We start from the raw sequence: 54,392 nt of genomic DNA, 5'->3' as shown, positions 1-54,392 counted from the left end.
CAGCACGGGGGTGCGCGCGGGGTTCAGGTTGTAGGGCAGCCGGGCGCGGGAGCCGTTGATCCCGGCAGCGGCGGTCGTGCCGCCCTCGGTGCCCGCTTCGCTGCCGGTGACCACCCCGCTGTCGGAGTCGGCGAAGTTGTCGGAGCCGGGCTGCTCGGACACCGGGTCGGCGGACACGTCGGCCGGAATCCCGTTCGGGGTGAACCCTTCCGATCGCGCGGCGCCGAGCGAGATGCTCACCGGGGTGTCGATCGGGGTGAGGATGCCGGCGTTGGGATCCTGCTCGACCATGACGTCTTCGGCCATGCCGCACGTCTTTCCGGTCAACGCCTCGAGGTTGGACCGGCCGACCGTCCAGGCCGGGTACTGGCCGGTCATCGCCAGCGTCAGCGAGCCCACCTCGAAGATCACCAGGGCCCAGGTGGCGATCGCCAGCGGCGCGCGGGCCACAGACCGCCAGCGCCGCGGGGGCCCCTCGGGTGCGGCATCGCGTCCCGAGAAGTGCACCCAGGCGGCCACCAGCAGGGCGAGCACGGAGAGCCCGAGCAGCATGGTGGTGAACCCGAAGTGCCATTCCGGGAACGAATTCGACCACGGCACACCGAAGTTGGAGACGTACCACCACCCGTTGACGGTCGCGAACGACAGCGCGGTGACGAACAGTACGGCCGCGGCGAACACGGTGCGGTTGCGGCGGGACCGCATGGCTGCGGTCGAGATGGCCACGGCCGCCAGAGCGCCCAGCGAACCGGCCAGCCCGGCGAACACGCCGAAGTGGTGGGTCCACTTGGTCGGGGTGAACATCATCGCCAGGAACGCGATGACGGTGATCCCGATGATGCGGCGGCTCGGTCCGAGTGCGGTCCCAGGTATCCGGCCCTTGCGTAGCGTCATCGCGATCGCCACGGCCAGCGCCAGCAGCACGGTCAGCACCGCGAACCGACGGGCCACCGACCCGTCGGGGCTGGTGGTGAACAGTCGCGAGTAGCGGATGTGCTCGTCGAACCAGGCCAGGCTGGGTCCGACGGCGGACTTGAAGCTGCTGGCCTGCAGTTCGGCGGCCAGCGTCTGATCGCGGAAGATCAGGAAGATCGTCACGGTGCCCGCGGCGGCGATCGGCGCCAGCAGCGCCCAGTAGCCGAACCGCGAGACATGGGCGGCCACAATCGTTTTCAGCGGCCCGACGGCAACCAGTAGCGCGCCGATGGCGGCGATGCCGGTGGGACCGGAGAACAGCGTGAGGGCCCCGATGATCACGGCGATCGCCACGGGCAACAGTCGGCTGGTGGCGACGCCGCGCTCGACCGAGCACCAGGTCAGCAGGATGCCGAGCGCGATGATCGGCTCCGGACGCAGACCGTTGTTCAGCGGCAGCCAGAACGCCAGGAAGAGCCCGGCGGCCGTCCACGCCGCGGCCCGGCTGTGTTTGACCGCGTCGCCGAGGCGGGGGATCACCTCGCGGCTGATCACCCACCAGCAGGCCAGCCCCATCAGCAGCGTGGGCAGCCGCATCCACACACTGGTGGTGCTGACGTGCGCCCACAGGGCGAGCAGGTCGTAGTACCACCCGAACGGCGATTCGGGGGTGCCGAACCAGCGGTAGTAGTTGGCCATGTAGCCGGCGTTCTCCGACACCCGCGCCATGGTCAGGATGTAGCCGTCGTCGGCGGTGTTGGCGCCGACGAAGTGCCACCACACCATCACGACGGTGACCAGCCCGTCCAGCGGGGACAGCGACCACCAGCGCGGCGGCAGGAACCGCTTGTGCCGTCGGCCGTCGGCACTGTCGAGCACGTGCAGCGCGGCCAGCGAGACGATCGTCATCGCGAGCCCGACGATCATCGCGACGAGCTTGAGCACCGTCGGCGACGTGCTGTAACGGGAATCGACGGTGGCCGAGAACGCCAGACCGGGCGGCGCCGGGCCAGACAGGTCGGTGAACACACCGACGATCTGAGGGCGGAAGTCGTAGCCGCTGCGCTCACCGCGAAGCGGCTCTCCGGCATCGGAGGAGTCGGGCGGCTGGGTGAGACCGACGAACTCGCCGGTCACCTTGTCGGCGTGGGCGGTGAACGTCAGCTCGCGGCAGGCCGGGCTGAGGACCTGGTCCAGCGGTGCGCTGACCACCGGGGTGTTGCGGACGATCACCAGAACGTCGTTGTTGACCCGCTCGATGAGCAGCCCGCGGTCGACGGCCTTGGGTGCCTGTTTGGGCACGGTGGACAGCAGCACGGAGCGGCCGGGCCGGTCCAGCCCCGCGGCTGCCTGGCAGGGGATCGTGATGTCGAGATCAGTGGCGACGTAACCGATCAGCGGGGCGTCGACGCTGGCGAGCACCCCGTTCTGCGGCCAGTTCAGCTGCGCGGTGGTCTGCGTCACCGGCAACAGCGGGGTGGCGATCGCCAGCGCGGTGCCCAGCAGGCCCGCGATGATCGCGATCAGGCGCGCGGTGCGGTGGTTACCACTCCTCGCCTGCTGCTCCGCCACGGAGCTAGATCGTAGAGGGCGTGCGGATGGCCAGCACGAACGGCCCGATCGTGGACACGTCGAAGCGTGGATCGTCGAACAGCGCCTCGTCGAGGGCGACGTGGTAGCGCCGCACATTGGGTTGATTGGGGTAGACGTCGGAGGCCAGCCGCAGCGTGTAGGTGTCGCCCGCGCCGCGGCGCATCAGGAAGACGCTGGGCGGCTGCCACGGCAGCGCGTCCAACGCGGCGATGAACTGATCGGCGCTGGTCAGCATCGACCACCCCTCGATGGCGCCCGCCCGTTCGGTGAACTGGGCCAGCGGGTTGGCGTAGTGCGACGTCAGACCCTGGAAGCCGTAGTAGGGGTAGTAGGACAGGAAGCTGTAGTCGGCCGTCATCACCACGGTCTCGTTGCGGGGCCGGCCGGTCACCTCTTGGATCTTCGCGTCGACCTCGCGGTAGTACTGCTCGGCGCCGGGGGGCCTGCGGTCGGCGCGCTGGCCGGAGCCGTCGGTGTCGGTGTAGGCGACGACGATGTCGGAGCGCAGCACGTCGGGGATGTCCTGGCTGAAGGTGAGCGCGCCGAGCGCGCCGACCGCGGTGGCGACGGCGACCACCCGGTGGGCGTTCGGTGCGCTCACCCGTGCGGCCAGGGCGCGGGCCGTCTCGATGAAGCCGAATGCGCCGGCGGCGGTGAGCAGCACGGTGAGCGTCGATTGCAGCCGGAACGACAGCAGCGTGGTGCCGACCAGCGTGGTCAACATCGACAGCAGGGACCAGGCGTAGACGGCGAGCACCGCCACGGCCAGCGCACCCGCACGGGTGGAGCTGCGCGCCCTGATCACGAGCCAGAGCGTGCCCAGCAGGCACAGCGCACCGAGCAGCGTGAACTCCAGCATCGGGAACGACAGCTGGGCACCGTCGACGGGCAGGTAGTGCTGGGCGGTGCCGCGATCGGCGGGCGTGCCTTTCGCCGCGGCGATCAAGTAGGGCGCCCACCCGATCAGCGCGATCGCACCGGAGATGACCGCGATGACGGCGAGACGCAGGAGCGGGTCCCAGTGCCTGCGGGTGACGGCCAGCAGCACCGCCATGATCGTCAGCGTGAACGCGGCGTAGGCGAGCAGCAGTGTGTAGAACAGCGCCGCGCCGCCGAGGAAGATGCCGACGGCGACGACAGCGGCCCACCCGGTTTTCCCGCCTCCCCGGGTCTTGCCGCCCAGTCCCGACCACGCCAGCACGAAGATCGGCGGCAGCAGCACGGTGATGATCGCGGCGTAAGGCTCGGCGGGGGTGTAGGCGAGCGCGGTGGCGGCGGTCGCGGTGCTGACAACGAGGGCGTACTCGAAGCGGATCATCGCGGCCCACAGCGCGAACGCGAGCACGATCGCGATCGTGATCGAGAGGACCGACCAGGGCTTGAACATCTCCCAGGCCGGCGTGCCGGTCAGCGCAGCGAGCCGGCCGCCGAGCCAGAACCAGCCGGGCGGATAGAACGGCGGCAGGCCGATGTAGGTCATGTCGTGCAGGGCGGCCGAGTCGGTCAACCGCGTCAGGTATTCGGTGCGGAACTGCTGGTCGACGGAGATCCCGAACAGGTACAGCTTGGTGGCGCCCAGCGGCATCCCCAGCGTCACCACGGAGAAGGCGGCGAGGAACAGCACCGCGCCGAGGCGGGCCACGGTGCGGCGCCCACGACGCCACACCAGCCCGGCGGCGAGAAGCCCTGCCAGACAGACGACCTGACCGACCGTGGTCAGCGCGTGCAGCTGATTGGAGGAGTTGTAGGCCGGCCACTCGACGCGCGCGATCGCGGCCAGGCTGACGACCGCGACCACGGCAGCAATCGCGGCCGCGACGGCCATCTGGCCGGCCACTCGAACCGGCGCGGCCAGCGCGCTGGGCATCAGATGGGCAGCTTGCGGAAGATCGGGCGGGGGATGTGGCGCAGCACCATCATCACGTAACGGAACGCGCCGGGCGCCCACACCAGATCCTTGCCCTTGGCCGACGCGGTGACCGCGAGTTCGGCGACGTACTCCTTGTCGACGGTCAACGGCGCTTCCTTGACGTGTGCGCTCATGCGGGTGCGCACCTGGCCGGGCCGGATGACGAGCACCCGAACGCCGTACTCGCGCAATGCTTCTCCCAGACCGAGGTAGAAACCGTCCAGGCCCGCCTTGGTGGAGCCGTAGACGAAGTTGGAGCGCCGCACGCGTTCGCCGGCGGCGGAGCTCATCGCGATGATCTGACCGGAGCCCTGCGCGCGCATCTTGTCACCGACGAGCACGCCCACCGAGACGGCGGCGGTGTAGTTGATGTCGGCGATCTGGACGGCTTTGCGCTGGTTCTGCCACAGCTCCTCGGCGTCGCCGAGGAGGCCGAACGCCACGATCGCGACGTCGACGTCCCCCTTCGACCATGCAGTGTCGATGACGGCGGGGTGGCTGTCGGTGTCGAGGGCGTCGAAGTCGATGACCTCGACGGCCTTGGCACCCGCATCGCGCATCTGCGCCTCGGCCGCATCGCGCAGCGGATCGCCCGGCATGCACGCCAGGATCACGCGGGCCGCGGCGTTGCGCAGGTAGCGAGCGCAGATCGCCAGCCCGATCTCGGAGGTGCCTCCGAGCAGCAGGATGGTCTGGGGGTTGCCGGTGGCATCAAACACCATTTACAGAAGCTCCAGTCGTCGAGCCATGTCGGAGGCGAAGACCCCGGTGGGATCGACCCTGCGGCGCACCGCGATCCACTCGTCGATGCGCGGGTACATGGCGTGGAAGGTCTCGGCTGTGGTGCGGGAATCCTTGGCGGTGTAGAGGCGGCCGCCGAACTCGAGGACCCGCTTGTCGAGTCCGTTGAGGAACTCGTTGAGGCCCGGCTTGATCGGGAAATCCACGCACACGTTCCAGCCGGGGATCGGAAAGCTCAGCGGCGCTTGGTTTCCCGGACCGAACAGCTTGAACACGTTGAGGAAGGAGTAGAACCCGGAGCGCTGGATGTCGACGAGGATCGCCTTGAACTCCTCGACGGCGTCGGTAGGAACCACGAACTGGTACTGGCCGAAACCCAGTGAGCCGTAGGCCCGGTTCCACTCCCCGAACATGTCGAGCGGGTGGTAGAACTGCGTCAGGTTCTGGACCTTGCCGCGGTAGGTGCCCGACTTGCGGTACCAGAGCTCGCCGATCGGCATGAAGGTGTACTTGTTCGCCAAGCCGTTGGGGAACACGTCGGGCAGCGTGAGCAGTTGCGGCGCATCGAATTTCAGCGGATTCTTCTGCAGCTTCGGCGGCAGCTGGTCGAGGGTGGCCAGGGAACCGCGGGAGATGGCGGCGCGGCCGAGCTTGGGCGGGGCGCTGATCGCGTCGAACCACGCGCTGGAGTAGGTGTAGTTGTCCTCGGTGCCGTCGCTGTGGAACGCGATCGTCTCGTCGAGGCTCGCGGTGACGTCACCGTCGGCGATGAAGTACGCGGTCTCGGTCGGCGTCATCGCGATGGTGGCGCGCAGGATGATGCCGGTCAGCCCGTTGCCGCCGACGGTGGCCCAGAAGAGCTCACGCTCGGGACCGTCGGGGGTGATCGTGCGGACCTGGCCATCGGCGGTGAGCAGCTCCATCGAGCGGACGTGGTTGCCGAAGCTGCCGGCACTGTGGTGGTTCTTGCCGTGGATGTCGCAGGCGATGGCGCCGCCGATGGTGACCTGGCGGGTGCCGGGCAACACGGGCACCCACAGTCCGAGCGGCAGCGCCGCGCGCATCAGCTGGTCGAGGTTGACGCCGGCATCGACGTCGACGAGCGCGTCGTCGGTGTTGATCGCATGGATGCGGTTGAGCGCGTTCATGTCGATGACCAGGCCGCCGCCGTTCTGGGCGTTGTCACCGTACGAGCGGCCGAGGCCACGGGCGAGTACCCCCCGGTCGGGGTCTTCGGCGGCGCGGGTGACGGCCTTGACGATCACCTCGGGATCCGGCGTCGTCAGCACCTGCGCGACGGTCGGAGCGGTGCGGCCCCAGCCGGTCAGGCGCTTGGCGGTGGTCGGAAACTCGGTGCGAAACATCGTCACAGAGGGTACCGCTTCGCAGCGGCCACTCGGTGCAGCGCGAGGGTGGCGCGGAGGTCGTCGAGCAGCGGGTCGACGAAGTCGGTGCGGTGTTTGGCATCGGTGGCGGCGCGGGCGCTGAGATACATGAACGTCATCGCGATCAGGATGAGTGTGATGTGGGCCAGCGCCTGGTCGATCGGGAGTGCGATGTCCAGCCACTGGCTGCGCGCCGGATTCCCGTCGGTCAGGTGGTCGAGCACCGTGTCGTTGAGCACCACGAGCCCCATCACGAAGAAGATCACGCCGGTCACGAGGGCGACGACCAGTGCCTGGATGCTCTGAGCAAGGGACACCACCGCGACGACCTTGGCCCTTTCCGACCGGCGCAACGGTGGCTCGATGTCGGCGATCAGAGGGCGGCAGGCGTGGATGGACTCGGTGACCGTGAAGGTCAGCGCGATCGCGGCCATGCCGCCGGCCAGCAGCCAGATCCGGCTGGTCTCGAGGTTGGCGGCGATGTACCAGACGGTGTTGTTGAAGAACACCAGAAGGGTGAGCAGAACCACCGGAAGTGCCCTGGCGAACAGTTGGCCCGCCGAGCGCAGATGGGTGAACGTGGTGCGCAGCGCCCAGGCCAGGATCGCGCCGAACCCGCAGCCGCTCGCGCCCAGGATCACGAGGACCACCGCCACGTCGACGGCTTCGGTGCCGAAGGCCGTCCACCCACCGGCCTCATAGGTGTCCGACGCCAGACCGACCACGATCGAGCCCCACGCGATGACCGCGCGCGCCCCCGTGCTCGCGATGCGGCTCACGGCGAACGCGACGCCCGCCATCAGCGGGACGAGCGCGGCCAGCACCACGAGCACCGACCAATCGGCGATCGTCGGGGACGTGCTGATGTCGATGTCCTGGTCACCCGAGGCGACCAGAACGTAGAGCTCGGCGAGCATCAACGTGGCCCAGGCGGCCAGCGCCGGTGCCGACCGACGCACGACGGCATGCCAACCGTCGGTGACCAGCGCTGTTCGTGCCGCCGGGCCGACCGTCATCGCAGCCGGAAGATGACGGCGCGCTGCACGATGAAGTTGATCACGGTCGCGGTGCCCTGCGCGATGACGAACGCGACCGGGACCTGGCAGGGCTGGTTCTGGAACTGCAGGTAGAACACGTAGTTGATGCCCACCTGAACCGCGTAGGTGACCGCATAGAGCACCACCACTGCGATGAACCGCGCGCGGCTGGGCGGCGCCTGGAAGGTCCACCGTCGATTGATCAGGTAGGCCGTCGTCGTCCCGGCGATGAAGCTCAGCGTCTTGGCGACGTTGACGTGCAGGCCCGCGGCGAGCAACGCCACGTACAGCCCGAAGTCCACGACGGCCGCCAGCCCACCGGTCACGACGAACCGCCAGATCTGCGTCGTCAGACTCAGCTGCGGTGACAGCGGGGGCTCGGCCACCCGGGCAGCTTAGAACGGGGGAGGTCCGTGGGGTTCGGCGCCGTGCTGTTGGTTGAGGCGACGCGCCGCGGTGACCGCGCGGGCTCGGTTCTGCGCGCGGGTGTGTCGTCGCCGCGGCATCATCGCACCGCGCGCCACGCAGGCTGCGGGTCTCGGCGGGTCGTCGTCCCACAGCGTGCCGGTCGGGCGGCACAGCGACGGGAAGAGATCCCGACTGCCCGGATACGTCGTGTACTCGTGGCCGGTCGGGCTGGTCCATATCACCGTGCCGTCGGGCAGCTGACGGTCGCGCCAGCCCTCGGGGCCGTCCCAGAACGTCTTCAGGAGATGATGAAAACGGCACAGCGCCTTGAGGTTCGACGCATGGGTGGGTCCGACGGGGTAGGGGACGGTGTGATCGATGTCGGCTTCGGTGGCGGGCACGTCGCAGCCGGGAAAGCGGCAGGTGACATCGCGGCAGCGGACAAACTCGGCGAGTGCGCGCGACGGCGTGTAGCGGCCTTCGGGCAGAGAGTCCCCCGGGTGCACGATCTGGCGTAGGCGCGCCCGGGTCAGGTTCAACGCCTCCACCGGAGTGACGCCGGACCCGAAGAGGAGTGCGGGCTTGTTCGTGCGGGCGGGTGCCGGGGTGGCCGTGTCTTTCACGGTCTCGCTGTCGGCGATCACGAACACCGTCGTGTTCCGGCTCGGCGTCGGCCCGCTGGCGGCGTCGCAATCCTCGAGACCGCACTGACACACCAGCGCGTCGAGCCCGGCACCGACGGCATTCAGCGCGTCGGCCCTGCGGTTCTGGAGGCTGCGGGGGTCCGCCGCGCAGACGGTGTGCGCAATCGCCTCCAGGCGGTCCTGCAGCGCGGTCGCGTCGGCGGCGGGCAGCAGGGCCCAGACGCTCGTGAATCCCGGCGCGTCAGAGGGCGACCCGAACTCGACCCGCCGTTCCGTCGCGGATTCCACCACCTGACGCACCGCGATCGGATCGTGCGCCAACACGGTCGCGTCGATGGCCTGCTCGAGCTTCTTCTCCGACAGCTGCCCCCAGCGGCCGACCCGGTCCGCGATCACCGCATCGACCTCGGCCATCACCGCCGGGTCGGTCACCAGTCCGGTGCGGTAGACGATCTTGCGGATCAGCAGATCGGTGATGAGGCCGTCGGCGAACAGCGCCGCCACCCGGGGGAGCCGATCTCTGAGCGCCACCGCGCGTTGGGTCTGGTGGAGTGCAAGCCCCTGCGTGACGCCCACGGCCACCGCCACCTCTGCGGCCACCGCTGCCTCGGGATCGAGCCACCAGCCGGAGCGATCCTCGGCGTCGACTCCCGTGCGCCGGGTGAACAACTCGGCCATCACCGCCATCTTGCGGGCCGCGGCGGCGTTCTCGTCGCGCGCCCATTGCCGGGCGGCGTCGATCAGATCTGCGGCGCTCAACGCGGTCAGATCCGATTCTTCGAACATGTGTTCGAGTATACCGGGTGTGCCGACAAGTTTCAGTCATGTGTTTCTGCCACCGATGATCAAATTTCTGCCACCCGAAATGTTCTGGGGCGCGGGCGAGTTCCAGCTATCAGATCACCACGATCGAAAACCAGAAGAGGGCAAGACAATGAAGAAGTTCACCATCACCACAGCTGCCGCCGCCGCCCTGACTGCCGGAGCCCTGGGCTTGGCCGCCCCCGCATTCGCCGCCCCGACCGGAGGCGACGCCGAGCAGACCATCAGCGAGCTCGAGGCGCAGGGCAACCGGGTCGTCGTGACCCGCCAGTCCAGCGCACCGCTGGACGAGGCGTCGGTCGTCTCCGTGACCCGCGGGCCCATCCAGCGCGGCGCCGAGCCGTTCGGTACCTCCAACGGCGATTCGAACCGCTCGACCATCAACCAGACGATCTACGTCACGGTGAAGTAGTCCCCTCCGAGATCCCCCCTCGGAGAACGGCAAAGGGCGCCCCCACAAGGGGCGCCCTTTGTCATGGGATCCGCCGCAGTCGGACCAGCGGAATGGTTCGATCACCCGCTCGCACTTCGTAATCCGCGTAACCGGCGTAGAGGTCCACGGCCCTCTCCCATGCATCGGTGCGCTCGGCAGGGTCGGTGATCTCCGACGCGGTGTAGGTGCCGCTGCGCCGGCCGGCGAGGACTTCGACGCGGGGGTTGACCTTCAGATTGCGATACCACGACGGGTTGCCCGGCCGGCCATAGTTGGACGCGATCAGGATCATCGAATCACCGTCGACCACATACAGCAGCGGCAAGGTGCGGCGCTGGCCGGTCTTGGCGCCGATCGTCGTCAACAGCATCGCCGGAACCGGGAACACACTGCTGATGCGACCGCCGCTGAGGCGCAGTAGCGGCGGATCGATCCGTGGCGCCAGCCGGGTGACGTACCAGTAGCCCGGCTGCGTACGCGCGAAGCGTTCGAGAATTCGCTCGTACGCGTTCATGTGACGCCGCATGGTGCGACGCTACAACCGACTGGCGGCCAGCACCTCACACAACGCCGAGATCGCCGCGCCGAAGGCATGTTCGGGTGGCGCGGCGTACCCGACGACGATGCCGTCGCGCTGATCGACAGCCGCGTCGGGGTGGCGCAGGATCGACAGCCCGGTCAGCGCGATCCCGGCCTCGCCCGCCCGGCGCATCACCTCGGCCTCGGTGCCGTCGGGCAGCGTCACCAGCAGATTGAGTCCGGCAGCCAATCCGGCCGTGCCGACGTCGAACGGTGTCAGTGCGCCCACGAGTGCGTCCCTGCGCCGCCGGTACCGCCCGCGCATCCGTCGGATGTGGCGGTCGTAGTACCCCCGCGACACGAAGTCGGCCAGGGTGAGTTGGTTGATCACGTCGACGGAGAACTGTTGGCCGCCAGCGGCGTCGACGACCGGATCGACCAGCGTCTCGGGCAAGGCGAGCCACCCCAGCCGCAATGCCGGTGACAAGCTCTTGCTGACCGATCCGAGGTAGACCACCCGTCCCGGGTCCAACGCCTGCAGCGCGCCGATGGGTTGGCGATCGAAGCGAAATTCCCCGTCGTAGTCGTCGTCGAGCACGAAAGCCGATGTCCGGCGGGCCCATTCGACCACCGCGGTACGTCGCGACGGGTGCAGCGGCATCCCCAGCGGATTGTGGTGCGCCGGTGTCAGAAGCACGCCGGCAGCGTCGAGCCCCTCCAGTTCCTCGACGACGGCGCCGTGGTCGTCGACGCCGATCGGCACCGTCGACCCGCCCGCTGCCGTGATCGCATCGCGAAACAAGTGCAGCCCATACGCTTCGACCGCAATCGGACCGCCCAGCGCCCGGGTCAGCAGCTCCACGCCGTGGCGGACGCCGGCGCAGATGACGATCGACTCCGGCGAAGTTCGAACACCGCGTGCGCGCGCCAGATAATCCGCCAAGGCAGAACGCAACTCGATACGTCCCCGCGGGTCTCCCAGGTGCAGTGCGGAGTTCGGCGCGGCGATCAGCGCGCGACGCGTCGACGCGATCCACTGGCTTCGGGGGAACTCCGACACATCCGGCGACCCGGGCATCAGGTTGTGGACCGGGGCGACCGATTGCCCGCGGGGCCGGGTGTGGGCAGACGGCTGGGCCGTGTTCAGCACCCAGGTGCCCGCCCCCTGGCGGGACCCGAACCACCCCTCGGCGACGAGTTCGGCGTAAGCGTCGGCGACGGTGTTGCGGGCCAGTCCGAGATCGGCGGCCAACGTGCGCGACGCCGGCAACATGGTGCCCGGCGTCAGCCGGCCGGATCGTGCCGCTTCGCGCAGCGCCGCGATCACCGTCTCCTTCGCGCCCCTCGTCCCGGGGACGAGCATCTGCCGCAGTTCCAGGTGCAGATCGCGCCCACCTGAATTGGCCCATGAAACCACGGGTCAATTGAACCATCGGCGCGGGCTTCTACCGCCTAGCGTCGATGTCATGACACAGACACTGACCGGCCCGAGATTCCCGATCTACAAGAGCTCCCCCGAGCTCTACGACGCGATGATGAAGCTCTCCACCGCGGCGGCCAAGGACGTCGAGCCCGAGCTGGGTGAGCTGATCAAGATCCGCGCCTCGCAGATGAACCGCTGCGCGTTCTGCCTCGACATGCACACCCGCGACGCATGCAAACTGGGTGTGAGCGACCAGAAGATCGACGTCCTCGCGGCGTGGACCGAAGCCGGCGACCTCTTCAGTGCGCGCGAACGGGCTGCCCTCGCGCTCACCGAATCCCTCACGGTGCTCGGCGATCACGGGGTGCCCGAGGACGTCTACGCCGTCGCCGCCGACACGTTCACCCAACGCGAGCTCGGCCAGGTGATCGCGATGGCCGTCACCATCAACGCCTGGAATCGGATCAACGCCGCCGTGCAGACCCCACCGCCGCACCGCTGAGTCGGCGAAGAAGTGCCGTTGGACCCTACGAGTCACCGGCGTCGCCGACGACCATGGTGGACATGGATGCGACAACCGCCCCGGTGACCGAGCTGTCCGAATCGCAGAGCTGGCAGCTGCTGTCCGGACTCACGCTCGGCAGATTGGTGACCACCGTCGGCGGCTGGACGGAGATCTTTCCCGTCAACTACGTCGTCCAGCACAAGACCCTGCTGTTCCGCACCGCCGAGGGCACGAAGCTGCTGACCGCGGTTCTCAACGAGAACGTCGTGTTCGAAGCAGACGACCACAACGTCGCCGAGGGGTGGAGCGTCGTGGTCCGCGGAACAGCCAAGCTACTCAGCGCATCCGCCGAGATCGCCGAGGCCGACAGCGCCGGCCTGTATCCATGGGTCGCGACCCGCAAGCTGCGCTACGTGCGGATCACCCCGCACACGCTCACGGGCCGCCGGTTCGTCTTCGGACCGGAGCCGGATCGGAACGCCCTGGTCAGCTGAGCGTCACACCCAGTACGGCACCCGCGCCCGATACTGGCGCATCGCCAGTGCGGCGAACGTCCAACCGAGTACGGTCAGCACCAGCACCACCAGCCAGTGCCGCAGTTCCTGATCCGCGCCGAGCAGCGGTGCGCGCACGATGTCGAGGTAGTGCAGCAGCGGGTTGAGTTCGACGATCTTGGCCCAGTGCCCGGCACCCTGGGCCTGCAGCGTGGACTCGTTCCAGATGATCGGCGTCATGAAGAACAGCAGCTGCACCAGGCTGTTCAGCAGCGGGCTGATGTCGCGGTAGCGGGTCGCGAGGATGCCGAAACACAGGGACACCCAGACACAGTTCAGCGCAATGAGACCCAGCGCCGGGATGACGGCGAGGTCGGTCCACGTCCACGGCTTCGGATAGATGATCGCGATGATCACGAAGATGATGATGTTGTGGGCGAACAGGATCATCTGCCGCCACACCAGCCGGTACACGTGCACCGACAGCGGCGTCGGAAGCTGTTTGATCAGGCCCTCGTTGGCGATGAACACCTCGGCGCCCTCGAGGATCGAGGCATTGATCAGGTTCCAGATGATCAGCCCGAGCGTCACGTAGGGAAGATGTTCGGACAGTTCGAGTTTGAACAGCTTGGAATAGAGCGCACCCATCGCGACGGCAGTCGTGCCCGTGGCGATGGTGATCCAGAACGGGCCGAGCACAGAACGTCGGTAGCGCTGCTTGATGTCCTGCCAACCCAGGTGCAACCACAGCTCGCGCTTGCCGAAGCCGCCGACCAGATCGGCCCATGCGCGGGTGAACGTCCTCGACTGCGCCGCGGCATCGGTGAACGTCATCGGCGTGTGAACCTCTCTCGTCGTCCCATCCGTCGCAACCGAATCCACTCGGCGAAGCCGCGGGGGTCGCGCGCCGACACCAGGAAGTACCAGCCGAAGCGCAGCCACTCCTGCGCGACGAGCTTGCGCATGCCGGGCTGGGCCTGCAGGTAGCCACGGTTGCGGTAGGTGTAGAACCGCTTGATCTCGTTGTCCGGGTACTGGGTGTGCATCCGGCCGCCCAGAATGGGCTTGAATTCCTCTGTGCCGCAGGGGTGGAGATAGACCGCGTCGAGGCAGGTGCCGAACGGCAGACCCGTGCGGATCAGGCGCCGGTGCACCTCGGTCTCGTCGCCGCGGATGAACAGCCGCAGATCCGGCACGCCCACCGCCTCGATCGTCGACGCGCGGAACAGTGCGCCGTTGAACAGCGAGGCGATGCCGGGCAACAGGTCTCCGCTGCCGTCGGTGCGCAATTCGCCGGCCAGGCGCCGCCACACCAGGCCGCGGCGCAGCGGGAACGCGAGCCGTTCGGGGTGGTCGAGGTTGCACACCATCGGCGACACCTCGGCGAGTCCGTGCCGCTCGGCGCACCGCAGCAAGGTCCCCAACACCTCACTGTCCTGCGGGCGGCCGTCGTCGTCGGCCAGCCACACCCAGTCCGCGCCGAGCGCCAGCGCATGCAGCATGCCGAGCGCGAAGCCGCCCGCGCCGCCGAGGTTGCGCTTCGAGCCCAAATAGGTCGTCGAAATCGGTTGGCCGGCAACGATATCCCGCACCGTGTCATCGGCGTCGTTGTCGATCACGATGAGGTGGTCGGGGCGGCGGCTCTGCGACGCCACGACGTCGAGGGACTTCGCGAGCTCGTCGGGACGGCGATGGGTCACGACGACCGCGCATACGGTCTCACCCACGCGCGGTCTCCTCGAGGACCTCCCGCACATGCCGTGCGGCGTCCTCGCCCTCGTAGGCCCGCACCACGTCCTCGATGCCGCCCTCCATTTTCACGGTGCCGTGGTCGATCCACATCGCGGTGTTGCACAGGCGGGCCAGGAACTCGTTGGAATGGCTGGCGAAGACCAGGATTCCCGACCGTGCCACCAGATCGGCCAGTCGGGTCTGCGCCTTCTTCAGGAAGTCGGCGTCGACCGCGCCGATGCCCTCGTCGAGGAGCAGGATCTCCGGATCGATGCTCGTCACCACACCCATCGCCAATCGCACGCGCATACCGGTCGAGTACGTCCGCAGCGGCATCGACAGGTAGTCGCCGAGCTCGGTGAACTCGGCGATCTCGTCGACCTTGGACATCATCTGCTTGCGCGTCTGCCCGAGGAACAGGCCGCGGATGATGATGTTCTCGAAGCCGGAGATCTCGGGGTCCATGCCGACGCCCAGGTCGAAGACGGGGGCCACCCGGCCCTGCACCGTCGCCACGCCGCGAGTCGGCTCGTAGATGCCCGACAGCAGGCGCAGCAGGGTGGACTTACCCGCGCCGTTGTGTCCGACCAGGCCGACCCGGTCGCCCATCTTCAACGACATCGTGATGTCGCGGAGCGCCTCGATGACGACGACGTTGGATTCGTTGCGCCCGATCGCGCCGCCGGCCTTGCCGAGGAACGCCTTCTTCAGCGAACGCGTCTTGGCGTCGAAGATCGGAAACTCCACCCACGCGTCGCGCGTCTCGATGAACGGTTCCGTCGAGCTGTGGGGACTGCTCACCGACGTCTCACAGGTACTGCCCGGTGCCGGGATGCCCGGGCCCGCCGCGTTGCCCCGGGATGCTCACGCCGGGCGGAAGTGCCCCCTGGCGCATCTGCTCGAGCTGCTGACGGGCGGCCATCTGCTGGGCGAACAGGGCGGTCTGGATGCCGTGGAACAACCCCTCCAGCCAGCCCACCAGCTGCGCCTGGGCGATCCGCAGCTCCGAATCCGACGGCACCGCGTCCTCCGTAAACGGCAGCGTGAGCCGCTCGAGTTCGGCACGCAACTCCGGCGCGAGGCCGTCCTCCAGCTCGCTGATGCTGGTGCGGTGGATGTCGCGCAGCCGGCCGCGGCTGGCTTCGTCGAGCGGGGCGGCGCGCACCTCCTCGAGCAGCTGTTTGATCATGGTGCCGATCCGCATGACTTTGGCCGGTTGCTCGACGAGGTCGGTGAGCGATTTCCCGTCGGAGCTCTGCTCGGCGTCGGGCGTCCCGTCGCCGATGATCTCGATGTTGTCGTCGTTGTCCGATGTCATGCCCGAAGTCATGTTCCTAGAGTGCCCCAGCGTTGCGTCGTCATTCCGGTCGGGCTCCGCGCCACCGATAGATGCGCGTCTCGCCGTTGTCGTAGATCTTCTCCCAGGAGCGGGATTTGTCCAGCGACGCCAGCCCGTCGGGGATCACGAATCCCCGCACCACCGGCGTGCTCACGAGAAGGTAGCGGATGTTCAGCGCCGCGACCGCCTCGGCCACCCGGGGATCGGTGTCGGCGTCGTCGGCGTAGGCCCAGATGATGAATCGGTGATAGCCGGGTCCCTGCTGCACCGGGTAGTCGTAGTGGGTCCACAGCGGATGCAGATCGGCGATGGCGTACATCCACGCGGTGCCGTCGGTGTTGGCGTTGGCGATCAGGGTGTCGCGCGCCCCCGGCAGCGTGGCCAGGTACGCGAACGCCTCGAGGTCCTTGCCGTCGATGATCACCGAGTCGTACTTGTCGCCGAACAGGAACTCGTGGCGCGGCAGGTAGTGCACGGCGGATGAGACGGCTGCCACCGCGAGCACGGCCGCGACCGCGGCGTGGCGGACGCGCGCCGGAATCGTCGGAACACGCTCGGCCAACCAGCAGGCGCCGGCCGTGGCCGCGATGCCGGCCAGCGCGCTCAGCAGCAGGGTGATCACCGCGGACAGCCGGCGCGGGTCGCTGTAGAAGAGGTCGCTGAACTGGCCGATGGCCGCCCCCAGGGGGCCACCGAACGGCGCCGAGGAGTGCACGATCGAGGCGACCAGCAGCAGCCACACCGGCACGGGCCACCACACCCGCCGAACGATCAGCAGGATGCCGCCGGCGGCCGCCAGCACGACCAGCCACCATTGGATCGGGAAGTCGTTGAGGTGGCGGGTGTGCTGCACGACCGCGTCGAACAGTGCTCGCTTCCTGCCCTGATGGGTGACGAAGGAATGCCCTTCGATGATCTCCGCCTGCTGCAGCACACCGAGGAATTGCGGCAGCAGCAGGGCCACCGACGGAGCGGCGACGGCGACGAGCGTGCCGAGATCGCCGAGCCGACCTCGCACCGGGCGGCGCAGCGCTTCGACCGACCACCAGGCGGCGACCAGCAGGACCGTGACCACCCCGCCGGTGATGTGCACGGAGAAGACCCCGACGACGGCCAGCACGGCCATCGGGATGCGGTCGCGGTGGGCCAGCGTCGTGGTGACGAGCACGAACGCGCCGACGGCGATGCCGTAGGCCGCGAGATTGGCGATCGAGGCGGTGTCGAATTCGACATAGGGGACCGCGGTGAACGACGCGGCCAACGCCGCCGAGGTGGCGGCCGCCCCGAAGGTGGGCCACGGCGCCGCCCACCGGTGCATGAGCTGCCAGGTCAACATCGCCGCGCTGGCCGGGAACAGCCAGCAGGACACCGCGACGGAGACGACCGTGTAGGCGGTCGCCGGCGCCGCCCCGGTCACCTGGGCGAACACCGCGGCCAGTGCATGGAACGCGGACGGGTAGTACAGCGCCTCGTGGGTTTCGATGTTGCGTAATTCGCCCATGTGCGTCGGGGAGGCCTGGCCGGTGTCGAGGATGAACCGGATGGTGTTGGCGTGCCAGACCGCGTCCCAGGTGCTGGGAATCGACTGCCAGTTCTGCAGCCCGCGGGAGGCGGCCACCCAGATCAGGATCGCGCCGACGACGACGCCTGCCCCGGTCACCAGCGCCGCACCGCGCGGCGGGCGCGGTCTCTGCGGCAGGTTCTGCAGGCCCGGCCGGACTCGTCGCGCCAGTAGCCGCAAACCAGCGATCGCAGCTGCCAACACCGCGAGAGCAACCAGCGCCGTGCCGGCGTTCCACGGCACTGCGAGGGCACCGAACGGCACGATTGCCATGGCCACGGCGCCGTAGGTCAGAGCCGGCCCGGCGGCCACCGAGGCGGTCCATCCCAGCCCGCCGCACCGGGCGATGATTGCCCCGGGGATCACCAGCAACGCCCACGCAACCAGCACGCCGTACCCGTTGCTCACTGGACTAGTATGGCTGCCCAGATGTCCCGTACCGGCCACGGCATGGGCAGCACGAGCGAGGTCGGGCAATCGCTCACCGACCGCGATGCGGCGGTACGGCGAGGTTCCCTGGACGCACTAAGGTGGGCTGACATGGCATACGACGTCGCCCGGGTGCGTGGTCTGCACCCATCGTTGGGCGATGGCTGGGTGCACTTCGACGCGCAGCACGGCATGCTGCTGCCGGATACGGTCAGCCGTGCGGTGTCCACCGCGTTCCGCGGCTCGATGCCGACGGTGGGCAGTCCGCACCCGTCATCGCGGCGCAGCGCGGCGGTGCTCGCTGCAGCCCGCCAGGCGGTGGCCGATCTGGTCAACGCCGACCCTGCCGGGGTGGTCCTCGGCGCCGACCGCGCAGTGCTGCTGACGTCGCTTGCCGATGCGGCATCGGGCCGCGTCGGCCTCGGTTACGAGGTCGTGGTGTCCCGGCTCGACGACGAGGCGAACATCGCCCCGTGGTTGCGCGCGGCCAACCGCTACGGCGCCCAGGTCAAGTGGGCCGAGGTGGACATCGAGACCGGAGACCTGCCCACGTGGCAGTGGGAGGGCCTGGTGAACCGGGCCACCCGGCTGGTCGCATTGACCTCGGCGTCAACCACTTTGGGCACGGTCACCGAGCTGCGCGAGGTGACCAAGCTGGTGCACGACGTCGGCGGCCTCGCCGTCGTCGATCACTCGGCCGCCGCACCCTACCGCCTCATCGACATCGACGAGGTGGAGGCCGACGTGGTGGCGCTCAACGCACTGGCCTGGGGTGGTCCCCCGGTCGGCGCGCTCGTCTTCCGTGACCCGTCGCTCATCGACGCATTCGGGTCGGTCTCCTTGGACCCCGACGCAACCGGACCGGCTCGTCTGGAGTTGGGCTCGCACCAGTTCGGTTATCTCGCCGGCCTGGTGGCGAGCATCGAATACCTTGCCGGTCTTGAAGATTCGGCCCAGGGCAGCCGTCGTGAACGGCTCGCGGTGTCGATGAGGTCCGCCTCGGCCTACCTCGACGGGCTGTTCGACTATCTGCTGTCCTCGCTGCGGGTACTGCCCACGGTGATCGTGATCGGCAGCCCGGAGGAGCGCATCCCGGTGCTCAGCTTCGCCGTCGAGAACGTGCCCGCCGAGCGGGTGGTGCAGCGGCTCGCCGACAACGGAATCCTCGCGATCGCGAACGCGAGTTCTCGCGTGCTCGACGTCATCGGGGTCAACGACGTGGGGGGCGCGGTGACGATCGGACTGGCCCACTACAGCACCGCGGCCGAGGTCGATCAGCTGGTGCGGGCGCTCGCTTCGCTCGGCTGACCTGCGCTAATCACTCACGCGCAGAATGACTTTCCCGGACACGTCGCCGGATTCGAGCAGCTCGTGGGCCGCCTGGGCCTGCGAGATCGGGAACTCGGCGCCGATCACCGGTCTGACCTGGCCGTCGGCGATCATCGGCCACACGTTGTCCCGCACCTGCGTGACGATCTCGGACTTCCCGGCAGGGCCGTCAACGGGTCGGGCACGGAGCGCGGTGGCGAACACGCCGCCGCGCTTGGCCAGGAGCTTGCCGATGTTCAGGTCGCCCGTGGCGCCACCTTGCATGCCGATGATGACCACGCGACCGTCTTTGGCGAGGGCATCGATGTTGCGGTCCAGGTAGGCCGCCCCCATGATGTCGAGGATGACGTCGGCCCCGCCCGCGTCGCGGATCACCTCGACGAAATCCTGGGAGTGGTAGTCGATGGTGATCTCCGCGCCGAGTTCTGCGCACAGCTCGAGTTTGTTCGCCGATCCTGCGGTCACCGCGACCCGGCACCCCAGCGCGCCGGCTACCTGGATCGCGTGGGTGCCGATGCCGCTTGCGCCCCCGTGCACGAGGAGCAGTTGGCCGGGCCGGATGCCGGCGGTCATCACGATGTTCGACCAGACGGTGCACGCCACCTCGGGTAGTCCGGCGGCGTATGCCAGAGGTACCCCCTCGGGTGCGGGGAGCAGCTGACCCGCCGGAACGGCGACGTATTCGGCGTAACCGCCGCCTGCCAGCAAAGCGCAGACCTGTTGCCCCGGGGCCCACTCCGTCGTACCGAGGTCGGCACCCAGGCTCTCGATAACCCCGGACACCTCGAGCCCGATGATGTCGCTCGCGCCCGGTGGAGGTGGGTAGTGCCCGGCCGCTTGGAGCAGGTCGGCCCGATTCACCCCGGCGGCGGTGACCCGCAGCAACACTTCGCCGGGACCGGGTACCACATCGGGGACGGTGTGCCAGGTCAGTCGGCCGGAGTCCGCCACGATAGCCAGCATTGGGGCAACGCTACTACGCAGCGGAAACAGCAGTCCTTTTGCCCGATCGCAACGGGCCGCTGCCTCTAATATGTGCACATGGAGGGGACCATCGGGGGGCGTAGCGCGAGCGATACGCCGGGTTTGGACGTGTCAGAACAGCGTGCGTGGCAGAACTTCTTGGAAGCCGCGCTGCGGTTGTACGCGACGATGAACAGAGCGCTTGTGGACAAGCACAAGCTCACACTGAACGACGTGCGATTGCTCGACCTGCTCGCCGCGTCGCCGGCGGGTTCTGCCCGGATGGGCGATCTCGCGGAGTCGTTGATGTCGCTGCCGAGCCGTGTCACGCGCCAGATCAACCGGCTGGAGAAACAGAGCCTGGTGACGCGCGGCGCCAGCCCGGACGACGGTCGCGGGGTGCTGGCATCGATCACCTCGCAGGGCCGAGACGCGCTGTCGTCGGCGCAGCAGACGTACGGGGCGGCGGTGCGCGAGCACTTCGTCGAGCGGCTGTCGCGTCCGCAGGTGGCGGCGATGGGGGAGAACTGCCGCCGGATCAGCACCGCGTTGCAGTCGGGGGCGCCGTCGGCGAAGGTCGGCCGCGTCTAGACTGACCCGCGGTGGCGTGGCAGAGCGGCCTAATGCACTCGCCTTGAAAGCGAGAGACGGCTAACACCGTCCGGGGGTTCAAATCCCTCCGCCACCGCTTCGCTACACCCGGCCGGCGACGAACGCCGCGGCTTCGTCGACCATGCCGTTCTGCACGTAGGCGTAGTGCCCCGTATTGGTGGAGGGTCCCGCGTCGCAGTACTGGTCGCCGGTGGCGCACTGGTCGATGGTCCGACTGCCATAAACCGGGCTCTTGTCGGGGAGCGGGCCGCCGCCGTTCATCGTGCGCATCGGATTGCCGAACACCGCGAGCGCCGCGACGTGCGGCTCGTCCTCGGCGGGGATGGGCATCGGGGTGAACAGGCCCACGCGCTGGCCGATCGCCAGGACATCGACGACACCGGCGCCCTGTGAATAACCGCCCAGGACGATGCGGGTGTCGGGACAGGTGGTCGCCGTGGCGTGTACGCGGGCCAGCGCGTCGGTACCGCCTGCGCGCACCGAGGTGTAGAGGTTCCAGTCGGCGGGATAGTTCACTGCGTAGGTCGACACCGATTTGGCGCCCACCTTGCTGCGGACCGAGTTGATGAACGCGGTGCCGAGCCACCCTACGCCGGCAGGCTCGGTCGTCCCTCGGGCGAATATGACTTCCACATCGTTGCAACCCTGTGCGGATGCCGCTGGTACACCCATCCCGGTCGCTGTGCCCGCGCATATGGTTGCGACAGTGGACAAGACACTAACCACGGATCGTCTTTTCATGGTGCTTCTGTTGCACGAAGCAAAGTCATCGAAACATAAGTAGCAACGTCAATTACCATCGAGTGCCCGATCTGTGGAGGTGTCCGCCGATCGGAGGACATGATGATCCACCGACGCATTCCACCCAATAGCGGATGTGAATATCCGGCAAAGCCGTCAATATCGACCCATGACGACGGAAACGGCCTCTGCCGCCACCCAACCGCTCTGGCGGATCGCGCTGTCCAGCTACGTCGGTTCGGCGATCGAGTTCTATGACTTCTTCATCTACGGCACCGCCGCGGCGCTGGTGTTCCCGACGGTGTTCTTTCCCGAGTTGAGCCCGATCATGGCAACGACGGCCTCGCTGGGTGCGTTCGCGGCCGCGTTCCTGGCCCGTCCGGTGGGGGCGGCGGTGTTCGGACACTTCGGCGATCGCATCAGCCGCAAGCAGACTCTGGTCGTGACGCTGTTGCTGATGGGCGTCGCGACCGTCGGGGTGGGCCTCATTCCCAGCACAGCAACCATCGGAGTGGCAGCGCCGTTGTTGCTGCTCGGTCTGCGGCTGATCCAGGGCTTCGCGGTCGGCGGCGAGTGGGCGGGTGCGGTGCTGCTCAGCGCCGAGAACTCACCGCAGAACCGACGCGGCTTCTTCGGCATGTTCACCCAGCTCGGCCTGGGCACCGCCCTGGTGCTGGCCAACCTCGTGTTCTGGGTGGTGCAGGCCATCTTCGGGGAGGATCCGGGCTCGGCGTTCTTCGGTTGGGCATGGCGAATCCCGTTCCTGCTCAGCGGGATTCTCATCCTGGTGGCGCTCTACATCCGCATGCACGTCAAGGATTCCCCGGTGCGCGACGAGGACACCGGTCACCAGGGTGCGCCGTTGGTTGCGCTGTTCCGCCGCCAAGGCCGGCAGGTGCTGCTGGCCGCCGGTGTCGCCGTGTGCGCTCCCATGCTGGTGTTCCAGGCGGGTACCTTCTTCGTCCACTACGCCGCCGACCGGCTCGACTTCTCCTACGACCTGGTGTTGATGACCGGGGTGATCGGCGGGCTGTGCGCGGTGGGCTTCGCCGCGGTGTCAGCGATCCTCAGCGACACCTACGGCCGGCGCCGCGTCGTGTCCTGGGGATTCGCGCTGACGGCGCCGTGGGCGTTCGCGGTGTTCCCGCTGATCGAGACCGGCGACAAGATGATGTTCGGCGTGACGATCGTGGTGACGTACTGCCTGATCGGGTGGTGCATGGGACCGCTGGCCGCGTTGCTTCCCGAGATCTTCGCCCCCGAGTACCGCTACACCGGCGCGGCGCTGTCGCACACGCTGGGCGCCATCGTGGGCGGCGCGCTGCCGCCGGTCGTGTCGCCGATGCTTCTCGCGACCTACGGCGGCTGGGCGGTGTCGGTGATGATGGGCGGTCTGGGTCTGGTCAGCCTGGCGTGTGTGCTGGCGCTGCCGGAGACGGCCGGACGCCGGATCTAGACGATCACTCGCCGGTGAAGTCGGGCGGACGCTTCTCGAACATCGCGGTCACGCCTTCGGTGAGATCCTTCGACGCCATGAACGCCGAGTTCCACGCCGCGACGTAGCGCAGGCTGGCCGACACCGCGGCGGTGCGCTGCTCGTCGAGCACGTCCTTGATGCCGGCGACCACCAGGGGCGGGTTCGCAGCGATCTCCGCCGCGGTGGCCCGCGCCGCGGCCAGAGATGACTCGGCGTCGGGGTACACGTCGTTGACCAGACCGATCTTCTCGGCCCGCGCAGCATCGATGTCCTTGCCCGTCAACGCCAACTCCCGAAGGTGCCCGTCGGACAGGATCAGCGGCAGCCGGGCCAGCGAACCCACGTCGGCGACGATCGCGAGTTTGACCTCCCGCACCGAGAACTTCGCGTCGGCGCTGGCATACCGGATGTCGACGGCCGAGATCAGGTCGACGCCACCACCGATGCACCAGCCGTGCACCGAGGCGATCACCGGGGTACGGCAGTCGGCCACCGCGGTGATCGACTGTTGCATGGTCTTCAGGCGGGCGTGGAACTCGGCGCGGGGCTTGGCCAGTGCGCCCTGCTCCATCATCGGGGCCAGCGTGCCGCCCATCGCGGCCAGGTCGAGGCCGTAGCTGAAGTTCTTGCCGGAGCCGGTCAGCACGATCGCGCGCACGTCGGGGTCGGCATCCAATTCTTCGAACACCTGTGGGAGTTCGGCCCAGAACGCCGGTCCCATCGCGTTGCCCTTGCCCGGGCCGATCAACGTGACCTGCGCGACGCGCTCGGCGATCTCGACCGTCACTGACTCATAGCTGCTGCCCATGGATCATGAGGCTAGCCGCCTCCGTGAGCCGTCAGCCCATCAGGACGTCGGCGACCTTGGCGCTGGGAAAGAACTGACAGGCCGCGTCGGCGAGCAGTTGGCCCACCGTCTCGCCGTTGACCCCGAGCGGGTTGTTGCCCTGGGCGAGAATCGCCTTGACCACTGCGAGCCGAGTCGCCTCGTCGAGCTGGTTGTACTCCTGACACCCCATGCTCGTCGCGTTCGGCGGGGGAGGCACTTCCGGAACGTCGGTGTTGCGCGTCGGCAGCGGCAGATTGGGGATCGTGATCTCCGGTAGCCCGGGAATGCTCGGTAGCCGGCTCGGCGCGCTGGGTTCCGTCGTCAGCGGCGGTCCCGGTTCGGTTGTCTGGGCGACCGCACCTTCAGTGCTGCGCTGACACGCCGTCGTCGCGCCGAGCGCGATCGCCAAGCCGACCACGGCGGCCGTCGTCACCCGTGCACGCGTCCTCATCTCCGCCACGATAGGTGTCACACCCGCTCGAGATAGAAATACAGGTGGCGCGGCGTGCCGGAGCTGGTGTCCATGGCGCCCTTGCCGTTCATGATGCCGAGGACGGCGTTGTCGTCGACGACCTTGAAGTGGTCGTGCACCGGCTTGCCGTCATAGACCATCGACGCGACCGTCTCGCCGCGGAACTCCTCCATCCAGAGGCTGGCTTCGCCGTTCATCGCCTCGGTGTTGGAGAACGTGTTGCCGTCGGCGTCGAGGCACACCAGCGGCTTGGCGTCGGCGGCCGAATGGAAGGTCTTGCCGAACCAGTTGAGCCGCTTCATGAAACCGTTGGCCTTGTGGCCGGTGTCGAATTCACCGCCCTTCCACTCGCCGATCATGAACTCGATGGTGGCGGGCGCCAACGTGGCCCAGAACGCGTCGAGCTCGGCATCGTCGATGCGGCTGGTCCGCGCGGTCAGTTCGGTGAAGGTATTCCGGGGATCGGTCATGGGCGTCCTGTCCAGGTGCGGGCGAAATCGAGGAAGGCGTCGTTCTCGTGCGGGGCCGCCACGGTGACCCGCACGCCGTCGTCGCCGTAGGGCCGCACGATGATGCGGCTGTTGGCGGCGTCGGCGGCGAACTGCTGGGCGCGGCCGGTCAGGGGCAGCCAGACGAAGTTGGCCTGCGACGGCGGCAGCTCGTACCCGGCCTCGCGGAGCGCGTCCGAGACGCGGGTGCGTTCGGCGACGACGGCGTCGGTGCGTTCGAGCAGTTCGTCGGCCGCGTCGAGCGAGGCGATGGCAGCGGCCTGCGAGACGGTCGTGGCGGTGAAGGGGACGTAGACCTTGGACAGCGCGCTGACGATGTCCGGATCGGCGACGGCGTAGCCGACGCGTAGGCCCGCCAGGCCGTATGCCTTGGAGAAGGTCCGCAGCACGACGACGTTGGGGTGCGCCCGGACCAAGCCGAAGCTGTCGGGCACGAGGTCGTCGCGGATGTACTCGACGTAGGCCTCGTCGAGCACCACCATGATGTGCGACGGGACGGCCTCGACGAATGCGGCCAGCTTGGCGGGGTCGACGACGGTGCTGGTCGGGTTGTTCGGATTGCAGACGAAGATCAGCCGGGTGCGGTCGGTGATCGCGGCGAGCATCGCGTCGAGGTCGAAGGTGTGGTCGGTCAGCGGCACCTGGATCGGGGTCGCGCCGGCGGTGCGGACCTGCAGTGGGTAGATCTCGAAGCTGCGCCAGCCGAACAGCACCTCATCGCCGACGGTCGAGGTGATCTGGATCAGCTGCTGGCACAGGCTCACCGACCCACACCCCACCGAGATGTGCTCGGGGGCGAAGTTCACGTGCTTGGCGAGGCGCTCTTTGAGCTCGACGTATCCGTTGTCGGGGTAGCGGTTGATGCCGTCCATCGCGGCGGTGACGGCGGCCCGCACGCTGGGCAGGGGACCGTGCACGGTTTCGTTGCTGGCGATCTTGATGGCGCCCGGCACGGTCTTGCCCGGTGTGTAGGCGGGCAGATCGGCGAGTTCAGGGCGGAGGCGGGCGGGCACCGAACCAGTTTAGGGGTGTGGTCGATCTGCTTTGCTTCCCGCGGCAGGGCCTGTGTACTCTCTCCTTTCGGCGGTCAACGTCAGGAGGCGTGCCAGAGCGGCCGAATGGGACTCACTGCTAATGAGTTGCCCGCCTTAAAGCGGGCCGGAGGTTCAAATCCTCTCGCCTCCGCCAACAACTGAACATGCACCACCCGAGCGCCCGTAGCTCAACGGATAGAGCATCTGACTACGGATCAGAAGGTTAGGGGTTCGAATCCCTTCGGGCGCGCTTCGTTTTCCGGTTGGCCAGCACCATGTCGACGGCGGCCTCGATGACATCGTCGTCGGGCAGCTCACCGAACATCAGCGACGGGCACGCCACCACGCCGGCCAGCATCGAGATCGCCGCCTCCAGCCGGGCACCGTCGAACACGCTCTCCAACATCGTGCGGACCGGGCGCTGCGCCTCGGTGTTCAGAGCGTCGCGGATCTCGGCCATCGTCTCGATCGACGCCCACTGCGCCATCGCATAGAGGACCTTGTCCAGGTGCAGTTCGGTGACGGCCTCGCGGAACGACCGGAGTTCGCCGATCAGATCGGCCCGCAGGTCGCCGGAGGGCTCGGTGTGGGGCAGCTCGCCGATGGCGTCGACCGCGATCCGGAGCAGGTCCACGCGCGTCGGCCAGTGCGTGTAGAGCGTGGTCTTGGAGTAGCCGGCCAGCTCGGCGACGCGGGCGTGGGTGAGCGCGTCGGAGCCCTCGGTCACCAAGACCTCGAGGGCGGTACGGCCGACGTCGGCGCGGGTGCGGGTGACGCGGGCGTCCTCGCCGGAGGGGGCGTTGCCGCTGCGGCCTGCCATCTGCACTCACCTCTGCCCGTCGTCTCTGGTGCCCTCAATTAACGCACGGATCCGGGATTCCCCGGCGAAGACGTGCACGAGGTAACCTGCGGGCGCCGATAAAATTCGTCGGTGATGTCCGACGTTGCCATGCTCACACAGTCCGCCCAGGCGAGTCTGGGCGCCAAGGACTACGGAGGAGCGGCGTCGGCGGCGTGGGCCGTGCTGAATGTCGAGCCGTCCAACGAGCACGCCATGCGGTTGTACACCCTCGCGTTGCACGGACAGGGCCGTGAGGCCGATGCGCTGTCGATGGCGTGGCGTCTGGTCACGGAACATCCGCGGTCGGCGCTGGCGCAGTACACGTACGCGAGCCTGCTGCACGAGTCCCGTATGGATCAGCAGGCGTCGGCGGTGGTCGACGAGGCGCTGCGGCTCGACCCGACGAACCCGGACGCGCTGGTGTTGCGCGGCGACATCTTCCGGACGACCTGGGGCGCGAAGGCCGCGGAACAGCAATACCTGCAGGCGCTGCGGATCGAGCCGAATCACGCGGTGGCGCATCACAATCTCGCGGTGAGCCGGCTGCGGTGGGGGACTCTGACGCAGGCGGTGCGGGGATTCCTGGTTGCCAGCGATCTCGAACCGGCGTTGCGGCCCATGGTGATCGACAACGTCGGGCTGGCGATGGCGCGCGTGTTGCGGATGGCGACGGCGTCGGTGGTGTTCCTGGCGGTGGCGTTGATCGTGGTGATGGCTGCTGATGACGACGGGATGTCGACGGTGCTGCCGCGGATCGCGGCGGGGGCGCTGGGTGCGGGTCTTGTGGTCCCGCTGGTGTGGGTGGTGCGTACGGTTCCTGCGGCGGTCTTGAGCGCCGTTGTGCGGCAACGAATCTTGCTCGGTGTGCGGATGGGGTTCGTGGCGTTGGCGGTGCTGCTGGGGGTGGTGACGGCGGCGGTGGGGTCGAACCCCGTGTCTGATGTCGCGGGCACGCTGCTGCTGTTCGGGCTGTTCGGCTTGACCGTGCTGGGATTCGTGACGGGCTCGTAGCTGCGTCACACGCTGAACAGTGGGCGGCCTTCGGGAGCCTCGTAGGACGCGATGATGTCGGACAGTGGATGCGACATGAGGTGAGAGAGATTCACGAGTCTCGATATGCCTACGATCCCACCATAATCGAACGCAACGACGTGGCCATCCGCGTCGATCAGAGTGCAGAACCCGTCAGAGTCTGTGTCGCTGATCCGGAAACCGTCTGCGATGTCGATCAGATTGCTCGGTAAGCGCAACCGGGGGAGGCGTTTTCGCGACCGAGAGTCGGAACCGCACAGAGCAAGCATATGACGCTCTAACGCGTCCAGCGTCGGCGCACCCAGCTCGAACTGTTCGTCAGAGCCCCGCTCACCGGAGGTTATGATGTAATGACCGTCGAACCGTTGGCGGATGTAGAACCGAATCTCCCCACCTGGATCAGTCCAGATACATGCGGCCCCCGAATGGTCGTTGGGCGTGAGAGCGTACCCCGCTGTTCGGGCGAATTGGATCAGGGTCGGCGACAGCGTTGGCGCGGGGGTGTAGCGATACTTCCGTGCAACGAGAGTCCCGCTCAACAATTGCCTACACGAGAGTCTCCCGAGTAGGTAGTAACACGCATCCGATTCGGTGGGCAGTCGCACCACGCCGGTCTTGGCTCCGCGTTCGTACCAGTACACCTCCCACCTGCCGTCGGCGCTGGGCTCGATGCACCACGAGTTGCTCGCTGGACCGCCGACCGCGAAGAGACCGTGGTAGATCCCGATTTCGCGGAGCGTCTTTCCCAATTCATTGACGTTCATGATCGCCACTTTCGAGATTCAATCGGCCTTGGATGCCGACTACTGCTGACTCGTAGTACTCGTCTATTCGAGTCGCAAGCCATGCGAGCCACGCGTCGTGGTCCTTGAAGTGCGCCTCATCGGAACGAACTCGCCCGACGAGCTGCTCCAATGGGATATCGGGCCGGGCGACAAAGTCATTGAGGTGATGCCACCGCGCGGATTTGTCGTAGAGCCCGTGCACGCACGGCGCGTCCCGGTCGGCGATCATGCAGTTCAGCTCTCTTTCACGTGCGGACCAATAGACCTGGACCTTGCAGACCTTGTTCTGGAAGAACACGGCGAATCCGGCGCGGCAACTCTCATCCGCCTCGAGGACTCGATCAAAAGTGGACCCACGACGTGAGAGCATCAGCGTTGAGGTCTGGCGCCCTACCTGTCGTTCCGGCGCTACGAGAACGCCTTTGAACTTCTGCTCTTGGGATTTCGACGTAGCTGGTGTTCGGGTACTCGCGTCGGATGCGCGCGGCGACATCGCCCGGTTCGTCAGGTCTGCGTTGCACTGGCAAGGCGAAGAAGCGTTCGATGTCGAGTTTGTACGGACCCACAGTGAACATCGCCCCGAGAATCTTCGCTCCGTCAGCTGTTGTGTACAGGGTCCATTCCCATGGGGAATCGGCCAATTGTCGGAGATCGATGGAACTCTGCATGCTTGGCTACTCCGGGATCTGAGGGCGGTCGGTCACGAGAGCCTGACCCGCGTACTCGTACTTTTCGAAAGCAAGGGTTTCGTCCCGGCCAATAGTGTTGTCGATAACCAGTGCAAGCTGTACCGGGAAGCGCGTCATGCCGCGGCGCAGCTGCGTTCCCATTGCCAGACTGCAAACGATCACAGCTGACTCACCCAGCTGCCCATTGATTCTCGATTCCGCGAACATTGCTCAGTCGTCCACTGTCCACGACGATCTCGTAGACACCGGATTCGACCTGGCCGGCGCCGACCCGCTGCGCGCTGTCAGGATCATCGGTGAGTAGCAGTAGTTCGGTGGTTTTTCCCGATGTTCGCAGGATGCGGACTGGAACACCGTCGAGCTGTGCGGTGTAGACGCGTTCGAAGATTTCGGTCTCGGCAAGCGGGACGCTCGCTGACCACACATTGGCACGGACCGGCTGAAACCCCGCCGGTCCGTCGGTTGCGATGGCTGTCAGATGAACGGTCTCCGCGACGACATCGGCGAAGTACTCGTTGCCGCGCCACCGCGCGAGCGTGCCGACCATCGAACTCGGCGGGCGCCACCGCTTCGCATTGAGCCAGCCTCGAGCAACCCCTTCATATCGGGAGAGGACCTTCTGCTCGCCGTCGGAGCGAAGTCGCCAGTATTCAGATCCGTAGGGGTACCGGGTTCTGCTCATGCTCCAGACTCGAGCGAGAGAATCGCCGCGAAGGAAGCCGTTCGGGAAGGTCGGCCAGGGGCGCGGTACGTCTTCAGGTGCCTGTAGCGACGCCAGACGCGGTTGCTCGAATCTCACGACGTCGACGAACTGCGGTGCGCCTTCGATACCGTAGGCAGATAGAAGTTGTTGTGGTGTGCGCAGATTGGCAACTGCCGCCGCATCCGCGACGTACCCGCCCACGTGGTCGTCGCCAGTCTCCACGATGGCCGTCGCCAAGGCGGAGTTGAGCAGCTTCTGCAATATCAGGAGGTCAGGCATAAGGCGTCTCCTCCACCGCGATGCTGTCGAAGTCCTCGGGCTTGTAATGTCCCGTCCACCCCATGTACTGGTCGCCGTCGAGTCCGAGTTCGTCTGCAACGGCGGGCGATCCGATGAAGGAGACTCCGATTTGACCGTCGTGGAATCGACTGACGAGAGAAACTTCGTGGCCGGAAAGAAGCCCGGTCACCTTTCTGTAGACGGTCTTCTCTATCGACGATCGAGGCACCTTGACCCACGGCCGATAATAGCCGGGCTCGAACCGGGACTGACCAGCTTCGATGGCGTCGGGGAATTCTGGTCCGCCTTCTGCGCGTAGTGCGATCCAGTCGTCACCGGTGAAGGCGATCGGGTACTGCTTTCCCCGATATGTTGCGACACCGCCCGAGACAGGAACATCCATGTCAATTGCCCTGGGGTATCCACTCATCGCGACCGAGGACAGCCACCAGTCGTTGCGTTCCATCGTCAAGGATTTCCCACATCTCCGCACCTTCCCGCATCGTGATCCCGGATGCAACGTACTCAGGTATGACGTCGTCACCGGATTTTGTGAATCCGTTTCCAGTGAAGGGATCTTCCCAGCTGTCGAACCGACTGTTCCCGCCCATATCGGAGTTCCGCGGTACCTCGTAGAGATCATTGGACGTCGGGTTGTCCGCCTGGAAGCGGATGAGCATTGTCCCCGGATCATGCTGCGCAAAAGGCGATCCTCCGTAGTCCAGCCGAAGATGGTCATAGATCGCCGCCGGCGAGGATAGATGCGCAGTGTCCCCTGCCACGGTGACCGAACCGTTGACTATCCGCGGATCGAAATTGGTCCCGCCCATGATGTAGTCGTCAGCTCGGCCACGGACGAAGTTGCCTTCGGAGTCGAAGAATCCGGGCGGGATGACCTTCTGCATCACGGTATCCGCTGTCGGTGCGGGCAAGGCGTCGCGAATCGAAGTCAACAAGTGGCGTTGGTCCGCCGTCAGGGCGTCAGTCGGGGTGTTGATCAGGTCGACGAGGTCGCTCTTGTTCACCCCGTGTGCAGCGAGGACATCGTCTACCCGATGGTTGTCGATGAGCTGTTCAGGCGCGAAGGACGTGGTGTGCTCGCTGTCGTCCATCATCGAGTAAACCCGCGCGTGCGGGGCGTGCGGAGCGTCGCCGCCAGGCGGCGTGTGATGATCGTTGCCGGGGGACGGCTCGCTGCCGTTGGAGTGGGCCCCCGGATCGTGGGTTCCGCCGGGATCTGCGGAACCACCACTGTGCGGGCCTGCATCCGATCCCGCGCCTCCGCCTGACGACTCCGGCGATGCTGCATGTGAGGGGGATGAATGCGCGGAACCGCCGGGTTCGGATCCGCCGCCGGGTGACGCCGCCCCGCCCGGAGAAGCGGACGGCGTCGACCCGCCCGGCGACGATCCGTTGGGCGACGCCGATGAGCCCGGCGAGGTCGCTGCCCCACCCGACGATGTCTCCCAGCCCCGTCCCGCATCGACCGGTGCCCGCGGACCGGAACCACCCTCAGCGCCAGATCCCGACGGCCGGCCACTCGGCGCCGACGGCTCACCAGTGCGTGGACCGCCGCCCGACGGACCACCGCCCGACGGGCTGCCACCCGACGGCGTCGACCCACCCGGCGCCGGACCGGCGCCAACAGACCCCGGGCCTGCCCCGCCCGGAATTGCCTCGGGCCGCAGCGGCGGCACCCCGCCTGTACCAGGAGGATTGAACTCCGGAATATGGGGCGTCTCAATGCGACTCGGCGTCGCGCGGGTCCAGCTGCCTAGCTCGCCGATCTTGGGCAGCCGCCCTTCCTCCAAGACGCGCCGGCTGAGGTTCAGGCCCTTGGCCACATTGCCTGTCTTCGAGAGCGCCCCGCCCGGCACGAACAGCGAGCCGATGTTGAAAATCGCCTCGCCCGCCGCGCGGCCCGGATGATCGCCAGACCACTTGTCCCAGGCGACGAATTCCTTGGCCATGTTGGCCAAGACGCCGGGCGCACTGGACGGATCCTTGGCCACCGAGAGCGCCATCTCGGCCATGCCTTTCCAGGTGTCCGGGTCGGCCATTGCCACGACGCCGGACACGGTACCGATCAACCCGGTCAACGCGCCCACCTGAACGTCGTTCACCAGCGTCAGGTAGTTGGCCAGATCGTTACCCACCCGGTCGCCGAACGTCTCCACCAAGATGGGCCGGATCCACTTCTGGAACGCGGTCGCGGCGTCGCCGATCACGCCCGTCAGTTCTTCCAGCAGCCCGACGATGCCTTTGACCTGGCTTTGGAAGTTGTGCAGCACCGTGCCGATGTCGTGGGCGACCTCCCGCAGGATGTCGTCGGCCTCTCCGGTGAAGATGCCCTTGACCGTGTCCCACAAGCCGTCCAGCGACAGCCGGTCGAGTATCCGGCGGATCGCGTCCTGGGTTTCCTGCACGCCGTTCGCAAAGTCCGTGATCGATTGCGCGACAGACGTCGACACCTCGGCCAGCGAAGAGATCGCCGTGCCCAAACTCTCCAGCGCCGTCTTCATCGCGCCGCCCTCGGGGATCTGCTGTGCGGCAATCACATTCTTGATCCCGGTGAGCTGCGGCTCGATCAGCGCGAAGCCCGTGGCGAAGTTGCGCCATTGCGTCGCGGTCACGCCCATGATCGGGGCGTTGCCGGACGGCCACGTCATCGCGGCCCCTGCGAAGAAGCCGATGCCGGGCAGCACCTGCAGGAACGGTTGGATTAGGTACCACTTCTCCGGCGGCGGGACGGTCACGCCGTTGGGGCCCGCGGGCACGTGCGCGGGCAAGGCTTTGTCGGGCTCGGCGCCGACGCCGCCCGACGGGCCGGGCCCGCCGATCGTCGCAGCGGCATCGGCGTTGCGGTAGTTGTGACCGGTCGCCTGCAGCAGCATGCCCACGGCGTTGAACGCGTTGGCCGCATCCGCGACCGCCGAGGTGAACTCACCGGCCTGATGGCCGTACTTCAGCCCGAAGTTCATCCCGGCCGGGTCCATCCCGGAGGAAATCCCGCCCGCCAACGCCGTGCCGAGTGCGTTCGACAGCCGAGCCAGCTGAGAACCGATCGCACCGGTCTGCTGACCCGCGGCGATCAACGGCTCGGGGTCAACCTCGATCCGCACCGCGTGACCCCCCGATGGTCATGCCTGCCACATCTGACCGTTCTTGGCGACGGCGTCGGTGTAGTTCTTGTGCGCCGTGTCGGCGACCTTCTGCAGTGCGGCGAGCGCCTCTTTCATCTGCTCGGCGCCGTCCTCCCACTGCTTCTGGGCCTGCGCCTGTGCGTCCGACCCGGCACCCTCCCACGACCCGCGCAGCATCGTCATCGTGTGCTCGATGTCGTCGAGGCATTCGGTCACTTCGCGGCCGAACTGCTCCATGTGGGTGACCGCGGCGCGCAGCGCATCGAAGTCGACGATCAGTGCGCTCATCGGTCATCCCGCGGCCGTGAATCCCGGTCGGAATCCGATGTCGTGTCGGGTGCAGGGGCCTCGCCGCCGTGGCCGGCCCCCTCGACGAGGGACGCCACCTGCTCGACGAATCCGCCGGCCATCTGCGCGCCCTGCTGCAGGAAACCGCCGAGCTGCTGGGGCGCCGCCTGCGCGGACTCGGCGACCGACCCGAGCTGGTCGAGATTCATGGCCTGCGCCAGCCCCGTCAGCGGCTCGGACGGGGGTGAAGAAGCGACCGGCGCCGCACTCGGAGCCCCGCCTCCGCCACCACCACCTCCCGCGGGCGCCCCACCGCCGCCGTGCATCGTCGCATCCAGGGCCTCGCCGGACTGCTGGTCGGTCTTGGCGTACTCCTTGCCCGCGAGGCTCAGCAGATCCGCCATGGTCTGCAGACCGCGGACGACCTGGCCGGCTCCGTCGTGCCACTGGTCCCACGCGGGCCCGTAGGCCGAGGCGGCACCGCCTTTCCAGCCGGAGCCGAGCAGCTGCCGCGTCTCCAGATCCACGCTCGACAACCCGTCCTGCAGCCGCTGGCCGGCGTCGCGCAGCCGTTCGGATGCCGCCTGCAGTTCCGACACCACCACCTCGACCGAACGCTCCACGGCAAAGAGCCTATGGGCCGCGGGGAGGGGGTCCGTGCGCCAATTTCGGGTCGTCGCGAGGTTCTAGGGTGGGGGCGTGCGCCTTCTCCTGATCGCCGACACGCACGTGCCCAAACGGGCCAAAGACCTGCCGCCGCAGGTGTGGGAGGCGGTCGACGACGCCGACGTGGTCATCCACGCGGGTGACTGGGTGGAGCCCGATCTGCTCGATGCGCTCGAGCGTCGTTCCCGACGCCTGGTGGCGTGCTGGGGCAACAACGACGGCGATGAGCTGCGCCGCCGGCTGCCCGAGCGCGCCGACGTGGAGCTGGGCGGGTTGCGCTTCACCGTCACCCACGAGACGGGCGGCGCGCCCGGTCGCGACGCGCGGATGGCCAAGGCCTACCCCGACACCGACGTGCTGGTGTTCGGCCACAGCCACATCCCCTGGGACACCACCGCAGAAAGCGGACTGCGCCTGCTCAACCCGGGCTCGCCAACCGATCGGCGCCGCCAGCCCCACTGCACCTATATGACCGCGATCGTCGCCGACGGGGTGCTGACCGACGTCGAGCTGCACCGGCTGCCGCGCCGTGACTGACCGACCCGCCACCGTCGACGACGTGCACCGCGTCGCCGCGGGTATGCCGCACGTGACGCGCATCGTGGGCCCGAAGGCCGGCAACGCGATCTACCAGGTCGGCGGCAAGTCGTTCGTGTTCTTCCGGACCCCACGGCCGGACGCGGTCGACCCGGACACCGGCGAGAAATACGCCGACGTCATCGTGATCTGGGTGGAGTCCGAGGCCGACAAGCTCGCGCTCACCCAGGACCCGTCGTCGCCGTTCTTCACCACGCCGCACTTCGACGGACATCCGTCAGTGCTGGTGCGGGCGAGCCGGCTCGGCGAGGTCACGGTGACCGAAGTGCAGGAATTGATCCAGGACGCGTGGCTGTCCCGAGCGTCGAAACGTCGCGCGCAGCAGTGGCTCAGCCGGGACGGTTGACCTTGTCGTGCTCGGCGCCGCACACGAACAGCGCGAGCCGGGCCGGCACGTCGCCGGGATTGCGCCAGCGATGCCGAGTTCCGTTCTGCACCACGGTGTCCCCGGGCTGCAGCGTCACCTCCGCACCGTCGTCGAGTTCCAGGATCACGGTGCCCTCGAGCACCACCTCGAAGTCGATGGTGTCGGTGGTGTGCATGCCGGGATCGTCGAGCTCCATGTAACCCAGCAGGCCCGGCAGCTTCTCCTCGCCGTCGGCGATCGCCTCTTCGGTGGTCAGGTCGTCCGTCCGCGCGGTCGCGGTGCCCGGTGGCAGCGTGAACATCGAGAATCGGAACCCGCCGATCGGCGGAAAGTAGGTGCGCCAGTCCGGCATCGATCCGTCGTCGGGGAAGTGGGGTGTCTGGTCCCCACCCCACAGCATCGTGAACTCCGACCCCGGAAGCAGCACCGGTGTGCGCGGCGCGACGGTCTCGTCGCTGACGAACACCGACTTCCCAGCGGCATCGTGACCTGTGACCACTCGGCGGACATCCATCGGCTCAGTCAACCACCGAGACGACGCCCATCGTGGCAGTCTCAGCGGAATGGAGCACAAGCCGCCCACCAGCACCATCGAAGCCGCGCATCGTGAACATCTGAGCACCCTCCCGTTCGACGACACCCGGGATTTCACCGACGCCGATCGCGGCTTCATCGCCGCGAGAACGCCCTGCGTCATCACCGCGGCCGATGGCCGGGTGGTGTGGGACAACGACGTCTACGACTTCCTGCAAGGGGACGCGCCGACGTCCGTCCACCCCAGCTTGTGGCGACAGTCCCAGCTCGTCGCCAAGCAGGGCCTGTACGAGGTGGTAGAAGGCATCTACCAGGTGCGCGGATTCGATCTGTCCAACATCACGTTCGTCGAGGGCGACACCGGGATCATCGTGATCGACCCGCTGGTGTCCACGGAGGTGGCAGCGGCTGCGCTGGCGCTGTACCGCGAGCACCGGGGCGAGCGGCCCGTCACCGCCGTCATCTACACCCACAGCCACGTCGACCATTTCGGCGGTGTGCTCGGGGTGACCACCCAGGCCGACGTCGATGCGGGCACGGTCGCGGTGCTCGCACCGGAGGGCTTCACCGCGCACGCCGTGCAGGAGAACGTCTACGCGGGCACAGCGATGGCGCGGCGCGCCGGCTACATGTACGGCGCCGTCCTCGAGCGAGGGCCGCAGGGCCAGGTGGGGTGCGGGCTCGGCCAGACCCCGTCCACCGGGGAAGTGGCGATCATCGTGCCCACGATCGACATCCGCGAGACCGGCGAGACCCACACCATCGACGGTGTCGAGATCGAGTTCCAGATGGCACCCGGTACGGAGGCGCCGGCCGAGATGCACTTTTACTTCCCGAAGTTCCGGGCGCTGTGCATGGCCGAGAACGCCACCCACAACCTGCACAATCTGCTGACTCTGCGCGGCGCGCTGGTGCGCGATCCGCACGGCTGGGCCGGGTACCTCACCGAGGCGATCGACACCTTCGCCGATCGAGCCGACGTCGTGTTCGCCTCCCATCACTGGCCGACGTGGGGCAAGGACCGCATCGTCGAATTCCTCTCGTTGCAACGGGATCTCTACGCATACTTGCACGATCAGACCCTGCGTCAGCTCAACCAGGGCTACACCGGGATCGAGATCGCCGAGACGTTCGCGATGCCGCCTGCGCTCGAGAACGCCTGGCATGCCCGCGGTTACTACGGCTCCGTGAGCCACAACGTCAAGGCTGTCTATCAGCGCTACATGGGCTGGTTCGACGGCAACCCGGCCCGGTTGTGGCCGCACCCGCCCGAGGCGGCCGGACCGCGCTACGTCACCGCGATGGGCGGGCTGGACCGCGTGGTCGAGCTCGCGCAGGAGGCCTTCGACGACGGTGACTTCCGCTGGGCAGCAACACTTCTCGATCACGCCGTCTTCACCGACGAGAATCACGCAGGGGCCCGCCAGCTCTACGCCGACACCCTCGAACAGCTGGCGTACGGGGCGGAGACCGCCACCTGGCGCAACTTCTTCCTGGCAGGGGCCACCGAATTGCGTGACGGGAACTTCGGCACCCCGACCACCACGTCCACCACGATGGCCGCCCAGCTGTCGCCCGAGCAGATGTTCGACGTGCTGGCGATCAGCGTGAACGGGCCGCGCGCATGGGATCTCGACCTCGCGATCGACGTCACCTTCCTCGACACCGCCACCAATTACCGGCTCACGCTGCGCAACGGCGTGCTGGTCTACCGCAAGGTCGACGCCGACGATCAGACCGCGCAGGCGACGATCCGGCTGGCGACCAAGGTGCGGTTGCTCAGCCTGGCGGCCGGCGATGCGACGTCGCCGGGTGTCGAGATCGCCGGCGACGCCGACGTTCTCGCGAAGCTGGTGGACGTGCTGGACAAGCCCGATCCCGACTTCGACATCGTGACGCCCTAGTCACTCGCTAGGGCTGGCCGCCGTCCGCGCGGATGATCGACCCCGTCGTGAAGCTGCTGGCATCCGACATCAGAAACAGTGCGGCGCCGACGATCTCCCGCGGCTGGCCGGCACGCCGTAATGCCAGGTGGCCGAAGGCCTGATCGGGGTCGAACGTCCACGCGTCGGCGATGTCGGTGAGGAACGGCCCGGGCATCAGCGTGTTCACCCGCACCGTCGGTCCGTAGGCCTTCGCCAGCGCCTCGGTCATCGCGTTGAGACCCGCTTTGGCTGCCGCATAGGGAAGGAACATCGGGTCCGGGCGCAGCGAGCCGCTCGTGCTGACGTTGATGATCGACCCGCCGCCCGCGGCCTGCATTCGCTCGCCCACCAGAGCCGACAACCGGAACGGGCCCTTGAGGTTCAGGTTCAGCACGGCGTCGAACAGTTTCTCGGTGACATCGGTGAGGGAGTCGTACAGCGGAGACATGCCGGCGTTGTTCACCAGCACGTCGACCCTCCCGAAGCGCTCGTAGGCCGCGTCGACGAGACCGTCGAGCTGATCCCACCGCCCGACGTGCACCGCGTACGGCAGCGCAGCGCGACCCGTCTCCGCTGTGATCTCCTCGGCGGTCGCGACGCACGCCTCGAACGTTCTGCTGGCGATCACGACGTCGGCGCCGCACCGGGCCGCGGCGAACGCCATCTCCCGGCCCAGCCCGCGACTGCCCCCGGTCACGAGCACCACGCGGTCGGTCATGTCGAACAGCGCATCGGCATACCCGGTCACGGGCCCTATGGTGGCACGGTGCAACTGCTTCTCGTCCGACACGCCCTCCCGCTGCGCAGCGAACCCGGGGAGGGGTCGGACCCGAGCCTGTCGCCCGACGGTGTGGCCCAGGCAGCCCGGCTGCCCGATGCGCTCGCCCGCTTCCCGATCACCCGCCTGGTGAGCAGTCCGCAGGTGCGGGCCATCGAGACCGGCAAGCCGGTCGCCGACAAGCTCGGGTTGCCCATCGAAGTCGACGACCGCCTGGCCGAGTACGACCGCGATCTTGAGCACTACATCCCGATCGAGCAGATCGCGCAGGAAAGCCCGCAGGAGTTGCAGCGGTTGATCGACGGGCACCTGCCCAGCAGCGTCGACGAGGATGCCTTCCGCGCCCGCATCACCGCCGGCGTCGACGACGTGATCGGCGCTGCCGGCCACGACGACACCGTGGTGGTGTTCAGCCACGGCGGCGTGATCAACGTGCTGCTGCACACGATCCTGCGCACACCGCGCCTGCTGAACTTCCACGTCGACTACGCCTCGGTGACCCGGGTGCTGTCCTCCCGCAGCGGTCGGCTCTCGGTGGCCAGCGTCAACGGGACCGAACACGTATGGGATCTGCTGCCGCGAAACACCAGGTGGTAAACAGAACGCCGTGACCGACCTCGAAGGCCTCGACCTCACCGCCCTGGATCGCCACCTGCGGGAGGTGGGTGTTCCGCGCAGCGGTGATCTGCGCGCCGAGCTGGTCTCCGGTGGTCGGTCGAATCTGACGTTCCTGGTCGCCGACGACGTATCGAAGTGGGTGCTGCGCCGCCCGCCGTTGCACGGGCTGACGCCGTCCGCGCACGACATGGCCCGTGAGTACCGGGTGGTGGCCGCGCTGGCAGACACCGCAGTGCCGGTGGCCCGGGCAGTGACGATGCGCAACGACGACTCCGTGCTGGGCGCGCCGTTCCAGATGGTGGATTTCGTGCCCGGCCGGGTGGTGCGCCACACCGAGCAGCTCGAGGCGCTGGGCGACGAAGCCGCCATCGAAAAGTGTGTCGACGCGCTGATCCGTGTCCTGGCGGATCTGCACGCGGTGGAACCCGATGCGGTGGGTCTCGGCGACTTCGGTAAACCCACCGGCTATCTCGAGCGTCAGGTGCGGCGCTGGGGTTCACAGTGGGACCTGGTCAAACAGGCCGACGACGCCTGCGATGCCGACGTCAGAACGCTGCACGCCCGGCTGGCTGAATCGCTGCCGGCGCAGAGCCGGTCGGCGATCGTGCACGGCGACTACCGCATCGACAACACGATCCTCGACGCCGAGGACGCGACCAAGGTCGTGGCCGTGCTCGACTGGGAGATGTCCACACTCGGCGACCCGCTCAGCGACGCCGCGCTGATGTGCGTCTACCGGCACCCCACCTTCCATTTCGTGCACGCCGACGCGGCATGGGCATCGGAGTTGGTGCCCGACCCCGACGCGCTCGCCGAGAAGTACTCGCGCGCCGCCGGGGTCGAGCTGGACCACTGGGACTTCTACATGGCGCTGGCCTATTTCAAGCTCGCGATCATCGGGGCAGGCATCGCGTATCGAGCCCGGGAGGCCGGCGTCACCGACGACGGCGATCGCGTCGAAGAGGCCGTCGCCCCGTTGATCGCCGCGGGGTTGAGCGCGTTGTCCTGATCACAGGGGGTTTCCCGCGCGGGACCATCGGGTAGAGAGACGCGTGCCCTCCGATCAGATGAAACGTGATGTCGGTGCCGAACTCGACATCGAGATCACCGAGCCCACGACGCTCGAATTCCAGATTGCGGTGGCGCCTCAGCCCGGGGCGGAGGTCACCGAGAAGCTGTCGTTCGTGTTGGACGGCAACGAGATTCCCCTCGAGAGTATTCGCGAGATCTCCGGCGATCACGGCAATCGCATCCACAAGTTCGAGGTGGCCGGCGGCAATCTGAAGGTCAGCTACACAGCGTCCGTGCTCGGGCGGGCCGATCCGACACCGGTGACCGAACTGGACCTGACCACGTATCTGCGGCCGAGCCGCTACGCCGAGGCCGACAAGTTCTTCGGTTTCGCCGCGACCGAATTCGGTGACTTCACCGACTCCGTCAAGCTGTTGGAGAAGGTCTCGTCGTGGGTCGGGTCGCGGTTGAACTACGTCCCCGGCTCCAGCGATCCGATCGACGGCGCCGCAGACACCTTGCTCGCCGGGTCCGGCGTGTGCCGGGACTACGCACACCTCGTCATCGCCCTGCTGCGGGCGGTCAACGTGCCCGCCCGCCTGGTGTCGGTGTACGCACCGGGCTGTTCGCCGATGGATTTCCACGCCGTGGCCGAAGCGTTCGTCGACGGGCAGTGGCGCGTGGTCGACGCGACGTGCCTGGCGCCGCGGCAGTCGATGCTGCGGATCGCGACGGGGCGCGACGCCGCGGACACCGCCTGGCTGGACAACCACGGCGGGTCGATCGCGGTCAATTCGATGAACGTCACCGCCACTGTCGACGGCGACCTACCCCGAGATTCGGTCGATCAGGTCGTGTCCATCCGGTGAACCCGGCTCACAACCCGGCTTTGAGGTTCTTCTTCGCCGCCCGGCGCAACTGGAAGATGCGCACCGCCCCGACGGCCACGGTGAGCAGGCCACCGGCGACCGCTGCCGCCAGGATCGCGACGCCCAGCGGCAGGCTCCACCGCCACCCCAGGAACGCGAATTCGGCCGATTCGGTGTTCTGCGCGATGAAGATCAGCAGCACGATCAGGATCAGGAAACCCAGCGCAAGCGCCGACCACAGCGCCGCAGCCCGGGTGCGGTGCACCGCCGACTGCGGCGGCACGGTGTTGCCTTGTGCCGGTGTCGTCGGCACGTCGTGCGCGGGCGGCGGGTCAGCCGACGAGAACGGTTCGCTGGACATGGCTCCATTCTTGCCCTTTCGCGCTTCGAATGAAACATGCACAGATGTCGCGTTAGGGTCACGAAAGCTTCCGCGAATTGGAGAGGATGTTCCAGAGTGAACCGTTTCCGAAACCACTCTCGAAAATCCGGATGGGCGCCGTTGCGCGTCCTTCTCGCCGTGGTACTGACAGTCACCCTGGCGGCGTGTGGCAGCTCCAACCCGCTCGGCGGTGGTGAGGTGTCCGGTGATCTGAAGTCCATCAAGGTGGGTTCTGCGGACTTCACCGAGTCCAAGATCATCGCCGAGATCTACGCCCAGGCATTGGAAGCCAACGGATTCGACGTCTCCCGGCAGTTCGGGATCGGCAGCCGTGAGACCTACATTCCGGCCGTGCAGGATCATTCGATCGACCTGATCCCCGAGTACACCGGAAACCTGCTGCAGTACTTCGACGAGAAGAGCCCGGCCACCACGCCCGACGCCGTGCTGCTGGCGCTGTTCAAGGCGCTGCCCGGTGACCTGTCCATCCTGGTTCCCTCGCCTGCCGAGGACAAGGACACCCTGGCGGTGTCAGAGGCCACGGCGCAGCGCTGGAACCTGAAGTCGATCGCCGATCTCGCGGCGCGCTCGGCGGAGGTCAAAGTGGGGGGCCCATCGGAGTTCCAGACGCGGCAGACCGGTCTGGTGGGGCTCAAGGAAAAGTACGGTCTGGACATCCCGCCGGCCAACTTCGTGGCGATCAGCGACGGCGGCGGTCCCGCGACGGTGCAGGCGCTCACCAACGGAACCGTCACCGCGGCCAACATCTTCTCCACCTCCCCGGCGATCGAGCAGAGCAATCTCGTGGTGCTCGAGGATCCCGAGAACGTGTTCCTCGCCGCCAACGTGGTGCCGCTGGTCGCCTCTCAGAAGAAGTCGACGGAACTGAAGACGGTTCTCGACGCGGTGAGCGCCAAGCTCACCACCGAGGCGCTTATCGAGTTGAACACCTCGGTCGAGGGCAACCAGGGCGTCGATCCCGACGAGGCTGCGGGAAAGTGGATCGCCGACAACGGTTTCGACAAGCCGGTCGGGAAGTAGGGGCGATGATCACGTTCACCGACGTCACCAAGAAGTATCCGGACGGCACCGTCGCCGTCGACAACCTCACGCTGGAAGTCCCCGAGGGGACGCTCACGGTGTTCGTCGGGCCGTCCGGCTGCGGCAAGACGACATCCATGCGGATGATCAACCGGATGATCGACCCGACGTCGGGCACCCTGACGGTCAACGGTGACGACGTCACGAAGGTCGATCCGGTCAAGCTGCGGCTCGGCATCGGATACGTCATCCAGAGTGCGGGTCTGATGCCCCATCTACGGGTGATCGACAACGTCGCGACGGTGCCGGTACTGCAAGGTGAATCACGGCGCAGCGCAAGGAAATCCGCGCTGGGTGTGCTGGAGCGGGTGGGCCTGGACCCGGCGCTGGCCAACCGCTACCCGGCGCAGCTGTCCGGCGGCCAGCAGCAGCGGGTGGGGGTGGCTCGCGCCCTGGCGGCCGATCCGCCGATCCTGTTGATGGACGAGCCCTTCAGTGCGGTCGATCCCGTGGTGCGCGACGACCTGCAGAACGAGATCGTGCGGCTGCAAAAGGAATTGCGCAAGACCATCGTCTTCGTCACCCACGACATCGACGAGGCGATCAAGCTCGGCGACAAGGTCGCCGTCTTCGGGCGCGGCGGGGTGCTGCAGCAGTACGACGCCCCGGCGCGACTGCTGTCCAATCCCGCCAACGACGCGGTCGCGGGCTTCGTCGGCGCAGACCGCGGCTACCGGGGTCTGCAGTTCTTCCACGCCACCGGCCTGCCGCTGCACGACATCCGCCACGTGGGTGAGCCCGAGATCGACGCCCTGACGCTGGGTCCCGGCGAGTGGGTGTTGGTCACCCATCCGGACGGCAGCCCGTACGCGTGGATCGACGCCGACGGCGTCGAGCTGCACCGCGCCGGGCGATCGCTCTACGACAGCACGATCGCCGGGGGTTCGCTGTTCCGTCCCGACGGCACCTTGCGGCTGGCGCTGGACGCCGCACTCTCGTCACCGGCCGGGCTCGGCGTCGCCGTCGACGAGCACGACCAGGTCATCGGCGGGGTCCGCGCCGACGACGTGATCGACGCACTGGAGACGCAGCGCACCGCCCGGCAGGCCGGCCAGTAATGCAATACCTGCTCACCCATCTCGACGATCTCTGGGCGCTGACCGTGATCCACCTGCGGCTCTCGCTGATCCCGATCGTGCTGGGGCTGGTGATCGCGGCCCCGCTGGGCGCTCTGGTACAGCGCACGACGGTGCTGCGGCGGCTCACCACCGTGACCGCGAGCATCATCTTCACGATCCCGTCGTTGGCGCTCTTCGTGGTGCTGCCGCTGATCATCCCCACGAGGATTCTCGACGAGGCGAACGTCATCGTCGCGCTCACGCTCTACACGGTGGCGCTACTGGTCCGTGCCGTCCCCGAGGCGCTCGACGCGGTGTCACCCGCCGTGCTCGACGCCGCCACCGCCGTCGGCTACAAGCCGCTCACCCGGATGCTCAAAGTTGAACTGCCGCTCGCGATTCCGGTGCTCATCGCGAGCCTGCGCGTGGTGGCCGTGACCAACATCTCGATGGTGTCGGTCGGCTCGGTGATCGGCATCGGCGGCCTGGGCACGTGGTTCACCGAGGGGTATCAGTCCAACAAGAGCGACCAGATCGTGGCCGGCATCATCGCCATCTTCGTCCTCGCGCTCGTCATCGACACGCTCATCATGATGGCCGGCAAGCTCATGACGCCGTGGACGAGAACCCGGACCACATCGGCGACCGCCGCACCGAAGGGGGCGTCGGTGTGAACTTCCTCCAGCAGGCACTCTCGTTCATCTTCACCGCGGCCAACTGGTCCGGCCCGGCGGGGCTGGGCATCCGGATACTCGAGCACCTGCAGTACACGGCGGTGGCGACGTTCTTCTCCGCACTGATCGCCGTGCCGATCGGAATGCTGATCGGCCACACCGGACGCGGCACCTTCCTGGTGGTCACCGGCGTCAACGCGCTGCGTGCCCTTCCCACCCTGGGCGTGCTGCTGCTCGGCGTCTTGCTGTGGGGTCTCGGACTGGTACCGCCGACGGTCGCGCTGATGTTGCTCGGCATCCCGCCGCTGCTGGCGGGCACGTATGCCGGCATCGCGAACGTGGACCGCGCGGTGGTCGATGCGGCGCGGTCGATGGGCATGACCGAACGGCGCATCCTGCTGCGCGTCGAAACCCCCATCGCCATGCCGCTGATCCTCGGCGGTCTGCGTACCGCGACGTTGCAGATCGTCGCGACGGCGACCATCGCGGCCTACGCCAGCCTGGGCGGGTTGGGTCGCTACCTCATCGATGGCATCAAGATCCGACAGTTCCACATCGCGCTGGTCGGCGCCCTGATGGTGACCCTGCTGGCGTTGATCCTGGACGCCGCGCTGGCCTTCGCGGTGTGGCTGTCGGTACCCGGTACGGGCCGGTTGCGCGGCAGCCGATCGGTGCCTGCGCCCTTCCTCTCCGACGAGGTGGCGCTCGAATCCGGACCCAGTTCGGCAGCCCGCCACGAACGGGTGGGGCCGTCGCCTACGGTAGACCCATGAGTGAAGCCGACCGCTCTGAGACGACCGCCTTTCCCGCTGTGCTGACGTGGCGTGCGCCTGATGTGCCGCGGATGGAGTCGGTGCGCGTCCAGCTCTCGGGTAACCGAATCAAGGCCTACGGCCGCGTCGTCGCGGCCGCCACATCGGCGCACCCCGCGTTCAGCGCCTCCTACGATCTGGTCACCGATGAGACCGGCGCCACGAAGCGGCTGTCGATGACCGTCACGCTGGCCGAACGTGAACGGCAGCTCTCGGTTGCGCGTGACGAGGAGAACATGTGGCTGGTCCAGGAGCACTCGGGTCAGACCAGCAGGTCGTCCTATGAGGGCGCGCTCGACGTCGACGTGGTCTTCAGCCCGTTCTTCAACGCCCTGCCCATCCGTCGCGCTGCGGTGATGCCCGGCAGCGGGGAGTCGGTGACGGTTCCGGTGGTCTATCTGCGGGTGCCCGATCTGTCGGTGGACGTCGCGCACATCAGCTACGCGGCCACCCCCGACGGCATCAAGCTGGACTCGCCGGTTGCCGACACCACCGTCACCGTCGACGCCGACGGCTTCATCCTCGACTATCCCGGCTTGGCAGAACGGATCTGATCACACCGCCGGCCCGCCCGGCGGCGGCCAGCTCCTCGCGCCAGCCCTCGGCGCCGATCACCGTGTCCTCGATATCGGGTCGGCTGACGTTGTCGTAGCCCACGCGGGCAGCGTGACCCGCGGCGACCAGTTCGGCGACTGAGCCATGGTGAGCCAACTGCTCGCGGGCGCGGGTGAGCAACCCCAGCGCATCGTCGAGGACCGGCAGCAGTTCGGCGGCGTTGGCCTCGCACATCGCGCGTACCAACTCGGGCGCGGTGGCGGCCACCCGCGTGCCGTCGCGGAATGAGCCCGCCGCCAGCGCGAAGGCCAGCGGGACCGACGCCGCCGTCGCGGCCAGTGCCTCGGCGAGCAGGTGGGGAAGGTGCGATATCGTCGCCGCAGCCCGGTCGTGCTCATCGGACCGGGCGGGCACCACGATCGCGCGGCAGTCCAGCGCCAACATCATCACCTCGGCCCAGACCTGCGGGTCGACGTGGTCGTCGACGCTGATGACCCAGGGTGCGCCGACGAACAGATCCGCATCGCCGGCGGTCCACCCGGAGTGTGCGGTACCGGTCATCGGGTGGCCGCCGACGAACCGGTCGAGCAGCCCGGCCGTGCGGACCTCGTCGAGGACCGCCCCCTTCACACTGGTGACATCGGTGAGAGCGCAGTGCGGTGCCGTCGCGCGCACATGGCCGAGCATCGTCGGCAGGGCCGGCATGGGGACCGCCAGCACCACCAACGCACCGAGATCCGCGGCGCGGGTGAGGGCCTCGTCGAGGTGGGTGGTGGCGTCGTATCCGTCGAAGCGGGCGGCCTCCACACCCTCGACCGACCGGTTGTACCCGAACACGGGGCGCCCGGCGGCCCGGGCCGCACGCATCAGCGAGCCGCCGATCAACCCGAGGCCCAGGACACAGACGGGTGTCTTCTCCACCTGTCCAGGTTGGCATAGCGCATGGTCAACGCCATTGCAGGGGACTACGGTTAGCTCTCATGGCAGCGCAGCGTGCACAGGCTCAGCAGCGTTCGGTCGATGAACCGGACGGCTTCGGCGTGGCGGTGGTGCGTGAAGAGGGCAAGTGGCGGTGCACGGCGCTGCGCGCGGCCGCACTGACCAGCCTGTCCGCCGCCGAAACCGAGCTTCGCGAATTGCGCAGTGCGGGGGCTGTTTTCGGGATCCTGGACATCGACGACGAGTTCTTCGTGATCGTGCGCCCCGCGCCATCGGGCACCCGTCTGCTGCTGTCCGACGCGACCGCGGCGCTGGACTACGACATCGCCGCCGAGGTGCTGGAGAAGCTCGACGCGGACTTCGACGACGACGAACTCGAGAGCGCCGACCCGTTCGAAGAGGGTGACATCGGCCTGCTGTCCGACATCGGCCTGCCCGAAGCCGTGATGGGGGTGATCCTCGACGAGAGCGACGACCTCTACGCCGACGAGCAGGTGGGCAGGATCGCCCGGGAGATGGGTTTCGCCGACGAACTCGCCGCTGTGCTGGACAAATTGGGCCGGTGACCGACGAGCAGCTGATCCGGGCTGCCCTGGCCGCCGCTGCGGCGGCCGGACCGCGTGACGTGCCGATCGGCGCGGTCGTCGTCGCTGCCGACGGCACGGAACTCGCGCGGGCGGCGAATGCCCGCGAAGAGCTCGGTGACCCGACCGCCCACGCGGAGATCCTCGCGCTGCGCGCCGCGGCGGCGGTGCACGGCGACGGCTGGCGACTCGAGGGTGCGACGCTCGCGGTGACGGTCGAGCCGTGCACGATGTGCGCGGGTGCATTGGTGATGGCGCGGGTGGCGCAGCTGGTGTTCGGCGCGTGGGAGCCCAAGACCGGGGCGGTCGGCTCGCTGTGGGATGTGGTGCGCGATCGCCGGCTCACGCACCGGCCGCAGGTGCGTGGCGGGGTGCTGGCCGAGCTGTGCGCCGCTCCGCTCGAGGAGTTCTTCGCCGGGCAGCGCTGACAGCCGGTTTGGGCCGCGGGCGCCGGCTCGGTAAGCTGCCACACGGTGGCGTGTCCGAGCGGCCTAAGGAGCACGCCTCGAAAGCGTGTGACGGGTAACCCCCGTCCGAGGGTTCAAATCCCTCCGCCACCGCCAAAGCCCCGAGTCTGCGATCCAGACGCGGGGCTTTTTGCTGCATCACCGCACCCCCACGGTGTTACCCTGCCGTCAATTCGCGCGTTCACCAGGGAACACGCGCACTGTGGGGGGTCGCCATGGGTCAATCCGCACACGTCGGGCGGATCGGAGCGTTAGCTGTCGCCCTGGGGATCGGGTTGGCGATGACAGGCGCCCCCGCTGTCGCGTGGGCCGACGCCGGTGGGGAGACGGCCGCCAACAGCAGCCAGCGGACGGTCGAGCGACCAACCGACAGGCAAGACCAGCGCACCACCGACAAGGTCGCCGAGCGCCGGAAGTCCAGGAAGAACCTGCGTGCCGACGATGAGCCTCGGGTGCCGAAGCGGCACCTGCGGGTCAGCGAACCGGAGACCAAAACGGCACCGACGCAGGACCGTGTCGAGCCCGCGCAGGCGCCGGCCGAGCCGACGGTCACACCGCAGGCCGACCCACCGGCTGGGCGCGTGAACGTCCCCGACCCCGTCGCGGTGCGGGCCCCGGTAACCGACACCGAGACGCCCGAACTCGCGCGAACACCGATCGTCCGCACGGTCCTGCGCGCGGTGAGCGACGCCGTCGCCGTGGGCTCCGGCTACGGCACGCAGCCCGGCACGCCGCTGCTGTGGGGCCTGATGGCCTGGGTGCGACGCCAGACGCACGACGGCGACGCGGTCAGCGCGGCCGCGCTCGCGGCTGCGAACACCGCCCCGGTCGCCACCGGTGACGTCTATGCCGGTGTCGAAGACAAGACCATCAAGGGCAATGTGCTGGACAACGACACCGACCCCGACGGGACCACGCTGGTCGCCAGCGTCGTCGCGGGTCCGTCCTACGGCGTGGTGACGTTGAGCTCGAACGGCGCGTTCGTCTACACGCCCTCGACCAACTACCACGGTGTCGACACCTTCAGCTACACCGCGTCCGACGGTCTCGCCGCCAGCAACATCGCCGTGGTCTCACTGACCGTGGCCGCGGTCGACGACATCGTGTTCCGGTTCACCTACGGCAGCGGGGCGCAGTACTGGACGCCTCAGGCCAAGGCGGCACTGCAGGCGGCGGCCGATCGCTTGTCGGAGTACATCGCCACGTCCAGTCCGGTCACCCTCACCTACAACGTCACCGGGGAGATCAACGCGTCGGCAACGTACCTGGCGACCGGGGGCACCAACTTCGGCGTCCCACGTAGGCCGGCCTTCTCCAACGCCATGATCAAGAAGGTCACGTCGCGGTTCCACACCGATGCGAACCGCACCGCGGCCGACGGCAATCTGCTGGTGAACTTCTCGTATCCGTACTACTCGTACGACGATTCGCCCGCAGCCAACGAGGTCGACTTCCAGACCGTGGTGATGCACGAACTGTTGCACAGCCTCGGCTACCAGGCCGTGTTGGACGGTGGTCAGACCAACCGCAGGTCCTGGCTCACCTACGACAAGTTCATCGTCGATCAGAGCGGTACCCGGGTGATCAGCAGCCTAGGCCGCTTCAACGGCGCCTTCGCCGCCAATCTGTCGGGCGCCGACGGGGGCCTCTTCTTCGGCGGTGCGAATGCCGTCGCCGCCTACGGCGGTCCTGTTCCCCTGCAGGCGCTGTCGCTCTCACACCTGCGACTGGCGACATTCCCCTACGGCGGACCGAACGCCAAGCTGATGGGACCGGTCGCCCCGAACGGCAAGACACTGCGCGTTCTCAGCCCGGTCGAATCGGCGATCCTCCGTGACCTGGGGTACACGGTGGCGTCCCCGGCGCCGTCCGTGTTGTAGCCACCGGTCGCACGCGAAGGGCCCGCCACCACGCGGGTGACGGGCCCTCGACGTCGCTGTCTACTTCTTGAAAGCGTCCTTCACGTTCTCCACGGCGTCCTTGACGCTCGACTTGGCCTGGTCGAGCTTGCCCTCGTTCTCGGTGTCCTTGTCGCCGGTCACCTTGCCGAGGCCCTCCTTGGCCTTGCCGCCCAAGTCGTCGATCTTGTTGCTGGCCTTGTCTTCGGCGCCCATGTGCGTGGTCCCTTCGCTCTGATATCCAGCCCGGGGGTCGAGCCGTTGGGTCAGGGGTACCTGAACGGTTCGTTTTTGAAACACGCCGTCACGCGTCGACCCAGTCGCCTTGGTCACAGGCTCGGACCGAGCGACGTCAGACGCCGGCGGGTACCTCGGCAGGCACGGGCTCGACCGTCACCTTGATCGCTTCGCCGTTCTTGACGATCCGGAAAGCCTCGAGCACGTCGTCGAGCGGGATGTGACGGGTGATGAGGTCCTTGACCGGCACCTGCCCGCTCGAGATGTACTCCAGCGCCCGCTTGTTGTGTTCGGGGGCAGAGCCGTTCGCGCCGTGGATGTGCAGCTGCCGGTAATGCACCAGGTTCGAGTCGCAGGTGATCGTCGGGTCGGTCTTGGGCAGACCGCCGAAGAACGAAATCCGACCGTTGCGCGCCGCCATCGAAATAGCCTGCTCCTGAGCGACATTCGCAGCAGTCGCGGTGATCACCACGTCGGCACCGCGGCCACCCGTCAACTCCAGAACCCGCTGCACCACGTCCACCTCCGCACCGTTGATGATCTCGTCGGGAGCGACGGCATCGGCCGACATCTGCAGGCGGGCGGCATTCACGTCGACCAGATACACCGGGCCGCAGTTGTGTACGCCGCGCGCGATGCGGATGTGCATGCACCCGATCGGCCCGGCGCCGAACACGACGACGGTGTCGCCCTCTTCGATGCCGAGCAGTTCCTGGGCGTTGATCGCACAGGCGAACGGCTCGGCGGCAGATGCCTCGTCGAAGCCGACGTTGTCCGGAATGCGGTTCAGCCCATCGACTTTGAGCACCTCACGGGGCACGATCATGTACTCGGCGAAGCCGCCGTCGTACTGGTATCCCATCGATGTCTGGTTCTGGCACACCGCCATCCAGCCCTTGCGGCACTCGTAGCATTCACCACACGGCACCGCTGCGATCACCTGCACCCGATCGCCGACGGCCCAGTTGCTGCCAAAGGTGGCGTTGACCTGATCGCCCACCTCGACGATCTCACCGGCGATCTCGTGTCCGATCGTGCGCGGCGGCGTCAGGTTCTGGTGGCCGTTGTAGAAGATCTTCACATCGGTGCCGCACGTCGAGCAGTTGCGCACGCGCAGCTTGACCTCATCGGGTGCGCAGTCGGGTTCCGGCACGTCTTCCAACCGGACGTCTTCGGGGGCGTAGAAGCGCAGTGCCTTCATCGTGGGAGTCCTCTCGGGATCGGCGACGTGCTCGAGTGGTGTGCTGTTGAGCACTCTATCCGCCATCCGGGCATAAAACCACCATCAGTACTGACCGAATATGCCCGAATGCTTGCGTGGATGCCCGTTTATGCGGTCTACTTGCACGTGTGACCGGCGTCACCGGCAAGAATCGGAGGAGCTCCATGGCAACAGCAACCCAGGACACACCACCCCGTGCCGGGGCGCGGGTGCGCGTCCAGAAATTCGGCACCGCACTGTCGAACATGGTCATGCCCAACATCGGGGCGTTCATCGCGTGGGGCCTCATCACCGCGCTGTTCATCGAGCAGGGCTGGCTGCAGGGCATCTTCTCCGCGTTGAAGAACCCCGATGGGTGGGTCGCCCACATCGGGGGATGGGGCTCCTACGACGGCGGCGGCATCGTCGGCCCGATGATCACCTACCTGCTGCCGATCCTGATCGGCTACACCGGCGGCCGGATGGTGCACGGCAACCGCGGCGCGGTGGTCGGGGCGATCGCCACGATCGGCGTGGTGACCGGCTCCGACGTGCCGATGTTCATGGGCGCCATGCTGATGGGCCCGCTCGGCGGCTGGTGCATGAAGAAGCTGGACGCGCTGTGGGAAGGCAAGATCCGTCCCGGGTTCGAGATGCTCGTCGACAACTTCTCCGCCGGCATCCTCGGCATGTTGCTCGCGATCGTCGGCTTCTTCGGCGTCGGCCCGATCGTCTCGGCGTTCACCCGCGGCGCCGGCAACGCCGTCGACTTCCTCGTCGACAACGATCTGCTGCCGCTCACCTCGATCCTGATCGAACCGGCGAAGGTGCTGTTCCTCAACAACGCCATCAACCACGGCGTGCTCACCCCGTTGGGCACCACACAGGCGCTGGAAACCGGGAAGTCGATCCTCTTCCTGCTGGAGACCAACCCCGGCCCCGGACTCGGCGTGCTGCTGGCGTTCATGTTCTTCGGGCGTGGCGCGGCCCGCGCGTCGGCCCCGGGTGCGGCGATCATCCAGTTCTTCGGCGGCATCCACGAGATCTACTTCCCATACGTGCTGATGAAGCCGAAGCTGCTGGCCGCAACGATCCTCGGCGGGATGACCGGTGTGTTCATCAACGTGTTGTTCGGTTCGGGACTGCGCGCTCCCGCCGCACCGGGGTCGATCATCGCCATCTACGCCCAGACGCCGGGCAACAGCTTCCTCGGCGTGACGTTGGCGGTGCTCGGGGCCACCGCGGTGTCGTTCGCGGTCGCGGCGTTCCTGCTGAAGACCGACAAAGACACCGATGAGCCCGATCTCGCTGCCGCGGCGGCGAGCATGGAGTCGATGAAGGGCAAGAAGTCCAGTGTGGCTTCGGCTCTCGTCGGCGGGGGCACCAGCGGTGTCGCTACGAAGGCGGGACCCATTCACACCATCGTGTTCGCCTGCGACGCCGGGATGGGGTCGTCGGCGATGGGTGCTTCGGTGCTGCGCCGCAAGATCCAGAGTGCGGGCTTCGGTGACGTGAAGGTGTCGAACGCGGCCATCTCCAACCTCACCGACACCTACGACCTCGTGGTGTCGCACCGCGACCTGACCGATCGGGCCCGCCAACGGACGCCCTCGGCGCGTCACGTCTCCGTCGACGACTTCATGGGCAGCCCCCGCTACGACGAGATCGTCGACACCCTGGCCGAGACCAACAGGGCAGCGGGCGTCGACGCAACACCGGTACCCGAAGAATCCGCGCCGACGACCGACGGCGACGTCCTGTCGGTGGACTCGATCGTGCTCGACGGCACGGCGCGCACCGCCGCCGACGCGATCGACGAAGCAGGTCAGTTGCTGGTCGCCGCAGGTGCAGTCGAGCAGGCCTATGTCACCGCGATGCACGACCGGGAGAGCTCGATCTCGACGTACATGGGCAACGGTCTGGCGATCCCGCACGGCACCAACGAGGCCAAGGACACGATCCGGCGGACGGGGCTGTCGTTCGTGCGCTACTCCGAACCGATCGACTGGAACGGCAAGCCGGCCGAGTTCGTGGTCGGGATCGCCGGGGCAGGAAAGGATCACATGGCGCTGCTGACGAAGATCGCGCAGGTGTTCTTGAAGGCCGACGACGTCGCCCGGCTGCGGGCGGCGACGACGGCGGAGGAGATCAAGGCGATACTCACCACGGCGGACTAGCGTGACGTCGGTGGATTCCGACACCCGCCAGAGCCGGATCGTCGAGTTCGCCCGCACGCGAGGGCGAGTCGAGGTGGCCTCGCTCGCGACAGAGCTGGACGTCGCGAGCGAGACCATCCGCCGCGATCTGAAGGTGTTGGCCGGCCGCCGTCTGCTCAAGCGGGTGCACGGCGGCGCGGTGCCGTTGGAGACGGCGGCGTTCGAATCGGGCGTGGAGTACCGCAGTCAGGTGGATCTCGCGCAGAAGCACCGCATCGCGATCGCGGCCACCGAACTGTTGCACGGGGCCGAAACCGTCTATCTGGACGAGGGATTCACGCCCCGATTGATCGCCGAACGGCTGGCCGAGGAGGAGCTGACGGTCGTGACGTCGTCGCTGCTGGCGGCCGAGGCGTTGGCCCACAGCCGCTCCGTCACCGTGCTGCTGCTCGGCGGTCGCATGCGGGGCAGGACGCTGGCGACCGTCGACCACTGGGCGGTCGACATGCTCTCCGGACTGGTGATCGACGTGGCCTTCCTCGGCACCAACGGGATCTCCCTCGAGCACGGGCTGACGACGCCCGATCCGGCGGTGGCCGCGGTGAAGAGCACTGCGGTACACGTGGCGCGGCGGCCCATCCTGGTCGCCGCACACTCCAAGTTCGGCGAGAGCAGCTTCTGTCGCTTCGCGAAAGTGTCCGACTTCGAATCGATCGTCAGCGGAGCCGAACTCGACCCGGCCACCGCCCGTCGGTACGAGGCCCTCGGGCCCGTGCTGATCCGCGCCTAGTCACTCGTCGTCGTCGACCACGGTGTAAAACGAGTCCCCGTCCTCGGGGGTGCCGTCGATCTGGCCGAGATCACGACGGTCGGTCCGCACCTCGGCCTCGCCCGTGGGAGCCAGCACGTCGGGTTCCTCGGCGGCGAGGCGCTCGTCGAGGCTCTCGTCCTCCTCGGCCTCGATCCACTGATCCGGCGGATCGACGACGACGTCGCCGTCGTCGTTGCGTACCTCGTCGGAGTCCAGGGACTCACTCGGTCCGAGCGTGTTGTCGGGTCCTGCGTCGTCGTAATCGCCGTCACGGTCCATGACAGAGGAGTCTGCCTCAGCCGTAGAACATCACGGAGTAATCGGCGGACCACGCGCCGCCGGCGCACTTCATCGGCACACCGTCGGGCGATTGCGCCACGCCGGTCGCATCGCCGCACGGCGAGCGGAGCAGACGCACGCCGACAAGCGGCGGGAACGACACCCACACGCGATTGGAACTGCACGCCAGCGTGTTGCCGCCGGCATCGAGGCCGAAGTTGTAGCGGGTCGCCTGGTTGCATTCACCACCGGCATGGAC

General features: G+C 67.6%; 60 protein-coding genes and 4 tRNA genes (2 of these 64 only partly in view). 27 read left to right on the top strand and 37 right to left on the bottom strand.

What is annotated here, in order from left to right; all coding sequences use genetic code 11:
* The 7 genes in view from MHN84_RS11810 to MHN84_RS11780 are tightly spaced (at most 24 nt apart) and all read right to left on the bottom strand, a layout consistent with a single transcriptional unit that may run on beyond the window.
* Positions 1-2,487, bottom strand: partial view of an arabinosyltransferase domain-containing protein gene (locus MHN84_RS11810; protein ID WP_241204807.1) — the 5' portion only. 726 nt of this gene lie to the left of the window's left edge; the window shows 2,487 of its 3,213 coding nt (coding positions 1-2,487); its start codon is at positions 2,485-2,487; its stop codon lies off the left edge, out of view.
* A gap of 4 nt (positions 2,488-2,491) precedes the next feature.
* The gene (locus MHN84_RS11805; RefSeq protein ID WP_241204806.1) at positions 2,492-4,375 is read right to left on the bottom strand and encodes a galactan 5-O-arabinofuranosyltransferase; all 1,884 of its coding nucleotides are present in this window, start codon (positions 4,373-4,375) and stop codon (positions 2,492-2,494) included.
* Positions 4,375-5,139 (bottom strand): decaprenylphospho-beta-D-erythro-pentofuranosid-2-ulose 2-reductase, encoded by a 765-nt coding sequence (locus tag MHN84_RS11800; protein ID WP_241204805.1) that lies wholly within the window; start codon positions 5,137-5,139, stop codon positions 4,375-4,377. The genes MHN84_RS11805 and MHN84_RS11800 overlap by 1 nt, the downstream gene beginning before the upstream one ends.
* Positions 5,140-6,522 (bottom strand): FAD-binding oxidoreductase, encoded by a 1,383-nt coding sequence (locus tag MHN84_RS11795; protein ID WP_241204804.1) that lies wholly within the window; start codon positions 6,520-6,522, stop codon positions 5,140-5,142.
* Between the two features lie 2 nt (positions 6,523-6,524).
* Positions 6,525-7,559, bottom strand: coding sequence for a hypothetical protein (locus MHN84_RS11790; RefSeq protein ID WP_241204803.1), 1,035 nt, complete (start codon positions 7,557-7,559; stop codon positions 6,525-6,527).
* The gene (locus MHN84_RS11785) at positions 7,556-7,951 is read right to left on the bottom strand and encodes a GtrA family protein (RefSeq protein WP_241204873.1); all 396 of its coding nucleotides are present in this window, start codon (positions 7,949-7,951) and stop codon (positions 7,556-7,558) included. Before MHN84_RS11785 ends, MHN84_RS11790 begins: the two co-directional genes overlap by 4 nt.
* A gap of 24 nt (positions 7,952-7,975) precedes the next feature.
* Positions 7,976-9,418 carry an HNH endonuclease signature motif containing protein gene (locus MHN84_RS11780; protein WP_241204802.1) on the bottom strand — a complete coding sequence of 481 codons (1,443 nt, stop codon included), beginning with the start codon at positions 9,416-9,418 and terminating at the stop codon, positions 7,976-7,978.
* 148 nt (positions 9,419-9,566) lie between these two features.
* Here MHN84_RS11780 and MHN84_RS11775 point away from each other — a divergent pair, with 148 nt between their 5' ends.
* Positions 9,567-9,866, top strand: coding sequence for a hypothetical protein (locus tag MHN84_RS11775; protein ID WP_241204801.1), 300 nt, complete (start codon positions 9,567-9,569; stop codon positions 9,864-9,866).
* Between the two features lie 61 nt (positions 9,867-9,927).
* On the opposite strand, the gene MHN84_RS11770 is transcribed toward MHN84_RS11775, so the two are convergent.
* Together MHN84_RS11770 and MHN84_RS11765 are read right to left on the bottom strand one after the other, a co-directional pair.
* Positions 9,928-10,413, bottom strand: coding sequence for a nitroreductase/quinone reductase family protein (locus MHN84_RS11770; RefSeq protein WP_241204800.1), 486 nt, complete (start codon positions 10,411-10,413; stop codon positions 9,928-9,930).
* A gap of 9 nt (positions 10,414-10,422) precedes the next feature.
* The gene (locus MHN84_RS11765) at positions 10,423-11,769 is read right to left on the bottom strand and encodes a PLP-dependent aminotransferase family protein (RefSeq protein WP_241204872.1); all 1,347 of its coding nucleotides are present in this window, start codon (positions 11,767-11,769) and stop codon (positions 10,423-10,425) included.
* Between the two features lie 103 nt (positions 11,770-11,872).
* Here MHN84_RS11765 and MHN84_RS11760 point away from each other — a divergent pair, with 103 nt between their 5' ends.
* Together MHN84_RS11760 and MHN84_RS11755 are read left to right on the top strand one after the other, a co-directional pair.
* Positions 11,873-12,331, top strand: a complete 459-nt coding sequence (locus tag MHN84_RS11760; protein WP_241204799.1) for a carboxymuconolactone decarboxylase family protein — start codon at positions 11,873-11,875, stop codon at positions 12,329-12,331.
* 62 nt (positions 12,332-12,393) lie between these two features.
* Positions 12,394-12,828 carry a pyridoxamine 5'-phosphate oxidase family protein gene (locus tag MHN84_RS11755; RefSeq protein ID WP_241204798.1) on the top strand — a complete coding sequence of 145 codons (435 nt, stop codon included), beginning with the start codon at positions 12,394-12,396 and terminating at the stop codon, positions 12,826-12,828.
* A 3-nt stretch (positions 12,829-12,831) separates the two neighbouring features.
* Here MHN84_RS11755 and MHN84_RS11750 read toward each other — a convergent pair whose 3' ends face one another.
* Genes MHN84_RS11750 through MHN84_RS11730 form a run of 5 tightly spaced genes read right to left on the bottom strand, consistent with a single transcriptional unit; the run spans position 12,832 to position 17,867 of the window.
* Positions 12,832-13,662, bottom strand: a complete 831-nt coding sequence (locus MHN84_RS11750) for an ABC transporter permease (protein ID WP_241204797.1) — start codon at positions 13,660-13,662, stop codon at positions 12,832-12,834.
* Positions 13,659-14,555 carry a glycosyltransferase gene (locus MHN84_RS11745; protein WP_241204796.1) on the bottom strand — a complete coding sequence of 299 codons (897 nt, stop codon included), beginning with the start codon at positions 14,553-14,555 and terminating at the stop codon, positions 13,659-13,661. Before MHN84_RS11745 ends, MHN84_RS11750 begins: the two co-directional genes overlap by 4 nt.
* Positions 14,548-15,360 (bottom strand): ABC transporter ATP-binding protein, encoded by an 813-nt coding sequence (locus MHN84_RS11740; RefSeq protein WP_221352087.1) that lies wholly within the window; start codon positions 15,358-15,360, stop codon positions 14,548-14,550. Before MHN84_RS11740 ends, MHN84_RS11745 begins: the two co-directional genes overlap by 8 nt.
* 7 nt (positions 15,361-15,367) lie before the next feature.
* Complete coding sequence (locus tag MHN84_RS11735; RefSeq protein WP_241204795.1) at positions 15,368-15,889, bottom strand: bacterial proteasome activator family protein; 522 nt, start codon at positions 15,887-15,889, stop codon at positions 15,368-15,370.
* 28 nt (positions 15,890-15,917) lie between these two features.
* The gene (locus MHN84_RS11730; RefSeq protein ID WP_241204794.1) at positions 15,918-17,867 is read right to left on the bottom strand and encodes a DUF6541 family protein; all 1,950 of its coding nucleotides are present in this window, start codon (positions 17,865-17,867) and stop codon (positions 15,918-15,920) included.
* Between the two features lie 132 nt (positions 17,868-17,999).
* Between MHN84_RS11730 and MHN84_RS11725 the strand changes: the two genes are divergently transcribed.
* Positions 18,000-19,196 (top strand): cysteine desulfurase-like protein, encoded by a 1,197-nt coding sequence (locus tag MHN84_RS11725; protein WP_241204793.1) that lies wholly within the window; start codon positions 18,000-18,002, stop codon positions 19,194-19,196.
* A gap of 6 nt (positions 19,197-19,202) precedes the next feature.
* Here the strand turns inward: MHN84_RS11725 and MHN84_RS11720 are convergent, their stop codons facing one another.
* On the bottom strand, positions 19,203-20,180 hold the full coding sequence (locus MHN84_RS11720; RefSeq protein WP_241204792.1) for an NAD(P)H-quinone oxidoreductase: 978 nt from the start codon (positions 20,178-20,180) through the stop codon (positions 19,203-19,205).
* Between the two features lie 78 nt (positions 20,181-20,258).
* On the opposite strand from MHN84_RS11720, the gene MHN84_RS11715 reads away from it, so the two are divergent.
* Entirely contained in the window at positions 20,259-20,771 is a 513-nt protein-coding gene (locus MHN84_RS11715; protein ID WP_241204791.1) for a MarR family winged helix-turn-helix transcriptional regulator, read from the top strand.
* A gap of 10 nt (positions 20,772-20,781) precedes the next feature.
* Positions 20,782-20,868 (top strand) — tRNA-Ser (locus tag MHN84_RS11710).
* A gap of 5 nt (positions 20,869-20,873) precedes the next feature.
* On the opposite strand, the gene MHN84_RS11705 is transcribed toward MHN84_RS11710, so the two are convergent.
* A complete protein-coding gene (locus tag MHN84_RS11705) occupies positions 20,874-21,425 on the bottom strand; it encodes a cutinase family protein (protein ID WP_241204790.1) in 552 nt (183 codons plus the stop codon).
* 277 nt (positions 21,426-21,702) lie between these two features.
* On the opposite strand from MHN84_RS11705, the gene MHN84_RS11700 reads away from it, so the two are divergent.
* Positions 21,703-22,989: an MFS transporter gene (locus MHN84_RS11700; RefSeq protein ID WP_241204789.1), complete on the top strand. Its 1,287-nt coding sequence runs from the start codon at positions 21,703-21,705 to the stop codon at positions 22,987-22,989.
* A 4-nt stretch (positions 22,990-22,993) separates the two neighbouring features.
* Here MHN84_RS11700 and MHN84_RS11695 read toward each other — a convergent pair whose 3' ends face one another.
* The 4 genes from MHN84_RS11695 to hisC are packed head-to-tail and all read right to left on the bottom strand — an operon-like array spanning position 22,994 to position 25,833.
* Positions 22,994-23,818, bottom strand: a complete 825-nt coding sequence (locus MHN84_RS11695) for a crotonase/enoyl-CoA hydratase family protein (RefSeq protein ID WP_241204788.1) — start codon at positions 23,816-23,818, stop codon at positions 22,994-22,996.
* Between the two features lie 31 nt (positions 23,819-23,849).
* A complete protein-coding gene (locus MHN84_RS11690; protein ID WP_241204787.1) occupies positions 23,850-24,290 on the bottom strand; it encodes a hypothetical protein in 441 nt (146 codons plus the stop codon).
* 17 nt (positions 24,291-24,307) lie between these two features.
* The gene (locus MHN84_RS11685; RefSeq protein WP_241204786.1) at positions 24,308-24,781 is read right to left on the bottom strand and encodes a DUF4334 domain-containing protein; all 474 of its coding nucleotides are present in this window, start codon (positions 24,779-24,781) and stop codon (positions 24,308-24,310) included.
* Positions 24,778-25,833 carry a histidinol-phosphate transaminase gene (gene hisC, locus MHN84_RS11680; RefSeq protein ID WP_241204785.1) on the bottom strand — a complete coding sequence of 352 codons (1,056 nt, stop codon included), beginning with the start codon at positions 25,831-25,833 and terminating at the stop codon, positions 24,778-24,780. Before hisC ends, MHN84_RS11685 begins: the two co-directional genes overlap by 4 nt.
* A gap of 83 nt (positions 25,834-25,916) precedes the next feature.
* Between hisC and MHN84_RS11675 the strand changes: the two genes are divergently transcribed.
* Together MHN84_RS11675 and MHN84_RS11670 are read left to right on the top strand one after the other, a co-directional pair.
* Positions 25,917-26,008, top strand: a tRNA-Ser gene (locus MHN84_RS11675).
* 23 nt (positions 26,009-26,031) lie between these two features.
* Positions 26,032-26,104 (top strand) — tRNA-Arg (locus MHN84_RS11670).
* Here the strand turns inward: MHN84_RS11670 and MHN84_RS11665 are convergent.
* The gene (locus MHN84_RS11665; RefSeq protein ID WP_241204784.1) at positions 26,078-26,674 is read right to left on the bottom strand and encodes a TetR/AcrR family transcriptional regulator; all 597 of its coding nucleotides are present in this window, start codon (positions 26,672-26,674) and stop codon (positions 26,078-26,080) included. The genes MHN84_RS11670 and MHN84_RS11665 overlap by 27 nt on opposite strands.
* A 111-nt stretch (positions 26,675-26,785) precedes the next feature.
* Between MHN84_RS11665 and MHN84_RS11660 the strand changes: the two genes are divergently transcribed.
* Positions 26,786-27,706: a hypothetical protein gene (locus tag MHN84_RS11660; protein ID WP_241204783.1), complete on the top strand. Its 921-nt coding sequence runs from the start codon at positions 26,786-26,788 to the stop codon at positions 27,704-27,706.
* Positions 27,707-27,711: 5 nt separating this feature from the next.
* On the opposite strand, the gene MHN84_RS11655 is transcribed toward MHN84_RS11660, so the two are convergent.
* The 8 genes from MHN84_RS11655 to MHN84_RS11620 form a co-directional block, all read right to left on the bottom strand.
* On the bottom strand, positions 27,712-28,491 hold the full coding sequence (locus MHN84_RS11655) for an Imm61 family immunity protein (RefSeq protein WP_241204782.1): 780 nt from the start codon (positions 28,489-28,491) through the stop codon (positions 27,712-27,714).
* Entirely contained in the window at positions 28,478-28,810 is a 333-nt protein-coding gene (locus tag MHN84_RS11650; RefSeq protein WP_241204781.1) for a hypothetical protein, read from the bottom strand. The genes MHN84_RS11655 and MHN84_RS11650 overlap by 14 nt, the downstream gene beginning before the upstream one ends.
* Before the next feature lie 376 nt (positions 28,811-29,186).
* Entirely contained in the window at positions 29,187-29,342 is a 156-nt protein-coding gene (locus MHN84_RS11645; protein WP_241204780.1) for a hypothetical protein, read from the bottom strand.
* A gap of 28 nt (positions 29,343-29,370) precedes the next feature.
* Positions 29,371-30,183 (bottom strand): hypothetical protein, encoded by an 813-nt coding sequence (locus MHN84_RS11640; RefSeq protein ID WP_241204779.1) that lies wholly within the window; start codon positions 30,181-30,183, stop codon positions 29,371-29,373.
* Complete coding sequence (locus tag MHN84_RS11635) at positions 30,176-30,586, bottom strand: hypothetical protein (protein WP_241204778.1); 411 nt, start codon at positions 30,584-30,586, stop codon at positions 30,176-30,178. Before MHN84_RS11635 ends, MHN84_RS11640 begins: the two co-directional genes overlap by 8 nt.
* Position 30,587: 1 nt before the next feature.
* A complete protein-coding gene (locus MHN84_RS11630; protein ID WP_241204777.1) occupies positions 30,588-33,305 on the bottom strand; it encodes a hypothetical protein in 2,718 nt (905 codons plus the stop codon).
* A gap of 18 nt (positions 33,306-33,323) precedes the next feature.
* On the bottom strand, positions 33,324-33,614 hold the full coding sequence (locus MHN84_RS11625; RefSeq protein WP_241204776.1) for a WXG100 family type VII secretion target: 291 nt from the start codon (positions 33,612-33,614) through the stop codon (positions 33,324-33,326).
* Complete coding sequence (locus MHN84_RS11620; RefSeq protein ID WP_241204775.1) at positions 33,611-34,237, bottom strand: WXG100 family type VII secretion target; 627 nt, start codon at positions 34,235-34,237, stop codon at positions 33,611-33,613. Before MHN84_RS11620 ends, MHN84_RS11625 begins: the two co-directional genes overlap by 4 nt.
* Positions 34,238-34,313: 76 nt before the next feature.
* Here MHN84_RS11620 and MHN84_RS11615 point away from each other — a divergent pair, with 76 nt between their 5' ends.
* The gene (locus MHN84_RS11615) at positions 34,314-34,817 is read left to right on the top strand and encodes a metallophosphoesterase (RefSeq protein WP_241204774.1); all 504 of its coding nucleotides are present in this window, start codon (positions 34,314-34,316) and stop codon (positions 34,815-34,817) included.
* Positions 34,810-35,223, top strand: coding sequence for an MmcQ/YjbR family DNA-binding protein (locus MHN84_RS11610; RefSeq protein ID WP_241204773.1), 414 nt, complete (start codon positions 34,810-34,812; stop codon positions 35,221-35,223). Before MHN84_RS11615 ends, MHN84_RS11610 begins: the two co-directional genes overlap by 8 nt.
* Here MHN84_RS11610 and MHN84_RS11605 read toward each other — a convergent pair.
* Positions 35,207-35,758, bottom strand: coding sequence for a cupin domain-containing protein (locus tag MHN84_RS11605; RefSeq protein WP_241204772.1), 552 nt, complete (start codon positions 35,756-35,758; stop codon positions 35,207-35,209). The two genes, MHN84_RS11610 and MHN84_RS11605, sit on opposite strands and share 17 nt — an antisense overlap.
* A gap of 49 nt (positions 35,759-35,807) precedes the next feature.
* Between MHN84_RS11605 and MHN84_RS11600 the strand changes: the two genes are divergently transcribed.
* Positions 35,808-37,682, top strand: a complete 1,875-nt coding sequence (locus MHN84_RS11600; protein WP_241204771.1) for an alkyl/aryl-sulfatase — start codon at positions 35,808-35,810, stop codon at positions 37,680-37,682.
* A 7-nt stretch (positions 37,683-37,689) separates the two neighbouring features.
* Here the strand turns inward: MHN84_RS11600 and MHN84_RS11595 are convergent, their stop codons facing one another.
* A complete protein-coding gene (locus tag MHN84_RS11595; protein ID WP_241204870.1) occupies positions 37,690-38,421 on the bottom strand; it encodes an SDR family NAD(P)-dependent oxidoreductase in 732 nt (243 codons plus the stop codon).
* 48 nt (positions 38,422-38,469) lie between these two features.
* Between MHN84_RS11595 and MHN84_RS11590 the strand changes: the two genes are divergently transcribed.
* From MHN84_RS11590 to MHN84_RS11580, 3 genes are read left to right on the top strand one after another with little or no spacing between them, the layout of a single operon-like run.
* On the top strand, positions 38,470-39,078 hold the full coding sequence (locus tag MHN84_RS11590; RefSeq protein WP_241204770.1) for a histidine phosphatase family protein: 609 nt from the start codon (positions 38,470-38,472) through the stop codon (positions 39,076-39,078).
* A 10-nt stretch (positions 39,079-39,088) separates the two neighbouring features.
* Positions 39,089-40,108, top strand: a complete 1,020-nt coding sequence (locus MHN84_RS11585; RefSeq protein ID WP_241204769.1) for a phosphotransferase — start codon at positions 39,089-39,091, stop codon at positions 40,106-40,108.
* A gap of 58 nt (positions 40,109-40,166) precedes the next feature.
* Entirely contained in the window at positions 40,167-40,979 is an 813-nt protein-coding gene (locus MHN84_RS11580; protein WP_241204768.1) for a transglutaminase family protein, read from the top strand.
* Positions 40,980-40,986: 7 nt separating this feature from the next.
* Here the strand turns inward: MHN84_RS11580 and MHN84_RS11575 are convergent, their stop codons facing one another.
* A complete protein-coding gene (locus MHN84_RS11575) occupies positions 40,987-41,340 on the bottom strand; it encodes a lipopolysaccharide assembly LapA domain-containing protein (RefSeq protein ID WP_241204767.1) in 354 nt (117 codons plus the stop codon).
* A gap of 96 nt (positions 41,341-41,436) precedes the next feature.
* Between MHN84_RS11575 and MHN84_RS11570 the strand changes: the two genes are divergently transcribed.
* From MHN84_RS11570 to MHN84_RS11550, 5 genes are read left to right on the top strand one after another with little or no spacing between them, the layout of a single operon-like run.
* Positions 41,437-42,402, top strand: a complete 966-nt coding sequence (locus MHN84_RS11570; protein WP_308192935.1) for an ABC transporter substrate-binding protein — start codon at positions 41,437-41,439, stop codon at positions 42,400-42,402.
* A gap of 5 nt (positions 42,403-42,407) precedes the next feature.
* Positions 42,408-43,520: an ABC transporter ATP-binding protein gene (locus MHN84_RS11565; protein WP_241204766.1), complete on the top strand. Its 1,113-nt coding sequence runs from the start codon at positions 42,408-42,410 to the stop codon at positions 43,518-43,520.
* Positions 43,520-44,194 (top strand): ABC transporter permease, encoded by a 675-nt coding sequence (locus MHN84_RS11560; protein WP_241204765.1) that lies wholly within the window; start codon positions 43,520-43,522, stop codon positions 44,192-44,194. The genes MHN84_RS11565 and MHN84_RS11560 overlap by 1 nt, the downstream gene beginning before the upstream one ends.
* Entirely contained in the window at positions 44,191-44,967 is a 777-nt protein-coding gene (locus tag MHN84_RS11555) for an ABC transporter permease (protein ID WP_241204868.1), read from the top strand. Before MHN84_RS11560 ends, MHN84_RS11555 begins: the two co-directional genes overlap by 4 nt.
* On the top strand, positions 44,964-45,560 hold the full coding sequence (locus tag MHN84_RS11550; protein WP_241204764.1) for a putative glycolipid-binding domain-containing protein: 597 nt from the start codon (positions 44,964-44,966) through the stop codon (positions 45,558-45,560). Before MHN84_RS11555 ends, MHN84_RS11550 begins: the two co-directional genes overlap by 4 nt.
* On the opposite strand, the gene MHN84_RS11545 is transcribed toward MHN84_RS11550, so the two are convergent.
* A complete protein-coding gene (locus tag MHN84_RS11545; protein WP_374238357.1) occupies positions 45,523-46,482 on the bottom strand; it encodes a prephenate dehydrogenase in 960 nt (319 codons plus the stop codon). The genes MHN84_RS11550 and MHN84_RS11545 overlap by 38 nt on opposite strands.
* 59 nt (positions 46,483-46,541) lie before the next feature.
* Here MHN84_RS11545 and MHN84_RS11540 point away from each other — a divergent pair, with 59 nt between their 5' ends.
* The 4 genes from MHN84_RS11540 to MHN84_RS11525 all read left to right on the top strand — a co-directional run bounded on the left by MHN84_RS11540 (position 46,542) and on the right by MHN84_RS11525 (position 49,431).
* On the top strand, positions 46,542-47,066 hold the full coding sequence (locus MHN84_RS11540; RefSeq protein WP_241204763.1) for a tRNA adenosine deaminase-associated protein: 525 nt from the start codon (positions 46,542-46,544) through the stop codon (positions 47,064-47,066).
* On the top strand, positions 47,063-47,512 hold the full coding sequence (locus MHN84_RS11535; RefSeq protein WP_241204762.1) for a nucleoside deaminase: 450 nt from the start codon (positions 47,063-47,065) through the stop codon (positions 47,510-47,512). The genes MHN84_RS11540 and MHN84_RS11535 overlap by 4 nt, the downstream gene beginning before the upstream one ends.
* Positions 47,513-47,556: 44 nt before the next feature.
* Positions 47,557-47,647: transfer RNA gene (locus tag MHN84_RS11530), tRNA-Ser, on the top strand.
* Between the two features lie 119 nt (positions 47,648-47,766).
* Positions 47,767-49,431 carry an Ig-like domain-containing protein gene (locus MHN84_RS11525; protein WP_241204761.1) on the top strand — a complete coding sequence of 555 codons (1,665 nt, stop codon included), beginning with the start codon at positions 47,767-47,769 and terminating at the stop codon, positions 49,429-49,431.
* A 60-nt stretch (positions 49,432-49,491) separates the two neighbouring features.
* Here MHN84_RS11525 and MHN84_RS11520 read toward each other — a convergent pair whose 3' ends face one another.
* A complete protein-coding gene (locus tag MHN84_RS11520; protein WP_241204760.1) occupies positions 49,492-49,665 on the bottom strand; it encodes a CsbD family protein in 174 nt (57 codons plus the stop codon).
* Between the two features lie 136 nt (positions 49,666-49,801).
* On the bottom strand, positions 49,802-50,887 hold the full coding sequence (locus tag MHN84_RS11515) for a zinc-dependent dehydrogenase (protein WP_241204866.1): 1,086 nt from the start codon (positions 50,885-50,887) through the stop codon (positions 49,802-49,804).
* 185 nt (positions 50,888-51,072) lie between these two features.
* Here MHN84_RS11515 and MHN84_RS11510 point away from each other — a divergent pair, with 185 nt between their 5' ends.
* Both MHN84_RS11510 and MHN84_RS11505 read left to right on the top strand, forming a co-directional pair.
* On the top strand, positions 51,073-53,064 hold the full coding sequence (locus MHN84_RS11510) for a PTS mannitol transporter subunit IICBA (RefSeq protein WP_241204759.1): 1,992 nt from the start codon (positions 51,073-51,075) through the stop codon (positions 53,062-53,064).
* A gap of 10 nt (positions 53,065-53,074) precedes the next feature.
* Complete coding sequence (locus MHN84_RS11505; protein WP_241204758.1) at positions 53,075-53,833, top strand: DeoR/GlpR family DNA-binding transcription regulator; 759 nt, start codon at positions 53,075-53,077, stop codon at positions 53,831-53,833.
* On the opposite strand, the gene MHN84_RS11500 is transcribed toward MHN84_RS11505, so the two are convergent.
* Positions 53,834-54,133 carry a hypothetical protein gene (locus tag MHN84_RS11500; RefSeq protein ID WP_241204757.1) on the bottom strand — a complete coding sequence of 100 codons (300 nt, stop codon included), beginning with the start codon at positions 54,131-54,133 and terminating at the stop codon, positions 53,834-53,836.
* Positions 54,134-54,149: 16 nt separating this feature from the next.
* On the bottom strand, positions 54,150-54,392 hold the 3' portion of the coding sequence (locus MHN84_RS11495; protein WP_241204756.1) for a hypothetical protein. Its footprint extends 129 nt past the window's final position; the window shows 243 of its 372 coding nt (coding positions 130-372); the start codon falls outside the window, past its right edge; its stop codon occupies positions 54,150-54,152.

It is taken from the genome of Mycobacterium sp. PSTR-4-N (assembly GCF_022348085.1).
Classification (GTDB): Bacteria; Actinomycetota; Actinomycetes; order Mycobacteriales; family Mycobacteriaceae; genus Mycobacterium.
Note: the sequence above shows the minus strand (reverse complement) of the source record. Positions and strands in the feature narration are given on the sequence as shown.

What these genes read in the sequence shown, in the direction of transcription:
- MHN84_RS11805 (WP_241204806.1), bottom strand. Translation starts at nt 4,375, where the DNA reads ATGCCCAGCGCGCTGGCCGCGCCGGTTCGAGTGGCCGGCCAGATGGCC.
- MHN84_RS11800 (WP_241204805.1), bottom strand. Translation starts at nt 5,139, where the DNA reads ATGGTGTTTGATGCCACCGGCAACCCCCAGACCATCCTGCTGCTCGGA.
- MHN84_RS11795 (WP_241204804.1), bottom strand. Translation starts at nt 6,522, where the DNA reads ATGTTTCGCACCGAGTTTCCGACCACCGCCAAGCGCCTGACCGGCTGG.
- MHN84_RS11790 (WP_241204803.1), bottom strand. Translation starts at nt 7,559, where the DNA reads ATGACGGTCGGCCCGGCGGCACGAACAGCGCTGGTCACCGACGGTTGG.
- MHN84_RS11780 (WP_241204802.1), bottom strand. Translation starts at nt 9,418, where the DNA reads ATGTTCGAAGAATCGGATCTGACCGCGTTGAGCGCCGCAGATCTGATC.
- MHN84_RS11775 (WP_241204801.1), top strand. Translation starts at nt 9,567, where the DNA reads ATGAAGAAGTTCACCATCACCACAGCTGCCGCCGCCGCCCTGACTGCC.
- MHN84_RS11770 (WP_241204800.1), bottom strand. Translation starts at nt 10,413, where the DNA reads ATGCGGCGTCACATGAACGCGTACGAGCGAATTCTCGAACGCTTCGCG.
- MHN84_RS11765 (WP_241204872.1), bottom strand. Translation starts at nt 11,769, where the DNA reads ATGCTCGTCCCCGGGACGAGGGGCGCGAAGGAGACGGTGATCGCGGCG.
- MHN84_RS11760 (WP_241204799.1), top strand. Translation starts at nt 11,873, where the DNA reads ATGACACAGACACTGACCGGCCCGAGATTCCCGATCTACAAGAGCTCC.
- MHN84_RS11755 (WP_241204798.1), top strand. Translation starts at nt 12,394, where the DNA reads ATGGATGCGACAACCGCCCCGGTGACCGAGCTGTCCGAATCGCAGAGC.
- MHN84_RS11750 (WP_241204797.1), bottom strand. Translation starts at nt 13,662, where the DNA reads ATGACGTTCACCGATGCCGCGGCGCAGTCGAGGACGTTCACCCGCGCA.
- MHN84_RS11735 (WP_241204795.1), bottom strand. Translation starts at nt 15,889, where the DNA reads ATGACTTCGGGCATGACATCGGACAACGACGACAACATCGAGATCATC.
- MHN84_RS11725 (WP_241204793.1), top strand. Translation starts at nt 18,000, where the DNA reads ATGGCATACGACGTCGCCCGGGTGCGTGGTCTGCACCCATCGTTGGGC.
- MHN84_RS11720 (WP_241204792.1), bottom strand. Translation starts at nt 20,180, where the DNA reads ATGCTGGCTATCGTGGCGGACTCCGGCCGACTGACCTGGCACACCGTC.
- MHN84_RS11715 (WP_241204791.1), top strand. Translation starts at nt 20,259, where the DNA reads ATGGAGGGGACCATCGGGGGGCGTAGCGCGAGCGATACGCCGGGTTTG.
- MHN84_RS11700 (WP_241204789.1), top strand. Translation starts at nt 21,703, where the DNA reads ATGACGACGGAAACGGCCTCTGCCGCCACCCAACCGCTCTGGCGGATC.
- MHN84_RS11695 (WP_241204788.1), bottom strand. Translation starts at nt 23,818, where the DNA reads ATGGGCAGCAGCTATGAGTCAGTGACGGTCGAGATCGCCGAGCGCGTC.
- MHN84_RS11690 (WP_241204787.1), bottom strand. Translation starts at nt 24,290, where the DNA reads ATGAGGACGCGTGCACGGGTGACGACGGCCGCCGTGGTCGGCTTGGCG.
- MHN84_RS11685 (WP_241204786.1), bottom strand. Translation starts at nt 24,781, where the DNA reads ATGACCGATCCCCGGAATACCTTCACCGAACTGACCGCGCGGACCAGC.
- MHN84_RS11665 (WP_241204784.1), bottom strand. Translation starts at nt 26,674, where the DNA reads ATGGCAGGCCGCAGCGGCAACGCCCCCTCCGGCGAGGACGCCCGCGTC.
- MHN84_RS11655 (WP_241204782.1), bottom strand. Translation starts at nt 28,491, where the DNA reads ATGAACGTCAATGAATTGGGAAAGACGCTCCGCGAAATCGGGATCTAC.
- MHN84_RS11645 (WP_241204780.1), bottom strand. Translation starts at nt 29,342, where the DNA reads ATGGGAACGCAGCTGCGCCGCGGCATGACGCGCTTCCCGGTACAGCTT.
- MHN84_RS11640 (WP_241204779.1), bottom strand. Translation starts at nt 30,183, where the DNA reads ATGCCTGACCTCCTGATATTGCAGAAGCTGCTCAACTCCGCCTTGGCG.
- MHN84_RS11635 (WP_241204778.1), bottom strand. Translation starts at nt 30,586, where the DNA reads ATGGATGTTCCTGTCTCGGGCGGTGTCGCAACATATCGGGGAAAGCAG.
- MHN84_RS11625 (WP_241204776.1), bottom strand. Translation starts at nt 33,614, where the DNA reads ATGAGCGCACTGATCGTCGACTTCGATGCGCTGCGCGCCGCGGTCACC.
- MHN84_RS11605 (WP_241204772.1), bottom strand. Translation starts at nt 35,758, where the DNA reads ATGGATGTCCGCCGAGTGGTCACAGGTCACGATGCCGCTGGGAAGTCG.
- MHN84_RS11600 (WP_241204771.1), top strand. Translation starts at nt 35,808, where the DNA reads ATGGAGCACAAGCCGCCCACCAGCACCATCGAAGCCGCGCATCGTGAA.
- MHN84_RS11595 (WP_241204870.1), bottom strand. Translation starts at nt 38,421, where the DNA reads ATGACCGACCGCGTGGTGCTCGTGACCGGGGGCAGTCGCGGGCTGGGC.
- MHN84_RS11580 (WP_241204768.1), top strand. Translation starts at nt 40,167, where the DNA reads ATGAAACGTGATGTCGGTGCCGAACTCGACATCGAGATCACCGAGCCC.
- MHN84_RS11575 (WP_241204767.1), bottom strand. Translation starts at nt 41,340, where the DNA reads ATGTCCAGCGAACCGTTCTCGTCGGCTGACCCGCCGCCCGCGCACGAC.
- MHN84_RS11565 (WP_241204766.1), top strand. Translation starts at nt 42,408, where the DNA reads ATGATCACGTTCACCGACGTCACCAAGAAGTATCCGGACGGCACCGTC.
- MHN84_RS11560 (WP_241204765.1), top strand. Translation starts at nt 43,520, where the DNA reads ATGCAATACCTGCTCACCCATCTCGACGATCTCTGGGCGCTGACCGTG.
- MHN84_RS11550 (WP_241204764.1), top strand. Translation starts at nt 44,964, where the DNA reads ATGAGTGAAGCCGACCGCTCTGAGACGACCGCCTTTCCCGCTGTGCTG.
- MHN84_RS11540 (WP_241204763.1), top strand. Translation starts at nt 46,542, where the DNA reads ATGGCAGCGCAGCGTGCACAGGCTCAGCAGCGTTCGGTCGATGAACCG.
- MHN84_RS11525 (WP_241204761.1), top strand. Translation starts at nt 47,767, where the DNA reads ATGGGTCAATCCGCACACGTCGGGCGGATCGGAGCGTTAGCTGTCGCC.
- MHN84_RS11520 (WP_241204760.1), bottom strand. Translation starts at nt 49,665, where the DNA reads ATGGGCGCCGAAGACAAGGCCAGCAACAAGATCGACGACTTGGGCGGC.
- MHN84_RS11515 (WP_241204866.1), bottom strand. Translation starts at nt 50,887, where the DNA reads ATGAAGGCACTGCGCTTCTACGCCCCCGAAGACGTCCGGTTGGAAGAC.
- MHN84_RS11510 (WP_241204759.1), top strand. Translation starts at nt 51,073, where the DNA reads ATGGCAACAGCAACCCAGGACACACCACCCCGTGCCGGGGCGCGGGTG.
- MHN84_RS11500 (WP_241204757.1), bottom strand. Translation starts at nt 54,133, where the DNA reads ATGGACCGTGACGGCGATTACGACGACGCAGGACCCGACAACACGCTC.